47 protein-coding genes (1 of these 47 running past the window's edge) are annotated in these 57671 nt (G+C 43.3%); 27 read left to right on the forward strand and 20 right to left on the reverse strand.

What is annotated here, in order from left to right; genetic code table 11:
* Positions 1 to 101 precede the first annotated feature (101 nt).
* The 3 genes from CWO13_RS08530 to CWO13_RS08540 all read left to right on the forward strand — a co-directional run bounded on the left by CWO13_RS08530 (position 102) and on the right by CWO13_RS08540 (position 1606).
* On the forward strand, positions 102 to 347 hold the full coding sequence (locus CWO13_RS08530; protein ID WP_065675359.1) for a DUF2164 domain-containing protein: 246 nt from the start codon (positions 102 to 104) through the stop codon (positions 345 to 347).
* Between the two features lie 153 nt (positions 348 to 500).
* Entirely contained in the window at positions 501 to 1040 is a 540-nt protein-coding gene (locus CWO13_RS08535; RefSeq protein WP_108082794.1) for a cytochrome b, read from the forward strand.
* Positions 1037 to 1606, forward strand: a complete 570-nt coding sequence (locus CWO13_RS08540; protein WP_108082795.1) for a YceI family protein — start codon at positions 1037 to 1039, stop codon at positions 1604 to 1606. Before CWO13_RS08535 ends, CWO13_RS08540 begins: the two co-directional genes overlap by 4 nt.
* A 293-nt stretch (positions 1607 to 1899) precedes the next feature.
* Here CWO13_RS08540 and focA read toward each other — a convergent pair whose 3' ends face one another.
* A complete protein-coding gene (gene focA, locus CWO13_RS08545; RefSeq protein WP_076651292.1) occupies positions 1900 to 3351 on the reverse strand; it encodes a formate transporter FocA in 1452 nt (483 codons plus the stop codon).
* A gap of 273 nt (positions 3352 to 3624) precedes the next feature.
* Here focA and CWO13_RS08550 point away from each other — a divergent pair, with 273 nt between their 5' ends.
* Together CWO13_RS08550 and CWO13_RS08555 are read left to right on the forward strand one after the other, a co-directional pair.
* The gene (locus CWO13_RS08550) at positions 3625 to 4530 is read left to right on the forward strand and encodes a LysR substrate-binding domain-containing protein (protein ID WP_010429535.1); all 906 of its coding nucleotides are present in this window, start codon (positions 3625 to 3627) and stop codon (positions 4528 to 4530) included.
* 204 nt (positions 4531 to 4734) lie between these two features.
* Positions 4735 to 5229: a DUF1097 domain-containing protein gene (locus tag CWO13_RS08555; protein WP_017059817.1), complete on the forward strand. Its 495-nt coding sequence runs from the start codon at positions 4735 to 4737 to the stop codon at positions 5227 to 5229.
* A 191-nt stretch (positions 5230 to 5420) separates the two neighbouring features.
* On the opposite strand, the gene CWO13_RS08560 is transcribed toward CWO13_RS08555, so the two are convergent.
* Entirely contained in the window at positions 5421 to 7175 is a 1755-nt protein-coding gene (locus tag CWO13_RS08560; protein ID WP_048660204.1) for an ATP-dependent endonuclease, read from the reverse strand.
* Positions 7176 to 7413: 238 nt separating this feature from the next.
* On the opposite strand from CWO13_RS08560, the gene CWO13_RS08565 reads away from it, so the two are divergent.
* The 5 genes from CWO13_RS08565 to CWO13_RS08585 all read left to right on the forward strand — a co-directional run bounded on the left by CWO13_RS08565 (position 7414) and on the right by CWO13_RS08585 (position 13648).
* Positions 7414 to 9153: a bifunctional metallophosphatase/5'-nucleotidase gene (locus tag CWO13_RS08565; protein ID WP_048660203.1), complete on the forward strand. Its 1740-nt coding sequence runs from the start codon at positions 7414 to 7416 to the stop codon at positions 9151 to 9153.
* A 560-nt stretch (positions 9154 to 9713) separates the two neighbouring features.
* Positions 9714 to 10715 carry a TerC/Alx family metal homeostasis membrane protein gene (locus CWO13_RS08570; protein ID WP_048612514.1) on the forward strand — a complete coding sequence of 334 codons (1002 nt, stop codon included), beginning with the start codon at positions 9714 to 9716 and terminating at the stop codon, positions 10713 to 10715.
* A gap of 313 nt (positions 10716 to 11028) precedes the next feature.
* Positions 11029 to 11217 (forward strand): hypothetical protein, encoded by a 189-nt coding sequence (locus CWO13_RS08575; protein ID WP_017059812.1) that lies wholly within the window; start codon positions 11029 to 11031, stop codon positions 11215 to 11217.
* A gap of 182 nt (positions 11218 to 11399) precedes the next feature.
* The gene (locus CWO13_RS08580) at positions 11400 to 12140 is read left to right on the forward strand and encodes a DUF1223 domain-containing protein (RefSeq protein WP_048660201.1); all 741 of its coding nucleotides are present in this window, start codon (positions 11400 to 11402) and stop codon (positions 12138 to 12140) included.
* A gap of 218 nt (positions 12141 to 12358) precedes the next feature.
* Positions 12359 to 13648 (forward strand): DEAD/DEAH box helicase, encoded by a 1290-nt coding sequence (locus CWO13_RS08585; protein WP_048662001.1) that lies wholly within the window; start codon positions 12359 to 12361, stop codon positions 13646 to 13648.
* A gap of 93 nt (positions 13649 to 13741) precedes the next feature.
* Here CWO13_RS08585 and CWO13_RS08590 read toward each other — a convergent pair whose 3' ends face one another.
* The 3 genes from CWO13_RS08590 to CWO13_RS08600 are packed head-to-tail and all read right to left on the reverse strand — an operon-like array spanning position 13742 to position 16193.
* Positions 13742 to 15097: an FUSC family protein gene (locus CWO13_RS08590; protein WP_055319511.1), complete on the reverse strand. Its 1356-nt coding sequence runs from the start codon at positions 15095 to 15097 to the stop codon at positions 13742 to 13744.
* Positions 15098 to 15109: 12 nt separating this feature from the next.
* Entirely contained in the window at positions 15110 to 15970 is an 861-nt protein-coding gene (locus tag CWO13_RS08595) for an HlyD family secretion protein (protein ID WP_107899156.1), read from the reverse strand.
* A gap of 10 nt (positions 15971 to 15980) precedes the next feature.
* Entirely contained in the window at positions 15981 to 16193 is a 213-nt protein-coding gene (locus CWO13_RS08600; RefSeq protein ID WP_004730923.1) for a DUF1656 domain-containing protein, read from the reverse strand.
* Positions 16194 to 16391: 198 nt separating this feature from the next.
* On the opposite strand from CWO13_RS08600, the gene CWO13_RS08605 reads away from it, so the two are divergent.
* On the forward strand, positions 16392 to 17306 hold the full coding sequence (locus CWO13_RS08605) for a LysR family transcriptional regulator (RefSeq protein WP_048661999.1): 915 nt from the start codon (positions 16392 to 16394) through the stop codon (positions 17304 to 17306).
* Positions 17307 to 17378: 72 nt separating this feature from the next.
* Here CWO13_RS08605 and CWO13_RS08610 read toward each other — a convergent pair whose 3' ends face one another.
* From CWO13_RS08610 to CWO13_RS08620, 3 genes are all read right to left on the reverse strand, one after another.
* On the reverse strand, positions 17379 to 17936 hold the full coding sequence (locus CWO13_RS08610; protein ID WP_017060062.1) for a PhnA domain-containing protein: 558 nt from the start codon (positions 17934 to 17936) through the stop codon (positions 17379 to 17381).
* Positions 17937 to 18160: 224 nt separating this feature from the next.
* Positions 18161 to 20608 carry a VolA/Pla-1 family phospholipase gene (locus CWO13_RS08615; RefSeq protein ID WP_108082796.1) on the reverse strand — a complete coding sequence of 816 codons (2448 nt, stop codon included), beginning with the start codon at positions 20606 to 20608 and terminating at the stop codon, positions 18161 to 18163.
* A gap of 13 nt (positions 20609 to 20621) precedes the next feature.
* On the reverse strand, positions 20622 to 21881 hold the full coding sequence (locus CWO13_RS08620; protein ID WP_102432516.1) for an outer membrane protein transport protein: 1260 nt from the start codon (positions 21879 to 21881) through the stop codon (positions 20622 to 20624).
* 357 nt (positions 21882 to 22238) lie between these two features.
* Here CWO13_RS08620 and CWO13_RS08625 point away from each other — a divergent pair, with 357 nt between their 5' ends.
* Positions 22239 to 23321, forward strand: coding sequence for a site-2 protease family protein (locus CWO13_RS08625; protein WP_102478751.1), 1083 nt, complete (start codon positions 22239 to 22241; stop codon positions 23319 to 23321).
* Positions 23322 to 23458: 137 nt separating this feature from the next.
* On the opposite strand, the gene CWO13_RS08630 is transcribed toward CWO13_RS08625, so the two are convergent.
* Complete coding sequence (locus tag CWO13_RS08630; RefSeq protein WP_048661995.1) at positions 23459 to 24247, reverse strand: M48 family metallopeptidase; 789 nt, start codon at positions 24245 to 24247, stop codon at positions 23459 to 23461.
* A 139-nt stretch (positions 24248 to 24386) separates the two neighbouring features.
* On the opposite strand from CWO13_RS08630, the gene CWO13_RS08635 reads away from it, so the two are divergent.
* The 5 genes from CWO13_RS08635 to CWO13_RS08655 all read left to right on the forward strand — a co-directional run bounded on the left by CWO13_RS08635 (position 24387) and on the right by CWO13_RS08655 (position 28194).
* Positions 24387 to 24812, forward strand: coding sequence for a hotdog fold thioesterase (locus tag CWO13_RS08635; RefSeq protein WP_048660192.1), 426 nt, complete (start codon positions 24387 to 24389; stop codon positions 24810 to 24812).
* A gap of 72 nt (positions 24813 to 24884) precedes the next feature.
* Positions 24885 to 25118: a DUF3389 domain-containing protein gene (locus tag CWO13_RS08640; protein ID WP_017064605.1), complete on the forward strand. Its 234-nt coding sequence runs from the start codon at positions 24885 to 24887 to the stop codon at positions 25116 to 25118.
* Between the two features lie 154 nt (positions 25119 to 25272).
* Positions 25273 to 26964: an SgrR family transcriptional regulator gene (locus tag CWO13_RS08645; RefSeq protein ID WP_055319517.1), complete on the forward strand. Its 1692-nt coding sequence runs from the start codon at positions 25273 to 25275 to the stop codon at positions 26962 to 26964.
* A 36-nt stretch (positions 26965 to 27000) separates the two neighbouring features.
* Positions 27001 to 27921: a DMT family transporter gene (locus CWO13_RS08650; protein WP_108082797.1), complete on the forward strand. Its 921-nt coding sequence runs from the start codon at positions 27001 to 27003 to the stop codon at positions 27919 to 27921.
* Positions 27922 to 27942: 21 nt separating this feature from the next.
* Positions 27943 to 28194, forward strand: coding sequence for a hypothetical protein (locus CWO13_RS08655; RefSeq protein WP_108082798.1), 252 nt, complete (start codon positions 27943 to 27945; stop codon positions 28192 to 28194).
* 67 nt (positions 28195 to 28261) lie between these two features.
* On the opposite strand, the gene CWO13_RS08660 is transcribed toward CWO13_RS08655, so the two are convergent.
* Positions 28262 to 28870 carry a DUF2238 domain-containing protein gene (locus tag CWO13_RS08660; protein WP_108082799.1) on the reverse strand — a complete coding sequence of 203 codons (609 nt, stop codon included), beginning with the start codon at positions 28868 to 28870 and terminating at the stop codon, positions 28262 to 28264.
* Between the two features lie 201 nt (positions 28871 to 29071).
* On the opposite strand from CWO13_RS08660, the gene CWO13_RS08665 reads away from it, so the two are divergent.
* On the forward strand, positions 29072 to 29911 hold the full coding sequence (locus CWO13_RS08665; protein ID WP_009845327.1) for an isopenicillin N synthase family dioxygenase: 840 nt from the start codon (positions 29072 to 29074) through the stop codon (positions 29909 to 29911).
* 307 nt (positions 29912 to 30218) lie between these two features.
* Positions 30219 to 30839, forward strand: a complete 621-nt coding sequence (locus CWO13_RS08670) for a DNA-J related domain-containing protein (RefSeq protein ID WP_108082800.1) — start codon at positions 30219 to 30221, stop codon at positions 30837 to 30839.
* A 145-nt stretch (positions 30840 to 30984) separates the two neighbouring features.
* Here the strand turns inward: CWO13_RS08670 and mrdA are convergent, their stop codons facing one another.
* The 5 genes from mrdA to CWO13_RS08695 all read right to left on the reverse strand — a co-directional run bounded on the left by mrdA (position 30985) and on the right by CWO13_RS08695 (position 39026).
* Positions 30985 to 32883, reverse strand: coding sequence for a penicillin-binding protein 2 (gene mrdA / locus CWO13_RS08675; protein ID WP_019826612.1), 1899 nt, complete (start codon positions 32881 to 32883; stop codon positions 30985 to 30987).
* A 382-nt stretch (positions 32884 to 33265) separates the two neighbouring features.
* Positions 33266 to 34921 carry an ABC-ATPase domain-containing protein gene (locus CWO13_RS08680; RefSeq protein WP_048660185.1) on the reverse strand — a complete coding sequence of 552 codons (1656 nt, stop codon included), beginning with the start codon at positions 34919 to 34921 and terminating at the stop codon, positions 33266 to 33268.
* Positions 34922 to 35041: 120 nt separating this feature from the next.
* Positions 35042 to 36949, reverse strand: a complete 1908-nt coding sequence (locus tag CWO13_RS08685) for a sensor domain-containing phosphodiesterase (protein WP_108082801.1) — start codon at positions 36947 to 36949, stop codon at positions 35042 to 35044.
* Between the two features lie 178 nt (positions 36950 to 37127).
* Positions 37128 to 38327, reverse strand: coding sequence for an enoyl-ACP reductase FabV (gene fabV, locus CWO13_RS08690; protein WP_107899149.1), 1200 nt, complete (start codon positions 38325 to 38327; stop codon positions 37128 to 37130).
* A gap of 81 nt (positions 38328 to 38408) precedes the next feature.
* Positions 38409 to 39026, reverse strand: coding sequence for an arylesterase (locus CWO13_RS08695; protein WP_076657240.1), 618 nt, complete (start codon positions 39024 to 39026; stop codon positions 38409 to 38411).
* On the opposite strand from CWO13_RS08695, the gene CWO13_RS08700 reads away from it, so the two are divergent.
* The 3 genes from CWO13_RS08700 (at position 39025) to CWO13_RS08710 (ending at position 44127) form a co-directional block, all read left to right on the forward strand.
* A complete protein-coding gene (locus tag CWO13_RS08700; protein ID WP_004730959.1) occupies positions 39025 to 39699 on the forward strand; it encodes an ABC transporter ATP-binding protein in 675 nt (224 codons plus the stop codon). The two genes, CWO13_RS08695 and CWO13_RS08700, sit on opposite strands and share 2 nt — an antisense overlap.
* A 1-nt stretch (position 39700) precedes the next feature.
* Positions 39701 to 42139: an ABC transporter permease gene (locus CWO13_RS08705; RefSeq protein WP_108082802.1), complete on the forward strand. Its 2439-nt coding sequence runs from the start codon at positions 39701 to 39703 to the stop codon at positions 42137 to 42139.
* A gap of 533 nt (positions 42140 to 42672) precedes the next feature.
* Positions 42673 to 44127 (forward strand): NAD(P)-binding protein, encoded by a 1455-nt coding sequence (locus CWO13_RS08710; protein WP_102432526.1) that lies wholly within the window; start codon positions 42673 to 42675, stop codon positions 44125 to 44127.
* 162 nt (positions 44128 to 44289) lie between these two features.
* Here the strand turns inward: CWO13_RS08710 and CWO13_RS08715 are convergent, their stop codons facing one another.
* The 3 genes from CWO13_RS08715 to CWO13_RS08725 form a co-directional block, all read right to left on the reverse strand.
* Positions 44290 to 45240, reverse strand: coding sequence for a biotin-dependent carboxyltransferase family protein (locus tag CWO13_RS08715; RefSeq protein WP_102432527.1), 951 nt, complete (start codon positions 45238 to 45240; stop codon positions 44290 to 44292).
* Positions 45233 to 45985, reverse strand: coding sequence for a 5-oxoprolinase subunit B family protein (locus CWO13_RS08720; RefSeq protein WP_108082855.1), 753 nt, complete (start codon positions 45983 to 45985; stop codon positions 45233 to 45235). Before CWO13_RS08720 ends, CWO13_RS08715 begins: the two co-directional genes overlap by 8 nt.
* Positions 45986 to 46144: 159 nt before the next feature.
* The gene (locus tag CWO13_RS08725; RefSeq protein ID WP_048660176.1) at positions 46145 to 46888 is read right to left on the reverse strand and encodes a 5-oxoprolinase subunit PxpA; all 744 of its coding nucleotides are present in this window, start codon (positions 46886 to 46888) and stop codon (positions 46145 to 46147) included.
* A gap of 170 nt (positions 46889 to 47058) precedes the next feature.
* Between CWO13_RS08725 and CWO13_RS08730 the strand changes: the two genes are divergently transcribed.
* From CWO13_RS08730 to galE, 4 genes are all read left to right on the forward strand, one after another.
* Complete coding sequence (locus tag CWO13_RS08730; RefSeq protein WP_108082803.1) at positions 47059 to 49122, forward strand: TonB-dependent receptor plug domain-containing protein; 2064 nt, start codon at positions 47059 to 47061, stop codon at positions 49120 to 49122.
* Positions 49112 to 49648, forward strand: a complete 537-nt coding sequence (locus tag CWO13_RS08735) for a YfiR family protein (RefSeq protein WP_108082804.1) — start codon at positions 49112 to 49114, stop codon at positions 49646 to 49648. The genes CWO13_RS08730 and CWO13_RS08735 overlap by 11 nt, the downstream gene beginning before the upstream one ends.
* Positions 49648 to 51621 (forward strand): diguanylate cyclase domain-containing protein, encoded by a 1974-nt coding sequence (locus CWO13_RS08740; protein WP_102478740.1) that lies wholly within the window; start codon positions 49648 to 49650, stop codon positions 51619 to 51621. The genes CWO13_RS08735 and CWO13_RS08740 overlap by 1 nt, the downstream gene beginning before the upstream one ends.
* Positions 51622 to 51706: 85 nt before the next feature.
* A complete protein-coding gene (gene galE / locus CWO13_RS08745; RefSeq protein ID WP_048608318.1) occupies positions 51707 to 52720 on the forward strand; it encodes a UDP-glucose 4-epimerase GalE in 1014 nt (337 codons plus the stop codon).
* Between the two features lie 339 nt (positions 52721 to 53059).
* Here galE and CWO13_RS08750 read toward each other — a convergent pair whose 3' ends face one another.
* Positions 53060 to 55207, reverse strand: coding sequence for a TonB-dependent hemoglobin/transferrin/lactoferrin family receptor (locus CWO13_RS08750; RefSeq protein ID WP_108082805.1), 2148 nt, complete (start codon positions 55205 to 55207; stop codon positions 53060 to 53062).
* A 224-nt stretch (positions 55208 to 55431) separates the two neighbouring features.
* Here CWO13_RS08750 and CWO13_RS08755 point away from each other — a divergent pair, with 224 nt between their 5' ends.
* Positions 55432 to 56319 (forward strand): LysR family transcriptional regulator, encoded by an 888-nt coding sequence (locus CWO13_RS08755; protein WP_108082806.1) that lies wholly within the window; start codon positions 55432 to 55434, stop codon positions 56317 to 56319.
* Here the strand turns inward: CWO13_RS08755 and CWO13_RS08760 are convergent.
* Positions 56311 to 57671: the 3' portion of a bifunctional acetate--CoA ligase family protein/GNAT family N-acetyltransferase gene (locus CWO13_RS08760; protein WP_108082807.1), read on the reverse strand. 1321 nt of this gene lie beyond the right edge of the window; only the last 1361 of its 2682 coding nucleotides appear in the window; its start codon lies off the right edge, out of view; the stop codon is at positions 56311 to 56313. The two genes, CWO13_RS08755 and CWO13_RS08760, sit on opposite strands and share 9 nt — an antisense overlap.

Below are 57671 nucleotides of genomic sequence, written 5' to 3' on the forward strand. Positions count from 1 at the left end.
GGTCTGTATTCTAAATTATGAGGAATTCTAGTTAGTTACCACGATTATAGTCTAGTTAGCTAATAACGATTTATCTACTTACTCTTTACTTGGAAACATTCATGACTATTCAATTAGATTCGAAGCAAAAGTCTGAGCTTACCCATGCCCTTCAAAAGTACATGCAAGATGAACTTGATGTAGAACTCGGTCAGTTCGACACGGAATTCTTAGTCGACTTCATCAGTAAAAAGTTTGGTGCGGTCTACTACAACAAGGGGATAGAAGACGCTCAAAAGGTGATGGAGCGTAAGATGTTAGACATCTCTGATGAGCTTTACGAGATTGAACAAATCGTTGAAATTTAATGTTAACCCCAAACTTGTTCAAATAATTTGAATAACTCGTTTAATTTGAAATGATGTTACCAATGTAAAGCTTGGTAAATACTATGTTACACAAACTCGGTGTAGGGTACGCTTTGCAAAACTTCACCACTCGTTAACATTCGGAAGAGATGCATGGACAACAACGTTAGAAATTACAACCCTTTAGTAAGAGCGATGCATTGGATTTCAGCACTCGCAATATTTGGCTTATTTGGTGTAGGCCTGTGGATGGTTGATCTTTCATATTACAGCGAGTGGTACAAAACAGCACCAGACTATCACCGCTCGGTAGGCATTCTTTTGGCTGCAGTTACCGTTATCCGCTTGGTTTGGAAATTGGTTACCGTGTCACCTAAGGTGGAAGGTAAAAGCTATGAAGTTGCTGCAGCGAAGATCGCTCACGGCTTTATGTACATTAACTTAGCGGTTTTATTTATTTCAGGTTATTTGATTTCAACATCAGACGGCCGCGGGATCGACGTATTCAATTGGTTCACTGTACCAAGTATGGGTGAACTGTTTGCAAACCAATCTGATCTCGCAGGAACGATTCACTACTATGCTGCATGGGTACTGATCATTATGGCATCAGTGCACGCCTTAGCGGCGATAAAACACCACATTATCGACAAAGACGATACGCTACGAAAAATGATAGGAGCTTCAAAATGAAACAGTCAATTATCGCTACAGGATTAGCATTTGCAATGGCAATGCCTTTCGCTGCGAACGCCGCTGATTACGTGATTGATACAAAAGGTGCGCATGCTTCAGTTAACTTTAAAGTTAGCCACCTAGGTTACAGCTTTATCCAAGGTCGTTTTAACACATTCTCAGGTGACTTCTCATTTGATGAAAGCAACGTTGAAGCGTCTACAGTAAACGTAACGGTTGACACTACAAGCCTTGATTCAAACCACGCAGAGCGTGATAAGCATATCCGTAGCGGCGATTTCATCGATGCTGGTAAATTCTCAGACGCAACATTCAACAGCACAAAAGTGGTCGATAAAGGTGACGGCAAACTTGAAGTTATGGGTGACCTTAAACTTCACGGCGTAACTAAGTCTATCGTTATCGAAGCTGAATTCATCGGTGCTGGTCAAGACCCATGGGGCGGTGAGCGTGCTGGTTTCGTTGGTACAACTCGTCTAGAGCTTGCTGACTTCAACATTCCAGTAATGGGCGCTTCAAGCTACGTAGATATGGATCTACACGTTGAAGGTGTAAAGAAGTAATCTAGCTATCAATAGTTGCTGACTGGTATCAACATTTTTAGAAACATCAAAAGTTTGGTCGATATCAACTAGCAGGTTAGTTAGAAAAAGAACAAGTAGCTAGAAATAGAGAAAGGCGCAAAGTAATGACTTTGCGCCTTTTTTATTGAGGTAAATGGCCACGCGTTTAGATCTGTTTTGTGTCAAACCTTGAGTTGCGTTTTAAGCCTCCATTTACTTCTAGCCAGTCAACGTTGCCATGACTGATTTATCTAGCTGAACTACTAATCCCTAATAGTTCAGCTTTAGATTAGTTAAGCTGTTTCTAGTTCAGCTTGTGGAACCACGTTTAGGCGGTCGCCGTAAATTGGACGTAGTGCTTGCATCACTTCAATGCGAGTCAACACACCCACCATTACGCCATTTTCTAGCACAGGAAGCATATGTGGTTGGCTCACTTTCATCGCTTTTGCACGCTCTTCTAGAGAAAGAGAAGTCAGGCGAGTCGCGAAGCCCATGCTTGTTGTCGGGTAAAGTTGCTCTTTGTCGATGCATAAGAACTCAGCAACGTCTACTAGCTTGTCGTTTGCATCGATAGCCACAACGTCACGGCTCATTAAGTCTACGACTTTCTGGCCTTTAGTTGGGATGTAATCTTGGCACCAAAGATCCACCATTACGTCATGAACAGAGAAGATACCAACCAGACGACCTTCAACATCGCAAACAGGAGCGCTAACAAGTTGAGCGTCTAAAAGTGAATCAATTGCCACTGATGTAGGCATTTCTACGCTTAGTGTCATAGGCTGAGTGTTCATGATTTGCTTGATAGTCGTTGCTGTGTTCATAGTAATTTCCTTAACTGACGTAATTTCTGTTGTTTGTGTAATAGCGGTAATTTTTGCTGCTTTAAGTTGTGGGCGACGGTAAATGCTCCAATTGGCTAAGCCGACCAATACTGAACCACCTACGATGTTGCCGATTGTCACTGGTATTAAGTTCGCGGTGACAAATTGCATGATGTTTAGGTCTGCGTACTGGGCTGGTGTTGCGCCAATTTGCATCCAAAAACTTTCTGGTGCGAATGCTTGAATCGTGATGCCTAGTGGAACCATGAACATATTCGCCACACAGTGTTCAAAGCCTGAGCTTACGAACATTGCTACGGGTAGTACGGTCATCATTGCCTTGGTCATTGCATTAGCAGAGCTGAACGTTAACCAAATCGCTAAACACACCAACAAGTTACAAAGCACACCTAAAGCAAATGCTTGAACAGGGCTGTGGTGTAGCTTGTGTTGAGCAATGTTCAGAGCGTTTAAGCCCCATTGCCCGCCATCCAGTTGATACAGACCTGCTGCGCTTACCAAAGCTAATAGGAACATGGCACCGATAAAGTTACCGACATACACCTTGCCCCAGATAGACAGCATCTTAGTGAAGGTGATCTGCTTGTTAGCCCATGAGATGCTTGATAACACTGAGCTGGTAAACAGCTCTCCACCACAAATCACAATCAAGATCAAACCCATACTGAATGCAAGACCGCCGGCTAAGCGACTCAATCCCCATCCAGCATCAGCGCTGCCCGTGGTTACCGTGATGTAGAATAGAAAAGCAAGCCCGATGAATGCGCCAGCCATGATTGCTAAACTCAATGTCATGCTGCTGGTTTTATTTGCTTTGCTTAATGCAAACTTCTCTGCTTCCGCCATCATTTCTGTTGGCGAGAACAGTTGATGATTTTCAGAAGTGCTGGTTGCCATATCCCCCCCTTGAACAATCCGTCATGTGTAATTCCTAGTATTAATGACTTGGTTAATCCGTAATGGTTAATCAATTGTGTTTTGCAGGGCTTCTTGTGTCCTGCCATTCCAGATTAGGGCGTTGAGGGGTAGAGGTAAAATTGATAATTTTTAGAAACCACATCAAATTTATTGATATAGATTTGGTTACGCGTAGAATGAAATTGATTGCTCATCGGCTTAATAAAAAATGAGCATCAGGACACAAATAATTAAAAGCATTAAGGATGAATTTTGCGTTATTCATTAAAGCAACTCGCGGTATTTGATGCAGTAGCAGACTCCGGGAGCGTTAGTCAGGCAGCAGACAAATTGGCGTTGACTCAGTCGGCGACAAGTATGTCTCTTGCACAGTTGGAAAAAATGCTCGGCAGACCTTTGTTTGAAAGGCAGGGAAAGCAAATGGCCCTGACTCATTGGGGCATGTGGTTAAGACCAAAAGCGAAGCGTTTACTGCAAGACGCACAGCAAATTGAGATGGGTTTCTATGAGCAGCATTTGTTGAGTGGCGAACTCAAATTAGGTGCTAGCCAAACTCCAGCGGAACACCTAGTTCCGGATCTCATCAGTATTATTGATAACGACTTTCCTGAGATGCGAATCTCGCTCGGCGTGCAAAGTACCGATGCTGTCATTGATGGTGTATTGGATTATCAATACGATCTGGGCGTTATCGAAGGTCGTTGTGATGACAATCGAGTTCACCAAGAAGTATGGTGTACTGACCATTTAACGGTGGTTGCTTCGGCTCATCACCCGTTTGCGAAGCGTGAACGAGTGAGTTTGGCACAGTTAGAGCAAGCGAAGTGGGTATTACGCGAACACGGCTCGGGTACTCGCAAGGTTTTTGATAGCTCTATTCACCATTTAATTGGTGATCTCGATGTTTGGCGAGAGTATGAACACGTTCCTGTTTTAAGAAGTTTGGTAGCAAACGGCCCATATTTAACGTGTTTACCTTATCTCGATGTCGAGCAGTTTGTTGAATCAGGGCAACTGGTGACGTTGAATGTTCCTGAGCTTGAAATGGAGCGTACGCTTTCATTCATTTGGCGTGCCGACATGGCAGAAAACCCACTTGCTGAATGTATCAAACGTGAAGGCAAGCGCATGATGAAAGGCAAACGTTCAGTTCTGTAACGATAAATTGATAGAGTGCTGATAACTGATTGTGTTGAATAAGCGATTTCGGTCTCTATCTGGTGATAAATGCACATTCGCGTACATTATTAATGTGATCACGATCGTCTAAATGAAGGCGTTCTTACCATAGTATGCTTACTTGATTTTAAGTGAGGCTAAATCCGGTTGCGTTCAATGACGTAATTAGGCTTTAGAAATAGTATGAGTACATTAGTCGCGATTTCATTAACAACAGGTATTTTGTCAGGTCTTTGGGGATGGATAGCTATCTCTTTCGGCTTATTGTCATGGGCAGGTTTCTTAGGTTGCACAAGTTACTTTGCTTCGCCAACAGGCGGCGTAAAAGGATTAGCAGGTAGCTTATTGACCAACATGACAGGCGTATTCTGGGCAATGGTGATTATCGAAAGCTCAACCTTCGCAGGGTTAGAGATTTTAGGCTACATGATTACTGCTATTGTGGCTTTCTTTATGTGTATTCAAGCAAAACAAGCGTGGCTCGGTTATATCCCCGGAACCTTTATTGGTTGCTGTGCGACGTTTGCTGCAGGTGGCGATTGGCAACTTGTAGTACCATCTTTACTGCTTGGTGGTGTATTTGGATACTTGATGAAAGCAACGGGGCTATGGCTTCACGAGAAATCGACTCAATCTTCGGAAGTTGTTGAACAACACGCTAAGCAAGCAAAGGCGTAACGAATACGTTAAGCAATGATGCTCTAGTTACTGTGAACTCTTGCAAGATAACCCCCAATTAATTTGTATATCAATTTATACAGGCACACCATCTGGTGTGCCTTTTTTGGTTTTGGTTTTGGTTTTGGTTAAGATAATAAACTAAAGATTTCATCAGTAGAGCAACTGATAGCATCTATAAAAAATTATGCTTAGGTATTTCCGTTCGCCATGGTGATCACGCGTTTTAATGTCCACCTTAATAAAAGCGGAATGCATTCTTGTCCTTGATTCTCGCAATGAGAAACAATGGCGAGTGCAAGGTCAGGCTTTGCGTGTTTCTTCAATACTTTGGCGACCACTTTCTTCGGAGGGATAGGGTGATCGTATGGAATCTTAACCATGTCACGGAAAAAGCTCTCAAACCCGTTCATATATAAGTAATGCTCGATATCCTTATCAGGCAGTTCGGTGAGTCGATGTCTTTCCTGATCATTACCGAGTTTCGATAGCACTGTCGCGGCATACTTTTTACCAGCGGCATCGCCGTCAGTCACAACATGCCAATCAATGCCAAACTCTTGTGCAACCTTAATCAGCGCCTTAAGTCCCGATTGAGCGAACTCAATTATCTGCACCCCTTCCGCGGCTAGGTTATAGCCACATTGGTTGGCCAGTTCATTGAACAACCAAACCTCGGTTTCACCTTCTACTAATAGCCAACAGCGAGCAAACAGAGCCCCTGAGCGGTGGAAACGGATATGAAAACCAATTCGACGAAGTTCATCCTTACTGAAGTGATTCATGTTGAGTTGGTTGGCGAGGGTTTTGTCGGACTGACGAACTAAGCGACGAATTGATTGAAGTGGGACAGCAGCAAGTAGATCGCCACTGTTGGTAGTGAGTATTTTCTGCATGGGCAACTTCTGCATTAAACTCCAAGCCCTTGCCAAGTGCGTTGGGTGCAATCGACCTTCTGGATCTTCAAGGATCAAAAGTGGGCGAGCACATCGTCTTAAGTCGTTTGGCCCTTTAGCTTGTAGATAAGCGTTGAGTAACCCCATGAATAATAAACGAGTCTGTTTGTTTTTGGTTTCTTCAACAAGTTGATGAATACTCTGATCATTGGCACCCGCCGAATAAAGCAATCCGTCTCGCTGTTTTCTAGGGTTACGACGAGAAGTACTTTTAAAAGAAAAATAGTGTTCAATCAAACTTTGCATCGACTCTAGGCTACTGCGCATTTCACCTTTATTAACATGACCGGGTATCGCCATTAGACGACGGCAGGTGTTGTCGATTCGCTTTTCTATTCTTGCCTGACGTCCATTGCCATTATTAGCGCCGTTTCCATTTGTGCTATTGCCATTGCTCGCTTGATGATTCCCGTTCCCGTTTGAATTGGCATTATTCGCGTGACCATTGCTAGGAAGGTGGGCATTGTGGTTAAGAGACTTGCCGTTGAAGGGACGATCAAAGTGCCTTGCATCACGCAAACGGATGACGGGATGTAAGGTCATTAATTCTTGAGCGAGCTTTTCTGAATGATGAAGCTTGAGCGGATTACCGTCCAAACCAAGAAATGCATAGTGTGTGGTTGTCTCATACTGTTCTAACGTCGCGCTGATTCGGTAATAGATGCGAAATACGCCAAACTCATCCTGAACCCAAATAGGTTTGAGTTTGCGATAACGACCTGCGTTAAGTTCGCTCTTATCGTTAGCTTTTAAGGCGAGAACAATTTGAAGATGTTGAGACTGTGGATGTGAAACAGAGTAATCGACATGAAAATCGGTCATTTCAAAGTGATATGGCACACCGTCTGAGGGCAGAACAACGGAAAGGGCATCCAATAATGAAGACTTACCCCAAGTATTTTCGCCAATAAGCGTGGTTAGCTCGTCAAACGCGAGTGACATGCGCTTGATACCTCGAAAGCCAGAAATCTCGATTCTTTCTAGTTGCATAGGCTTACTCCTAACGAAAGGCTCTGCTAATTATTTGAAAGCTAACAGATATCTTTAATCATAATCGAAAAAACCAAATCCGGTATGCTCACCTGTCACAAAACCCGTTGTTTATTAATACGGTGCAAAATGAGATTTTTGATCTATCTCGAGTATTTTTTTGCAGTGCAGTTTCATAAAATTCACGATTCTGTCATGATTCTCGACCTAGTATGAAGGGACTAAGAGAGAAGAAAATATGACTAAAAAGAATAAGCCGACAAAAATAGTGTTGGCACACATCAACGACACCCACTCATACTTTGAACCAACCTCGTTACAGCTATCACTTAAAATGAACAACCACATCATTGAACCTTATGTCAGTGCTGGTGGCTTTGCTCGAATTTCAACACGCTTTAAACAAATAGAACAAGATGCCCAGCGCCAGAAGGTTGGAACTTTGTTCCTACACGCTGGCGACTGCTTCCAGGGCACTTTGTACTTTTCTTTATTCAAAGGAAAAGCCAACGCCGATTTGTTGAATGCCCTCAATATAGATGCCATGACGCTCGGTAATCACGAGTTAGACATGGGTAATGAGCCCGTTGCGATTTTCGCGAAAAGAATCAAATTCCCACTGTTGGCCGGTAACTGGAATCTATCGAATGAGGATATCAATAAAACTCATACGCTAGCGGACAACGACATTGTTAAGCCTTATCTGCCTGAAACACGAAGTGCTTCTTTTATAACGAAAGAATTTGACGGCGAGAAGGTCGCAATATTCGGCTTAAGCATCGACAAGATGGCAGGCATCGCTAACCCAGATACCGATACACCGTTTGAAAATGCTTTGGAAACGGCAAAAGCGACCATTGAGCAAATTCATCAAGCAGGCATCAACAAGATTGTGTTACTTAGCCATCTTGGTTACGAAGCTGATTTAGAGTTAGCAGCTAACGTAACAGGTATTGGCGTCATCGTTGGTGGTCATAGTCATCGCTTACAAGGTGATTTCTCTGATATCGGCTTAGTTAAAGATGATGAATACGGTGTGAAAATTGGCGATACCTATGTTGTGCAAGCGGGTTTCCACGCCATGAGCCTAGGACACTGCGAAATTGAGTTCGATTCTCAAGGTAAAGTGACGCACTTCAATGGTAAGAACGAACTGTTATTAGGTCGTCGACTCTTTATAGACGCGAAACTGAGTGAAGTAGGGCAAGACGACGCACATGATATGGCGTGTGAGTTTTTGAACAACCACCCGAATATCGCTGTATGTAAGAAAGATCCTGAATTGCATAGCATTCTGACGGATAAATACCAGCCGCGAGTTCGTAAGCTTCAGCAGCAAGTGATTGCTCATGCTGACAGTAAACTTCGCCATGTTCGTATCCCAGATGAACAAGGGCCAAGCCAACTTGCGCCGTTGGTTGCCCAGTCGTTCCATTATCTGATGAACAAGAAAGGACACGCGGTAGAATTTGCCATCCACAACTCTGGTGGAGTGAGAAACTCACTGAATAGCGGCGATGTTTCGGTTGCCGATATTGCCGGAAAACTACTACCGTTTGCCGTACCTATTGGTGTGTATGAAGTCAGAGGTGAAACGATCGCTGGCATGCTGGAAGGCGCAATCAATAACGCATTGGATAACGGTGTGGTAGGTACGGGGTCGGGTAGCTTCCCTTACACACATAACCTAAGGTTCTGTTACCACAAAGAAGCACCTCTAGGGCACAGAATTCACAATCTTGAAATCCACTCTGAAGACGCCGGTTGGCAATCTGTTTCGCGTGAACGTGTTTATCGCGGAGCATCATCAGCCTACACCATGAAAGGGAAAGAGGGCTATAACGCGGTGTTGGATATGATAGGCGATGGCACGGTAACTACTGACTCCATGGCAGACTGCTTCATTGCGTTTTTACAAGACCACCCAGAGTCGCTTCAACACAATGAACCGTTGAATTGCATGGATTGTTTCAGATAACCACAGGTGATACAGATACTTAGCATCATTACCTTAGCTTATTTATAAAATTGGCATCGTTTATGCTTTATCTCTGCAGGTCCCTTCTTGTGGAGATTTGCATGGATAAGAAAGATTGGTTAGATGCGGTAGCTGTTGTAGGTTGGGTATCTGTTTGGTCAGCGTTAGTGTATTTGGTGCCGACTACAGGTTTATAATGGTGTTGCATTCTGGATAAGACTAGCTTTTGAACAGTCGCAGTATTCCTATTATCAATACACGCTATACCAAGCGAAAGTGGAAGAAATAAAAAAGGAGCAGATTGCTCCTTTTTTGCTTTTTCCGTGCAAATTTATATAGACGAAACACAATCAGAGGATTATTATCCACGCGTTTGGGGAGTAGTTAGCGCAAGTTTACATATCGTCATCTCGTTAGGCCAAGAGTCTATCCGGTATGTAAAGGTGAAATCCCATATTTCACTTCAACGAGACCAACGCAATCACAGTCAAGATCCGTAATGGAGCTTGATATGCTTTGTTTGCGGAAGGTCTTATACAGTTCTTCCGCCCGGAGGAATAATGAACTCAACTCAATCTCTATTATCTACAAATAGTGAATCCTTTTTTTCATCGCCAATCATGACGACTTATGCGGGCTTTTTCCTGCTGACGGTTATTCTCGTCTCTATTGATATCTATCAGACTCGTGGCGGCAACGTTACTATTAAGAAAGCGGCAATCTGGAGTGTTTTCTGGTTTGTACTCGCGTTTTTGTTTGCTGGCTCTATTTATCTGTTTTGGGACATTTATGCGCCGAATAGTGACTACACAGCGCAAAAAGCAACAGTGTCATTCATTACGGGTTACTTGTTAGAAAAATCCCTTAGCGTAGACAACTTGTTTGTTTTTGCGATGATCTTTGCTCAATACCAAGTTCCTGAGCATTTAAGACCTCGTGCGCTTCTTTGGGGTGTAATTGGTGCATTGGTGCTTCGTGCAATTATGATCGCACTAGGCGCACAACTATTGGCTGAATACCACTGGGTACTTTACGTGTTCGCTGCGTTCTTGATTGGTACAGGTATTAAGCTGGCTTTAGACAAGGGCGAAGAGGAGAGTGTGAATACACTGCCTGAAAAGCTACTTCGTAAAGTGATGCCGGTAACAGAGGATTTCCATGGCCCTGCATTAATGGTTAAACAGGGTGCTAAATGGGCATTCACTCCAATGATGTTGGTAATCGGTGCGATTGCAGTCATGGACGTGATGTTTGCATTGGACTCTATCCCTGCGATCTTTGCGGTAACACAAGAACCGTTCTTGGTATTAGCGGCAAACGTATTTGCGTTACTTGGCCTTCGTTCGTTGTATTTTGTACTGCAAGGTATGATGGACAAGTTCATCTACTTGAAACCGGCACTGGCATTCATCATGGTGTTCATCGGTGTGAAAATGCTATTGGTTGACAGTGAGTGGGCTATCCCAACGTATTGGTCGCTCGCTGTGCTGATTTCTACTATGACGATTGCGGTTATAGCGTCGGTTTATGCGAAGAAGCCAGGCATTGAACAAGTAAATTAAAAACAAATATAACTTATCGAAAAGTTGATAATGAACACGTGGCTGATGAAGTGGAAAATTTATTTATGTAAATTTTCTGTGACATTGGCCACTTTTTTTTGCGGGGTATTTGTACTAAATGCATGATTTAAACACTATATTGAATTTATACTCATATAGTATGCATATCTATTTTGTGGTGTTGTTAATGGTTTGTTTTATTAGAAAAACTAATTCCAAAATCTAATTTTAGTCATTTTTTAACCTGCAAAAGATCACTTATTATTCTTGTCATCAGAACGAAACACATTAATAAATTTATAGAGAGGCAATCATGGCTCAAGCAGTACAAATGAATACTATCGCTGTTCCTAACTCTATGGATAAGAAGACCTACTCGGTTAACTTCAAAGGATTGATTGCACACATTTTCGATATTCTTTTCGTAGACAACTCTCCACGTAGTTACTACGCAAGCGACCTATCAGGTCACATGCAACGCGATATCGGTATCAACCGTTAATCTCAGCGTAAACGCATAGAATAAAAGAAAGACAGAATTTTAAAAACGCCAGCTTCTTAGCTGGCGTTTTTGTATCTGAAATAAACTCTATCTCTTCGCAAACTAAGCACCTGAAAGAAAAACCTAGGCATAACGGTCTGTATTTGAGCGCCAATCAATTCGCTTTGTACAAGGATCTCGGTATGTCACACGCCAAACGCAATTCATCATTGATTAAACTTTGCTTATTTACCTTACCGATCGGCTTCTATTCTTCAGTGTCGAATGCACAAACATGGAGTAACGAAGGGCAACCTGCACAGGTTATCGAACTGTTCACCTCTGAAGGTTGTTCGAGTTGTCCGCCTGCTGATGCCTACCTCAGTACTTTTGAAGATGACCCAGGGATCTGGACACAAGTCATCCCACTCGCGTATCACGTCGATTACTGGGATTATCTCGGTTGGGGGGATAAGTTCGCGAGCAAAGCCTTCAGTCAGAAGCAACGTTTGTATAAAGCTTATGGAGTGACAAGCGGGGTTTATACTCCGGGGTTTATCGTTGACGGAAAAGAGTGGCGTGGTTATTTCAATTGGCTCGACAGAACGTTACCTTCGCTCCCACAACAAAATAACCCCAAGCTGACAGTCAATCATAAAGGCGACACGTTCAGTGTGAGTTACGAAGGTAAAGGTGATTATGTAGCTCATATTGCCTTATTAGCTATGAACGAAGTCACTAGCGTCAAAGCGGGAGAAAACAGAGGTAAGAAACTCGAACATGATTTTGTCGTGGTTTACGACGGTTACCAACGTGGTGAATCTGAATGGCAATTCAATGTGGACTTTGACCCGCTAGTCGCCTCGCCAGATGCTTTAGCTGTATGGTTAACCGCACCCAACTCGTATGCACCTGAACAAACGGTAGCAGGGTGGCTGAACTAAGTACAAACCACGGCAATGTTTCAACCACGACAATCATATAACTAGAATACATTTAGACTAAGTAGGTACGGCGAGTATCAACGTTCTCACATCGATAACTTCGTTTATGGAGGCTATTAATCGGCGAAATAGAAGCGAAAGGGCGATTTAGTTACGTAATACTGCTGAAATACGTTAATATAGCGCGCTATTATTTTAGCTTTGAGTTCCTGCAATTAATGACTAACACCACTACACCAACCAACTTCTCTGATCTTGGCTTAATTTCTCCTTTGATGGCTCGTCTTACCGAGCTTGAATATCAACAGCCAACGCCTATCCAAGCGCAAGTTATTCCAAGTGTGTTAGCAGGACGCGATTTAATTGCAGGCGCAAATACTGGTTCAGGTAAAACCGCAGCATTTGCACTTCCACTGTTACAAAAGATTCATGAAGATGCACCTTTAGACCGTCGTTCAGGCAAAGGTAACTTCGTTTCTGGCCTTATTTTAGTGCCTACACGCGAACTGGCAAAGCAAGTGGCTGATAGCGTTAAATCTTACGCAGTGCATTTTAACGGTGCGATTAAGACTGTTTGTGTGTTTGGTGGTGTGTCTGTGAACACTCAGATGCAAGCACTACGTGGCGGCACTGATATCTTGGTGGCAACGCCAGGTCGTTTACTTGACCTTATTTCAAGCAACGCAATCAAGCTAGACAAAGTTAAAACGTTAGTGCTTGATGAAGCTGACCGTATGTTGAGCCTTGGCTTCACAGAAGAACTAGACGCTATCTTGAAGCTTCTGCCAAGCAAGAAGCAAACTCTATTGTTCTCTGCGACGTTCCCAGAGCAAGTTCAAACGCTTACTCACGAACTACTTACTGACCCAATTGAAGTTCAACTTCAAAGCGCCAACGCGAGCACTCTAGTTCAACGTGTATTCGAAGTAGAAAAAGGCCGTAAGACTGCATTGTTAGCGCACCTGATTCAACAACACGAATGGCGCCAAGCACTGATCTTCGTAAACGCAAAGAACAGCTGTGAGCACTTAGCAGATAAGCTTTACAAACGCGGCATCATCGCAGAAGTATTCCACGGCGATAAAGGGCAAGGTTCACGTACTCGTATCCTTGAAGATTTCAAATCTGGCGAGATTGATGTTCTGATTGCGACAGACATCGCGGCTCGTGGTCTGGATATTGAAAAACTTCCAGTTGTTATCAACTTTGACTTACCGCGTAGCCCGTCAGATTACATGCATCGTATCGGCCGAAGTGGTCGTGCGGGTGAGGTTGGTCTTGCGCTATCTTTGATCGATCACGAAGATTACCACCACTTCAAAATCATCGAGAAGAAGAACAAGATTCGTCTTGAGCGTGAGCAAATTGAAGGCTTTGAAGTGGATGAAGAAGCCACAGCTGAACTGATCGCAGCACTAAAACCTGTTGCGCCACCGGCTGGTACAGGCAAGAAGAAAAAGAAGAAGAAAGCTCCACAAAACCAAGATGTGTGGCTAAACAACAACTGATCCAGAATCAGTAAACAATAGAGTATCCAAAGGCACTAATCAGCGCCTTTCTTGTTTTTCTTATCCCAAGTTAAGCTAATCCACGTAACGAGATTAAGCGATACTCTTGACTCTAAAGAGGTCGGTAAATAATTTGCCTATCATCAAAATGATGAGCAGTGTGGTTAACATCAGCAATGGTGTTTGTATTTGATAAACCGGTGTTAGATTAAGCGCACCAGATGTAAGTACGACCAGCAGGTTAATGCCAAGTATTCGGTGCACCATCAGTTTAGGTGTCGCGAACACTTTCCATATAACAATGCTGTTGATGAAATAGAACAGCGCCAATTGCCACAATTCAGTCATCATCGGCATGATAAAGATATATTGAAGCAAGATAACTGTGCCCGTACCAATAACACCAAAAAACGCATCCTTAATAACACTTGGCGGCATAGTTGGAAGCATTGAAGAAAATATGCCCGCAATCATCGGGAAGATAAAACCACCCGGTACAGGCAGGTATATCCAAACCAATAACGACGTGACGAACATCGATACACCTTGTAAGACTTTTCTCCCATCTTCATTAAGGTGTTGAACAAACGTGCGGTGCTCATGGTGCCAAGAAACGTTTTTCTTTTCAGTCATCACAAATGGCACATCATCTATTAGTGACGAGTTTGGCGCCATTAACTCCAGTTTTTCCATTTTTTCGGTGAGAGCCGCCCAATCAAGAGTTTGACTCAGTTCATCCGAGGCAAGTTCAAGCAGACGATCTTGAATATGCGCCATTTCATTGATTCGTAAACGCCATGCGTGAATATTTTCTTTTAGGTGATAACTGCCAGTGAGCGGTAAATCCAACAGTTGATAGAGCTTTTCAATATTAGCGGTATTGGACTCTAAGGCCTCTATATCAAGGTTGTCGGTATCGCTCATTGCTGCGATCAGCGTTTCTCTGCTTGTTTCAAATCGTTGTACGAAGTTCTGTTCAGTGTTTACAGGCCAGATCAGACGATAAACAATCGAGAAGGTGATAACACCTAATAGAGTTTCTTGTATTCGAAGCACTGCAAAATAGAATGTAATTTGGTTATCGAACCCACCCATGCAAGAGATGATTGAGCAAACTGCAAAGCCTATAGAAAAGACATAACCGTATTTTTCATCACTCGACATGAAGATGCATGTACCTAGAAATAAGGTGAAAAACATCAGGAATAGAAAACGGTCTTGCGAAAACATCGCAATCAAGAAAAAGGCGTAGCCAGTTCCTAACAAGGTGCCCATTAATCGGTTATGGCCTTTGTTTATTGAATGAGCAAAGCTCTCGTTCAGTGCCATGACCGCAACCGCAATCGCCGCCCAATAGGGTTTCTCCCATTGAAACCACAACGCAACACAGATAGATATGACAATAGCGAGAGCCGCTTTAATGGCTTCTTTGGTTGATGCACTGAACATAAAGACATCCAACTATTTGATTATTTTGAGCGAAGCTGTCATGCCAACACGAAGTTGTAAGTCTTCAGGCACGTTATCGAGCTCTACTTTGATTGGTATGCGTTGAGCAAGGCGAATCCATTGAAAGTTTGGGTTCACGTTAGGAAGAAGGTCATTACCAGTGCTGCCGTCTTGTGTTGCAATACCAAACCCAATGCTTTTGATATGACCCTCTAATTGAATATCGTTATGCATCATGAGAGTGACAACAGCTTTGTCGTTTGGGCCAACATTAACCAGATCAGTTTCTTTGAAATAACCTTCGATCCAGAAACTGTCTTCATCGATCAACGCAACTACCGGTGTATTGGCGACCACTTGAGAGCCTTCTCGTAGGTTTAAGTTCGTGATGTAACCGTTTGTTGGCGCGTACACTTTGGTGTATTCAAGATTTAAATGCGCTTCTTCAACGTTGGCTTTTGCTAGTGCAACGTTAGCGGCGTTTGTCTCAACTGCGTTATTCAGGTTATTCAACGTCAGCACTGGCATTGCGCCAGGCGTTCTCTTTTCTAAGTTCAACGCGCGTTGCTCTTCGTTTTTAGCTTTTGCTAAGAGCGCGCGAGCCTGTTTCTGTGCCGCCAACGCTTTATTGTAGGCCGCTTGATAAATGCTTGGGTCGATCTCAAACAGTAAGTCGCCTTTAGCCACCTGTGAGTTGTCCTCAATATGGAGTTTAGTCACTTGCCCTGTAACTCGGGGAGTAATTGAAACTATGTAAGCGCTGACTTGACCATCTCTAGTCCAGGGGGTACTCGAATAAGATTGGTAATAGCTATAAACCACAGAGCTTGCAGCAACGACCAGTAGTAGCGTGATGAGATAACGTTTAATCAAGGTTAGTGCCTCAGAAAATGGTAATGAATTGGCCGATAACGCCGACGAAAATCACGATTAGGCTTAATTCGGCAATTGCAGGAAAAGCGACATATTTATGTAGCCCAAGTTTTGTTGCGATTGAGCCAGTCAGTATCGTCAATACATAAGCTAACGCGATAACCAATAATAAAGGAGGGAAATAGATTTCACCCCACACGAGTTCATGCGGCATTGTGTTCATGGGTTTGTCTCTATCGTTTTGAGAAGGTAACGATAACGGAAGTAGTTCAATGTTGATAATCGTATATAGAGGACCAGATCCATCAAAAGTAAGTAAATTTGGGTATATACTAAAGAGTAAGGTTGTAAACGGGTAAAAGAGTAATCGCTATCTCTTACTCTGAATTCAATGAATTATTAAGAACCGAAGCACATCAACATGAATTTTAGTATTGAACAACTTCTCGCGTTTGTGACTGTCTATGAACAGCTTTCGTTCAGTAAAGCCGCGATAAAGCTCAATAAACACAGAACGACCGTGGGTCAGGTGATTACAAACTTGGAAGATCATCTGGCGGTGAATCTTTTTGAAAGAGTCGGGCGCTCTGTTGAACCAACAGAGGACGGGCACCTCCTTTATCACTACGCAAAACAGACGATTGAGCAAGCACGTACTTTTGATAAGGTGGCGTTGAGCCTTTCTTATGGTGGGTTAGAGAAAATAACAATCGCGTATTCTAGTTTCGTTCCTCAACGTGTGTTGGTCGATATACGTAAACGACTCAAGCACGATTTCCCAATGATGCGAGTGAACTTTCTGGTTAGGAATAAGAACGAAATTAAACAAGGAATACAAAGTGGGGAATATCACTTTGGACTTGTGAATGCTCACAATAGCCGGGCGATGCATAGTTTTGATTCTACTTTCCTTGGGCATTTTGAGTTCTACCCATTCGGACAGAAAGGGGGAGAACTCTCACATATCGATAAAGACGAAGTATTAGTCGCACTAAGGAACTCTAAACAGTTCGTATTGAAGTCTCTGATTGACGAAGGTATGTCTGAAAAGATTATCGTGAGCTCTGACTATGAAGAGATTGATCAGCTTTCGTTAATGATCAAAATGCTTGAAGAGGGTTTTGGGTGGGCACTTCTTCCTAAGGCATTTTTTACCGCCTCTGAATTTTCAAAACATTCAATAGAGCCCATTCACTCTGCGCAAATGGTGGAAGGATTCAAATTTGGATTTGCATTGTGGTGCCCGCACTCAAAACAAGTCAGTGGTATCAAAGGCTCTTTGGTGTCTGTCATTAAGGAGTACCGTGAGCAACTTATTCATAGTCTTAAGCCGTGAAAATTTGAGATATTAAAAAGGCGCTAATTATTCATTAGCGCCTTTTTAGATTTTGTTCAGCTTAAAGAAGAATTACTTCTTGCGGCAGAACTCAGCGATTACGTACATTGATTGACCGCCGTTTGTTTTACCAGAAACAAGCTTAGGATCGTCACCAACGCTGATACCACGGATAACAGTACCTTGCTTAATCACTTGGTTAGTACCTTTGATTGGCAGGTCTTTGATTACTGTTACGTCGTCACCTTTCTTAAGTTCAACGCCGTTCACGTCAAGAGGTTTGTCATCAGCAGACATACCGATTTGTGCCCAAACTGACGTTTCTTCTTCAAGGTACATCATGTCTAGCGCGTCTTGAGCCCAGCTTTCTGTGTTCAGACGAGTAAGTTGACGCCATGCAGTTACTTGAACTGGCGCTTCTTGACTCCACATGCTGTCAGTCAGACAACGCCAGTGGTTGATATCTTTAGGATCGTCAATCTCACCAAGACATTTGTCACATACCATGATGCCGTGATCCACTGTTACGTGGCTGTGTGGCGGCACTGCGTATGCAGTAAGAGAAGAATCAGAACCACATAGTTCACATTTAGATTGGCAGCGTTCTAGCATAGTAGCTTCAGAAGACATAATGGACTCACATTTATTAGGTATTAAATTACGGGGCTATTATCCACTTTATTTACAATAAAGAAAGAGGTCGTACGGTATTCTGTCTTGATTAATTTTAGCTGAGATCAACCATTTGTGTTTTAAAGTTTTATGCAAACGGTTAACTAGGGAAATTGTTGGAACGACAGATACAAAAATGCCAGCGGTTAGGCTGGCATTTAATATGGATAGAAAGGTAAACCTTATTCCAAGACAGAGCCTGTGTTTGATACTGAATTCAACTTGTTGTCAGAGAAGAAGTCAACCAACTCTCTTTGAATTTCCAAGTAGTGATTGTAATCTGCTGGAGGAGTTCCTTTATCTTGAGGTGCAATTGCGGTTGAGTGTTTAGCCACTGCGTTAAACTGAATAAACTCGCGAGTAACTGACGTAGAAGGAGTTGCAGCTGATGCACTTATACTGTTTAAAACAAGCTTGTTAGCTAACGGCTCAGTACCAGCAAATGGCGCACTCCCAATCAAAGGATTATTGATAACAGCGTTTGGTACAGTTTCATCCCCATCAGCTTGAAGCATCAACGTAGGTAATGTGTCACTGTAATCTCCCGCATTTGTATAAGGGTCGATTACATCTAACACCGTTTGGCTGGAATAAGCGAACTGAGCAAGTAGGGCTTGTAGGCTCGCCTTATTCGCAGAGTCTGAAATAAACTCATCCACACACTGTGTCATCGTGTAGCTATTCGGTTCACATATTGTTGTGTTGTGTGTTACATAACTTGCTAATCCTCCTAGCGCGACGTTGTGTATAACAGTGCCGCCAAATGAGTCTGACCCCAATAATAAGTTTGATATTTGACCACCGGAATTAGCAATTACGCTAGATGAAAACGCATAAATTGCATCTCCTGTAGGGTCATTAATTGTTTTGTTAGCTTGTGCTAACGCAGTAATACCAACAATTCCACCCAGTGAATGTCCGAATAGTCTAGGGTGGTTGGTCGTTGTGTTATCTATAGTTGCCAAAGGTGTTGATGTGAACGCGCCCTGACCTTGGTTAGAGGATAATGCGATTCGTAACCCAAGCACATCCATAACACTTTGTCTTACATTGTCACGCGCGACAGGTAAGTTAGTCAGGTTTAGGTATGCCAACAGGTTAGCATTCGCTGAACGTTCATTTGGAATTTTATCTAAGCTACGAGTTCCATGCAGTGGCATATCGATGCCTATCACAGCAATACCTTGAGCAGCAAGATTCGCAGCAAATGCATAAGCGTTTTCTTTAAGACTAGTAATACCATGTTGATAAATAACGATTGGCATTGGAGTGCCAGGAATTGTTACAGGCGTAAACAGAATAAACTCTACATCTTGCAGTGATTTAACTTGCGGTACGGGAGCATATCGAGTGATGACACGTTCTGTGTCTAATGCACTGCCGTTACTTAAAGTTAGATTTGCACCAACAAGTTTAAGTTGTTCTGCGGGGTCTGTAGCAAGCTTTGTAAGATCTACACCTAAGCTTACAAGCTGTGAAGCCATATTTGCTTTTTCATTGGTGTCGGCAATAGCTGACGACACCTTGACAAGGCTTGGCATGCCTGATTCGAATGGTTGCGTATTCCATTCGTTTGTTCCTGTTTCCAAGTAGTAGGGTAGTTTTACATTACCTTTGGTGACGTTAACCGTACCATTTAACGGTCCTCCCGTATAACCTGCTAGCATAGCGGCTTTGGTGGAAGCCTCCATAAATGTATCAACAGTAGTATCTGCAGCTAATGCAATCGACAATTCTTGTGTAGTACCAAATGTCATTTGGTAGGCAGATGATAGATCTATATTGTTTGGATTAGCGCTGCCTTTCCATACTTGTGCCATTCCACCCTGAGCTAAAGCGGATGCAGTCGCTGCTTTTGTTGAATAGATTGAACTACCTACAGACTCAGTTGTAAACCACGTCGAATAAATGATGTTTTCAGTATCAAGATTGATCGCACCAGCTGCAGTCGCTCCAGCAAAGATCTTTTCAACACCTTGAGTTACTTGTTGTGCTTGAGCTAGGCTACCTTCGGTGTACGTTACCGCACTAGATTTCAGTGCAGCATAACTTGCCGACATGCCAACAGGATCACCATTAACATCCGTGAGTTCATTTGATAGCGCCAACACGTATTCGCTCGAAGCATCGAGTGAATCATTGAAAACTATCGTGAATGTGTCGGTTGAAGCACTAGACACAACATTAAAATGAGTGCCTTGTGTCAATACGCCAGTAACAGTTGGTGCTGTGTCTGAAGTCAGCGAACCACTAAGCTTTAATAGGTAAACCCCACCACTAGCTACGCCGTCAGCTAAGCCAGTACCTTCAAAGTCCATGATGATTGGCATTGAAGTTGACCAACCATCCATTGTGTTCATTGCGGCAATAGGGTTGGTCAATGAGTCGTCACCGCCAGTCGGTAAACCAAGAGTCCCATCGGTCGCATCCATTAATGCGAAACTAGGAAGAGGAACTGCAATATCAGCACCGGTTAGTTGAAACTTGATACTCGTTGCTTGTGCAAGTGAATCTTGAATATATTGCTCATATTGAATCGTTGTTGAAGCACCCGAGCTAGATGTGTCATCACCACAACCAGCAAGAAACATAGCTGACGCAAGCAGCGAAACATTAAATAACTTTTTCATGTTTTAATTCCGTTTAGTTGAAGGTGTAGTTCATTTGAATTGCAGATAGGTAAGCGACTGCATCACCAGAGAATTCAAGTTCCTGACCAAGTTCATTGGTTTCAGTGAAATCACCTTCTTTACTTTGAACAAGAGCGAAACCGGCATCAATAGATAGGTTAGGGCTGTATTGGTAAGTTAAACCTGCGCTGTACCAGAAACGGTCGCTATCAGGAATGCTCAACGTCGCTTCGCCTGCTTGCTCGTCATAAGCAAGACCTGCTCTTAATGTCCATGCTTGGTTCAATTGGTAAGTAGCACCAAGTGAGTAACGGTTATTGTCGTCGTAATCTTCGGTCTTTTTAAAACACTCACCATTTGCGCAATCTGAGCTTGTCGCTTTCAGCTCTTTAAAACTACTCCACCCAGTTTGTTGCCAGCCGTAATGGATAGCCCATTGATCGGTCAGTTGGTGGAAAGCTGAAATCTCAATGATCGAAGGTAATGTGATTTTTAGACGACCTGTTGTGGTCGTCGCACTACCTTGTACGATGCTACCCGTGTAATCGCTGAAGTCGCCATCATCAAAATCTAGGTCAACCTCTGAGCGATAAGCGATAGAGAATCGATTGTTTTCATTCAGTTCATATAACGCGCCAACGTTCCAACCAAACGCAAAGGTTTCTCCTGTCATGCTAATCAGTTTTGTTGAAGCAGGATCGCCAGTGATGTTCGAAATAGAGCCCTGATGACGATTAAGTTCTGCCTCTGCGTAAACAAGGTTTGCACCAGCACCAATACTGAATTGGTCGTTAATTCGATACGCGACATTCGGGTTCAGGTTCACAGACACAAGTGAAGTATCACCTGCAAGATCACCTGCATAAATATCATCAGGGTAATCGGTAGCAACGCCGTAGTTAGAAAACATACCGATGCCCCAAGCCCATTTATCGTTGATAGGGCTGATGTAGTAAGCAGCAGGCACGACTTGCAGTGGCGCTACGTCTTTAGAAACTTGGCTTTGTCCGCCAGAACCTGGAACATTGTTTTGAGTAATATTCACCTCTGGATCAACGATAGAAACCGCGCCTGAAAATTGGGCTGTATCAAATAGGGTCATTGCGGCGGGGTTTCTCGCTAGTACACTCGCGTTATCGGCTACAGCGCCTTCACCTGAGAATGCGCGACCAAGACCTGAGGCAGAATGCTCAGCAACTTGGAAGCCAGCCGCAAGTGAATTGCACGCAAATAGCACAGAAAGTGAAACGAGAGAGCGTTGTATTGTTTTCATCCTTGACCCTCCTAGGGCATCGAATTTCATTATTATCGTTTGAAAACACACTGAGCATTGTTGGTGTTGAAGCTTCAATGTAAACAGTATGTTAAATTCATGTTTTATATAAAGTCAAAGAAATAGTTGCTATTTTGTGAGGTTATATTTTCGAGGGGCGGCACTTTAACACTAATAATATAATTACAATCAATAGTTTATTTGTGGTTGGAGGTGTGACCAGAATGTTTATGTTAGCTATTGGTACAAATAATGTTCAATTGCTCAATATGTAACAACTTTGTTTATGTTTACCGCCGATCGCTAAATCGGCATAATATCGACACTCGTTAGAAGTCATTAAATTGGAATTTAAGTTTGGAATTACTCGCGATAGAGTTTCTTGGTAAACCACTTCGATTAGAAGGGTCAATGGCAGGGTGGCAACAGTTGTATTGGGACAACACTCTGGTATCTCAATTAGATGCGACCACAGACCAAGAAGACGCACGAACACACGAATTTGCACTACGTGCTGGAGAAGAAACGTTGCAGTGTCACGTTGAGTCGACCGTTCAGTGGCAACCGTTTGAGATGACGTATAAAGCATCGGTTAATGGCCAAACCATTACCGAAGGCAATCGAAATACCAAAGATATCGAGCAACAAACCCCTGTTGTTGCTCCTAAACCAGAGAGGCGTTTTAGCTTAATTGGGTTGGTGTCGCTTGGCATGAAAGCGCTGAAAAGCGCTAAGCTAATTAAGGTCGTTCTTGCTTCCGCGAGTTTAGCGGCTTACTCATGGTTGTTTTCAATTCAGTTTGCTCTGGCCTTAATCGCCTGTTTAATGTTCCATGAGTACGGTCATATCAGAGCGATGAAATACTTTGGAATGAAGACAAAAGGGATCTACTTGATCCCGTTCCTTGGCGGGTTAGCACTTTCAGACGAAAAGATTAATACTCGTTGGCAAGATGTCGTTATCTCGATCATGGGGCCATTGTTTGGCTTGATATTGTCGTTGATATTTATGGTGTTGTACTGGGCGACTGGCGAGATGTTCTTTGCTGGGCTTGCGGTATTTAATGCCTTGTTAAACCTGTTCAATCTACTGCCGATTTTGCCTCTTGATGGCGGTCATGTTCTTAAAAGTATCAGTTTCTCGATGAACAGTGTGCTTGGCATTGTATTGTGTGTCGCGGCAGCTGTTGCTGGCGTGGTATTGAGTTATCAATTGAATTTAACCCTGTTTGGTTTCTTATTGATCATGGGCAGTGTTGAAATACTGTTCGAATGGAAAGGGCGTCATCACAGTCATTTGTTGCCGTTAGACAAATACGGTCAAGTCGTGTCGTTCGTTTGGTATGTGGGTTTAGTGAGCAGTTTGATCGGTGTTATCTGGTATTTTGCATCGACAGGTGATCAGCTATTGAGCCTACCTTTACAAATTCTTGGTACTTGACCAGTGAGTTTCTGTTGTTGGATTCATTTAGCTGCATAGTGCACTTGAACTGTTAGTTAGCAAGAAACTAAAAATGCCCTAACCAATATGGATAGGGCATTTTTGTAGATACACCAACTAAGCGATTCTAACTTAGACTACGCTTTGCAATTTGGTCTTAGTGAACCCGATTGAGGAAGCGTCTTTATCGTTGCTTGAAGATCTTTAATACGCGTACTGTGGGAAGGGTGCGTAGAAAGCAATTCTGGCGGCTGATTTCCACCTGATGCTTTCGCCATGTTTTGCCACAAGTTGACACTTTGGTTTGGATCGAACCCAGCTTGAGCCATATACTCTAAGCCAACAACATCGGCTTCAGACTCTTGAGTTCGCCCATACGGCAGAATAACGCCATATTGAACGCCTAAACCTAACGCGGCCATCGTCATACCTTGATACTGCTTGTACTCTGATGCACCTAGCGCGACGTTAGTAATAGATAAGCCAGTATTAGCGATTTGAGACTGAGAAAGGCGCTCATTACTGTGGTCCGCTAGAACGTGTGCCACTTCGTGACCGATAACCGTCGCGAGTTGGTCCTGATTAACTGCAACCTTAAGTAAGCCTGTGTATACACCGATTTTTCCGCCAGGTAGGGCGAATGCATTCACTTGGTCGCTATCAAAAACCACCACTTCCCATTCACTAAAACCTTGCTTAGGAATGTGTTGAGTAATACTGTTCGCTACGCACTGTACATAAGCGTTAGTGTTGGCATCTTTACTGATGGGTTGTTCTTTCTTCATTTGTTCAAAAGATTGTGCTCCGAGCTGAGACATGTCTTTATCTGAAAAAAGCAGCAATTGGTTTCTGCCTGTCGGAGAAGCGCTACATGCGGTTAGGCCTGCAAGTGTGAGAAGCGAGGCAAACTTCATCCATGACGTCATACAATTTCCTCTGTGTATTCGGTTTTTATGCATGTTAACATCAACTTGCGTAATAGCTAAGGGCTGTAAGATAACTAACAGCGGTAATATAGAAAAAAGCTATGCACGCGATAACAAGATCAATAATTAAGGAACCTATATGAGTATTTGGAAAAAGCCCGTTGACCTAGATACCTTCAACGCGACCTCAAAAAATACCTTAATTGAACACCTCAACATTGTTTACACCGAAGTAAACGATAACTCCTTGGTCGCAACCATGCCGGTTTGTCATTTTACGCATCAACCACTTGGCATGCTTCATGGAGGCGCATCAGTTGTGCTGGCAGAAACACTTGGCTCATTGGCTGCAAATTTCTGCGTTCCAGAAGGCTACTATTGCGTTGGACTCGATATCAATGCTAACCACGTAAGATCAATGCGCGAAGGCAACGTCATCGGTACTGCTGAGCCCATTCACCTTGGTGTATCGACACAAGTATGGCAGATCAATATCACAGATGAACGTCAACGTTTAGTTTGCACTAGCCGCTTAACCATCGCTGTAAAGAAACACAAGCGATAATAGACTTAAAGTCATCAGTTTTTTGTATTTAGAAGAAGTTATTAGTATTTAAAGAAGTAGCCCGAGAATCCCATGGTCATAACGTTTAAAAGTGGAAAAGTCATCGCAACGGCACATGAGCTGGTTGTTCGTTTAGATGGTGAACATAGAGTCACGCTACAAGCTCAAGTTGATGCCATTCAACTGATCGGAAAAGGGGCAAATGTCATTTCAGCCAATGGCTCCGAGTGTAAATGGTCGATAAAATTGGACGACGAACAGCAGCTTCGTGAGATCGCTAATGAAATTGGCTGCGATGTGATGTAATCCTATGCTGTAAAAGCACTTAGCCCTTCAGATTGAATAACGTCTTAGGATGTCATACTCAATAATCCATAATAAAATTGTGCCAGTAATATTGCTTTTAGGCCGTAAAATAGGGAAACTGAATTCAATGTCCTTTGAATAAGTTTTCCTCTTTATGAGCAGCCCAAGACTTCGCGTTCAATTTGAAACCCTGTTTGAATACTTCGATGGTAAAGATTCTGATGTTCAGTTAGACGACATCACGGATGTGCTCTGTTGTACCCGTCGTAATGCCCGAATGGTACTCAACAAGCTTGAGGAAGAAGGATGGGTCGAATGGTTACCGGCAGCGGGTCGAGGGAAGTTATCTCAACTTATCTTTAAGCAAAATCGTTGTGATGTGAGCGAGAACTTAGCGAGACGCTACTTACAGGAAGGCAAAATTGGACAGGCGCTGTCAGTGCTTGATCACAATGCTGCGAAACTCACCCAAGTCATTCAAAACTACTTGGGTGTGCAATATCAAGAGGGCGAACAGGTCATTCGTTTGCCTTATTATCGTCCGCTATCCATGCTTAATCCGACAAAGTCTATGCGTCGTTCAGAGCAACACATCGCCTGCCAAGTCTTCAGTGGTTTAACGCGTTTGGATGAAAACGATCAGCTCCAGCCTGATCTTGCTCACTCGTGGCAGCAGATCAGTGACTATCAATGGCGGTTCTTCTTGAGGCCAGGTGTTCGTTTTCATAACGGGGAACCTCTGTTAACCAATCATGTTGTGGATACACTTCTTGCCCTTGAACCTCTCAACATGTTTTCGCATATCAAAGATGTCTCTTCACCTGCAAATTGTGTTGTAGATGTTTTCCTCACACGTCCAGACAAGTATTTTCCGCTCGCACTAACGGAATCGGTCGCTAAAGTCACTTTACCGGTCACTTTACGTGGTGAAGACTACGATATTCGACCGATTGGAACAGGGCCTTACCGCATCGAAAAGAACGACGAGAAACAACTCGTGTTAACGGCTTTCAACGGATATTTTGGTTTCAGACCGTTAATTGATCGCGTTGAAGTTTGGGTAGTGGATGAGGCTTATTCATCAATGGTTTATCCAAGTCTTTCTAAGCCTGTAATGGCCGACCGCGGCGATAGCGATGAAGTAGAGCTCGATCCGGGGTGTACGTATCTATTACTCAACAGAAAGAAAGGTATAGCGCAAGATCCCGCTTGGGCGGAGTTTTTGTCAAATGCGTTAAATGCTGCCGATCTTTTTGTACATATACCAAAAGAAACCGTCATTGATTTGGGCGTTTTGCATGCTTATGGCATCAAGCCTGGTTGGTACGATATCAAGTTAAAGGTTCCGGAATGTCCACCAGCCGATAGTAAGCCTGCAATAAAGTTAGCTTACCAATGCCAGCACCCAATGTTTCCTACGCTCGCGAAGGCCATTGTTACTGTGCTTAAACAATATAATGTTGATGTTGAGCTTTTGGGTTACGAAACCGATCCACCGCATGCTGATGATGTGGACATTTGGATTAACCCCATGGGAATTGCGAATAACAGAGACGACGCACTGGCATGTTGGCTTATGGATTATAGTTTCCTCGATGAATCCAGTCCCGCAGATGATTTTGATCAATGGTGCCATATGATTGATCGTTGGCGCTCTGGTGAATTTGAACAGTTTCCAGCAAGGCAACTCGGTAAGCAACTGGTACAAAGCAACCAATTGATTCCGATGTTCCATTGTTGGTTAGGCGTAAACAAAGACCAATGTGGTACCTTACAAAACGCGAAGTGCAATGCGCTTGGTTGGTTTGATTTTAGCCAAGTATGGGTTAAACCTGACGTTGATTAATACACGGCTAACCTCAGCAAGGACAAGGAAAGACCAATGCAAACCGTTTTAGTAACCCTGATTACGCTGGTGGCATTTGCTGCTAACTCCGTGCTTTGTCGCTGGGCCTTAATGGATCAAACGATTGATCCCTTGAGCTTTTCGATTGTACGTATCTTGTCTGGAGCGCTAACACTTCTGATTTTATTAACGTTATCTTCGCAGTCTAAATCTAACTCCAAACCTAAACAGGATTCATATAACAGCGGTATATCGGGATACACAAAGCTCAAATCACAGTTCCAATTAACATCCATATTGTCACTGCTCGTGTATATGTTTGGCTTCTCGTTTGCTTATTTAGAGCTTGGCGCAGGTCTTGGTGCTCTGGTGTTGTTTGTCGCAGTGCAATTTACAATGATTGCCGCGCATTTGTTCTCTGGCAACAGAATGTCACTCATTGAGTGGGGCGGGTGTTTGTTATCTGTGGCAGGGCTTGCTTACTTGTTAATGCCAACGGAATCGACACAGGCACCCGACTTAGTTTCTATCCTCTTGATGTCTTTGGCTGGAGTTGGGTGGGGCATTTACACGTTGGCCGGAAAGAAATCGTTAAACGCACTGCAATCGACCACCGCTAACTTTGGATTCAGCTCGCTAGTTATCCTTTTGGCATTAAGCTTATTTTCTTTGATACCTAATGCGTTACCGCAAGTATCTATCACTGAGCAAGGTTTGATTTACGCGGTTATATCGGGCGCAGTGGCTTCTGGTATCGGTTATAGTTTGTGGTATTACGTGGTGAAAAAACTGAATACGGTGGTTGCGTCTATTGCACAGCTTTCTGTTCCAGTTATCGCGACACTTGGTGGCGTATTACTGTTATCTGAACCTGTCACCATGCAATTTATAGTCTCATCAACCGTTATACTTCTAGGGATAAGCTTGGTTCTTGTCGCCCCTAAACATAAGAAATAAAGAGTTCAATCATTAACTTCTATGGCTAAACCAAACAAAAAACAACCGACCAAGACGGTTCAGATTTTCTGCGCCAAATGTAAAACGCAACTTTTTAAGTATCGGAAAGGTGGCAAAGGTGCACTCGTGAAATGTTTTAAGGAGCGTATCGCTGAAGATTTCACGACAGAGCCATGTGTGTGCCCTGAATGCGGGATTGAATTTGCGCGAGATACCTTGGTTCGAGGTACGCCAGCCTACAAGTTTGTTGGTGGCAAGGTAACAATGAAATAAAAATGCCACCGCACTCATTGTGTGGCATTTCAGAACTGTTATTGAAGTTCAGAATCAAAAGCTAGTATCAATGAACTTTGACACGTCCTTGAAGCTTAAGAAGTATTAGTGAGAAAATTGCGCCAGTTGTATCACACAGCATGTCTTTCTGCGCATCCCAAATATCACCTTGTGAACCAAGGAATGCGATACCTTCATCACCACCTGCAACCTCCGCGTACCACCACTCGATAATTTCATAACCTGCAGCAACACCCATGATCGCAAATAGCGCAAAGAAACACGCCAGTACCGGTTGAGCCAGTTTTTTACGAATCAAGTACTCTGCGAGTGGGTAAGCATAAAGGCCAATAGAGAAATGGGCGACACGGTCAAAGTTATTGCGTTCAGAACCTATCATGTTATTAAACCAATCAAATGGCACTTCAGCGAAGGTATATTTCGCGCCTATCGTATGCAAAATCAGCCAGATAAACATTAAAACGTAGGCTGTCTTAGTGAAGGTGACCTTTGTTGATAACCACCAAATACCCACCAATATCGCGAGCGCTGGGACAATTTCGGCAATCCACACAGCTCTTGAAGAGGGAGCGAACGCTGAAAATAGAAACACAGTCAGATACAGCGTCGTCAATGACAGTAATGGTCGATTTTGAGCAAGTGGCGTGATTGTCATATCAAGATCTCTCGTCGAAGTTTTTAATAGTGTTACACAATAATGAACAGCGTTCAATTGAGGTTTAATCACCAGATTTGTTGAAAAGTGGCGTTATCGCCCAGTATCTAGACAAACGGTTGCTAGAGTTTCACAAAAGTTTGATTTACAACAAAGCGATCCTTAAAATCGCTCTATTACTACATAACAAGAAAGAAAGTCATGAAACTGGAAACTGTCGATTACCTTGCTGACGACGCAGCAGAACAATTTGTTCGCTCTCTACGTGAAACTGGTTTTGGTGTTCTTAAGAACCACCCAATTCCGAAAGAGCTTGTTGAGTCAATTTACGAAAACTGGTACCAATTCTTCATCTCTGAAGAGAAAGAGAACTTCCACTTTAATGTTGAAACACAAGATGGATATTTTCCACCTTCAGTATCTGAAGTTGCTAAGGGCCACACTGTAAAAGACATCAAAGAGTACTTTCACGTATACCCTTGGGGCCAAATCCCTGAACAGCTCAAAGAACAGATTCTAGATTACTACCAACGTGCGAATGCTTTTGCTCAAGAGCTGCTAGGTTGGGTTGAAGCTCATGCTCCTCAAGAAGTACAAGAGAAATTCTCTATTGCGTTATCAGAAATGATTAACGGCAGTGAACAGACTTTGCTTCGTGTTCTTCACTACCCACCAATGCAAGGTGATGAAGAGCCAGGTGCAATCCGCGCTGCGGCACACGAAGACATCAACTTACTGACTGTTCTTCCTGCAGCAAACGAGCCGGGCCTTCAAGTTAAAGCACAAAATGACGAGTGGTTAGATGTTCCATGTGACTTCGGTAACATGATCATCAACATCGGTGACATGCTTCAAGAAGCATCAGGTGGTTACTTCCCATCGACAACTCACCGTGTAATCAACCCATCAGGTGAACGCCAAGAGAAGTCTCGTATCTCTTTGCCTCTATTCCTTCACCCGAAACCAGAAGTAGTGCTATCCGAAAAGTACACAGCAAACGAATACCTAATGGAACGTCTAAGAGAGCTTGGCGTTATCTAATGAGTTAAATGCTTAGTCCCTAATACTGGATAGATGTGAAAGGTCAGCTAAATTGCTGACCTTTTTTGCATCTGTAGCAAAAAATAGCTCCTGTATTGCTTACGGTTGCGTTCGACTAAACGGTATTCAGTCTTGACGGTAAAAAGTGTCTTTAAGCCAAGCGATAGAAAGTTGTTTGTCCTTAAGCTCGACAAATCGTAGAAAATCGCTTTCAATTAAAGAAGATACGCAACGGATGAGAAACAGATTACTTATAGAACCACTGTTTTGAAAATCCATTAATTCAGAAAAGCTAACTGAGTCAACTATGTCGAATCATCAAGATGTGCGAGCAAACTTTCACTGCCATATGGAAAACCCATTGCTTTGGCCGATAATGGAAGTGCTTAAGCAAAAGCCAAGTGGATGGAAAGTTCACACATTGGCGGCTCATCTGAACGATCTTGGGTTCGTGCCTGTGTTAGATCCTGTGCCTGAGAAAGAGTTGTTTAAGAAGAACTTCCTGATCATGAATGCGCTTTATCAGCTTCAAGAAACTTTACATCCTGATGGTTGGCTACAAGTCCAAGCGATGGACATTGAATTGATGAACGGTCGTTATCACGGAAGCAACCACAACATCGATCGTCAAGATCCACTTCGAGACTACTATATTAATTGGGTTAACTATGAAGCTGATGAAGGTGAAGTTAAAAGACTGTTGAACGAATTTTGGACTCGGTACCGGAAGTTTGTTGGTGGTGATGAGCTCGATATGGATCGAAGCCGAGCGTTGAACTTATTTGAGCTACCCATAGACGCCACTCACCATGAGATTAGAAAACGTTGGCGACAACTGGCGTTGAGATGGCATCCAGACCGAGACGAGGGTAACACCGCAAAATTTCAGACGCTCTGTGAAGCATGGCATGTATTACGAAGCTCATAATCGACAGTCACTTTTAACTGCCTAGCTGGGTGGAACCCTAAAATATAAAGCCCCATATTGTGAGTGACACAAGTGGGGCTTTGTCGTAATTACGTTATGTTTTGGGTAACTACGTTATGTGTTGTAGCGACTTAAGTTGTTGGTGCTAGGAGTGATCTTTACTCTCACCACTTTTATGCTCAAAGGCATAGTCGAGTACTTTACGGATATAAGGTGCGCCGACTTTCGAGCCGCCGTTACCGTGTTCAATGACCACAGTCGCGACATATTCAGGGTGTTCATAAGGTGCGAAAGCTGTGTAAAGCGCGTGGTCAAGTAGATGCCTAGCGAGTTTCTTCGAGTTGTAGACCTGATCTTTCGCAAGATCAAACACTTGTGCAGTTCCTGATTTACCGCCGCTCGTGTATTTAGTTCCCTTAAATGCACGCCTGCCGCTGCCTCGACTTCCGTGGTTCACGAGTCGCATCGCGTTGATGGGCACATCCCAAATTCTATCCGGTACTTCAGTGATTGAGGGCATTGGCTCCGGTTCGACAAGTTTTTGGGTACTGAAATCTTCACCGTGGTCTAAGGTAGCTCGTAAGATATGCGGTGGCATCACCTTACCATGATTAACCAATACTGAAGTTGCTTTAGCAAGTTGCATCGGTGTCGAAGTCCAATAACCTTGGCCAATACCAATCGGTACTGTGTCGCCCTGATACCAAGGGGTGCGATAACGCATCATTTTCCATTCTCGAGTCGGCATGTTGGCGGTACTTTCTTCATAGATGTCGATACCTGTCGGTTCACCAAATCCAAATCGGTTCATCCAACTTGAGATTCGGTCAATACCCAAATCAAAAGCGGTTTGATAAAAGAATGAATCCACAGACTCTTCAATCGCTTGGGTGACATCAACAGGCCCGTGCCCCCAACGTTTCCAGTCACGCCACGATTTGGAGTTTCGTTTTGAACCGGGAATTCTCCATACCCCATGGTCGTTACGAATTGTATCTTCAGAGATAACATGCTCTTGCAGTCCTGCCACAGCCATAAATGGTTTAACAGTTGATGCAGGAGGATAAACACCTAGAGTCGTACGGTTTACCAACGGGTGAGCAGGGTCATTCAATAAGCGTTGATAGTTCTTACTCGAAATGCCGTCGACAAAAAGGTTAGGGTCGTAACTCGGGCTTGATGCCATCGCTAACACGCTGTTGTCTTTTGGATCGAGAATAACTGCGCTGCCAGTTCTATGGTCAAGTTGCTCAAAAACGTATTTTTGCAGTTCAAGGTCGATATTTAGCACGATATCTTTGCCGGCTACTGGCGGCACGTATTCAATCGTTCGAACAACTCGTCCGCGGCTATTTACTTCTACTTCCTGATAGCCCTTGGTTCCATGTAGGATATCTTCGTAATAACGCTCAACGCCGAGTTTACCTATAATTGTTGTAGCTTGATAATTCGCATCTATCCCTTGTTCTTCAAGTTTTCTTAGATCGCTATCGTTGATATGCGCCACGTAACCAAGAACGTGGGTAAGAACCTCACCATTCGGGTAAAAACGCTTTAAGCTGGTATCGATAGATAACCCGGGGAACTGGTACTGATGAACAGAGAACTTCGCAATCTCTTCTTCCGTTAAGTTCTCTAGAATGGTCACTGATTTAAAACGGCGGGTGTTGTGATAACGTTTTTTGAAACGGGCGATCTGCTCGGCATCACGTGGGACGTATTTGTCTAGCTTGGCGAGCATTGCATCGACATCATCGGTTTGCTCTGGAATCATAGTCAGATCAAAGACAAGTTTGTTCTCTGCAAGCAATACGCCGTTACGGTCGTAAATCAGCCCACGAGTAGGGGCGATAGGCAACACTTTGATCCTGTTGCCATCGGCACGAGTTTGATAGCTTTTAAAATTTTCAACTTGAAGTCGGTATAGGTTGCCGACTAAGACAAGAGTGAACATCAAGATCCCACAAAATGCGACGATTACGCGGTTTTTGAATAGGTTCACTTCGATTTTATGGTCACGCATCTTAACGCGTTTATGATTCATTGAAGCCTCAAGGGTTTGTTACATTTGGTTACACTTGTCGAGTCGGGACTTTATCTGAATATCACTAGGGTTTTGTAAAAGCTGTGTCATGATTTTAGGGAACGACAGCATTAGATGGCGGTAAACAGCGCCTTTAATTTTCTTATTACAAAAGTTGATAAGTAATTGATGTAAAGATTGGTTTTGTGAATCTTTAGAGTTGAAGAGTTTTGATAACACTACAAGTTGGGCAAATAGAGGTTAGAAAGATTTACGGCCCTCAGAATGAGAGCCGTAGACCGTTAATTTGCTGACTTAGTAGCTAGTGATTTAGAAGCTTAGTAAGTTGGAAGCTTGGAACTTCAAAAGCTTAGAAGCACTATCAATCCTATAATTAACGAAATCAATTCGAAGGCTTGAACTGAGATTTACGCATACGGTTAAGAGCGGCCATCACATCTAATGTTCTTGGTTTCGCTAAATCACCGTAGTTAGGCATGTTAGCGTGCCATTCGTTTTCCAAAATAGCGTTGAACTCTTTCGCTGGGTTGTTTGACCAACCTGGAGTTTGTGCAAATTGGAACCAAGCCCAACCGATCGCGTTTACTTCAGACGGCGATTCTAATTGCTCAAGCGCAGAAAGGTCTGCGAACTCTTTACCAAAACGCAGTGACTCTTTGCCTTTCGCATTAACACGGAACTTACCGTCAGTAAGAATGTTCATGAGTGAAGCACGGTTCAATGAACGCGGCACAAACGTTTCTAAAGCCGTCTCGCATTCATTAGTACGCTGAGTAGGGTGCTGAGCAATAACGTCTTTTGCTTTTTCCGTCACATCTACCGCTTGGTAGTCGTGCATTTGAATCACAGTGTTCGCCACATCCAGGTAATCACCAGAGCCACCCATTACAACAATGGTAGAGATGTCCATCTCTTCACGAAGTTGGCCAATGCGGTCGACAAGTGGCGTGATTGGCTCATCGCCTTTTGACACTAGCGCTTGCATACGCTCATCACGAATCATGAAGTTAGTCGCTGACGTATCTTCATCGATAAGTAGAGTTTGAACACCGGCTTCAATTGATTCTTGTAACCAAGCCGCTTGAGACGTAGAGCCAGATGCATCTTGTGTACTGAAATCAGACGTGTCCTTCTGCATAGGTAAATGGTTGATGTAGTTTGACAGGTTCAAGCTGTGCACACATCGACCATCTTCAGCACGGATCTTCATCGTATCAATCGCAGTTACGATGCCTTCACGACCGTCACCAGGAATATGGTTGTAGATAGAACGTTCAACGGCGTTCAACAGAGTCGATTTACCATGAAAACCACCACCAACGATTAGCGTAATGCCTTTTGGAATACCTAGGCCAGTCACGTCACCTTGGTTTGGTGTGTTTAATGTAACGCTCAACGACTCTGGAGCTGCGAAAGGCACCGCGTCTTTCATCGGCAGGTCACAGTTACCCGCGATACGCGGTAGTACACTGCCGTTTGCAACGAACGCCGCTAGGTTATTTTCGTCCAATTGAGCACGCAGTGCTTCTTGGTCTTCAATCGTTTCACAGTGCTTAATCATTGCATCGATGTTCAACTCACGCTCAAGCGTTGCGCGACGAATAAACTTCGGTAAGTAGAAAGTGATGATGTTGTTCGCTTTCTTAGCAAGAATGCTACGGCCATCAGCAGGTAGGTTGATACGGAAACGAATTTCGATACCGTGTTCTGTGAAAACAACGGCCGTATTGTCTAATACTGTTTGGCCCGTCAGGGCGATAGACACGGTCGATTCTTGTTTCGCGAACTCAGAGAAGCTACGTGCAATAAAGTCACGAGCGGCTACTTGGTATTCATAAGATTTTTCTTTCAGCCAATCTAACCCGGTCAAAGACCACGCGCGCGTTGCACGAAAACGAGAAGCTGACGCGTATGGGTCACCTTGAATGTGGTCGATGTGTAATTCAAAATCAGCAAAGTCGTATTGACCTTTAATTTGTTGATATGCACGGTAGTTTTGTTTTTCGAGCTTTTTAAGCTTTGCAGTCAACTGATCCATAACGAGGAATGCCTATATAAGGGGAAAGATAAAAACAGAAAGGCGGCGATTATAAAAATCACCACCTTTAGAGTAAAGAGAAAGTAGGCCTAAATCCAAAACTAACTGCTCTTTTCCGCTTTAAGCGTAGCGAGTTGTCCCCAAATAGTTTTGATTGATTAAGCTGTGTTCGAATTCTTGGCTCGGCATTGGCCTTCCGTAAAGGTAGCCTTGGCCCACATCGCAGCCTTCATTAATAATAAATTGCTCCTGAACCTCAGATTCTATGCCTTCAATCGTGACTTTTAGGTCGAGCTTTTTCGCAATTTGAACAATAGAACGAACAATTTCCGAGTCTTCGTGTGAGTTGAGCATTTGGTCGACAAAGCTCTTATCAATCTTAATGGTATCAAATGGGAATTTCTTGAGGTAACTGAAAGAAGCGTAGCCCGTGCCAAAGTCATCCAATGACAATGTAACGCCAATATCATGCAGAGATTCTAAGGTATTCTTGGCAACCACTTCATCTGCAATCAGGCCGCTCTCCGTGACTTCAAGTTCTAAGCAACGAGGTTCTAGATGGTAGGTTTCGAGTAGGTGAACCACTTGTTCCGCAAAGTGCACGTTCTTAAGTTGAATCGCAGACACATTCACGGCCATTTTGAAATCGTCAACGTATTCAGACCACTCTTTGGCTTTTTCAATCGCATTGCGAAGAACAAAGCTACCCACTTCGAAAATCAAACCGTTTTGCTCAGCCATATGTATCAAGGTTTCGTTAGAAATGTCACCCAAAACAGGATGTCGCCAACGGAGCAAAGCTTCTGCACCAACCCAGCGATGCGTCAGCGGGCATACCTTGGGTTGAAAGTAGAGCATAAGGTCATCATTGCGAACGGCTTGAAGCAAATAGCCTTCGATCTTATTAATATGGGTTTGTTCTTCGGTATGAGATTGAGAGTAGTAAGCGAACTTTTGTCCTGAATCTTTACAGGCTAACATCGCTTCAGAAGATTTTTGCAGAATGCGTTCCGCATCATCTTCGTCGTTCGTAACTGCAATCCCAATAAAGGCGTGCAAATGCACTTTGTCACTTTCGATATCAAATTCTGAATGGCCAACTTTAACTAGCGTCTGGCAAAGTTCTTCTAGGCGATGGTCTAAATCTTTAACGCTAAACGCCAACACGAGGTCAACTGAAGTAGGGCGTGCTGTTAACACTTCTATATCAGAGATACTGTCGATGCGTTTTCGGTATTCAACAAGTACTTGGTCTAACGCACTATAGCCGTATCGAGCTTGTATGCGTCTACCGTTGGTAAAACCAATATGAACGACTGCAAATGAGCTGTCTGTTAGCCTTCTTTGTGACAGTAGCTTGTGGTTCAAGTGAGATTCAAATGCGGTTCGGTTTAAAAAGCCTGTACCGAGATCGTGATTCTTTTGGAAATTGATCTTTTGCTCTGCTGCTTTTCGCTTATCAATCTCTTGATTTAATGAATAATTAAGACTCGCAAGGTCTTTAGTCCGAGTGTAAACACGGTTTTTCAAGTCTCTATTCATTTGAGTGAGCTTAGCATGCTGAAACAGGGTTTTAAGCTGGGACTCTATCGAGGTGCGAAAGCTCTGTAAAAGCTTGATATAGGTGGGAGTGTAGTGGTTTTCTTTTGAATCTAAAATGCAGATGGTGCCAAATAATTCGCCATTCGGCCAAAGCAGCGGAATACCACAGTAAGAGACTAAGCCGAGCTTGATATCTGGATTGTTTTCCCAGTCAGGATCGGCGAGGGCATTGGATACAACAAGTTGTTGTTGAGACTCCATCACCGTTTCACAGTAAAGCCCATTACCTAAGGTTTCAGAGTCCCCTTTGTTGTAAGGGTTATTTTCACTACGGCTGGTTGAGAAAACTTCAATATAGTTGGCGTGAACACGCATGATAAGTGCGGCGGGCACTTGAGTGATTTGAGCCAAGAGGTCAACAATGTTCTGCCAACCTGACTCCATATCGTCTGGAATATCTAAGTCTATCGTTTTTATTTTCTTCATATGACTCCGAGTCAATTATGCTAAATGCATCAACACATCCTGTGTTAATTATGATGAACCAAATAAACTATGAACCTTACGTTAATTAATTATAAGAAATGTTGCACGAAAAAACCTCCGCAATTTTGCAGAGGTTTTCAAATGTGAATCTGGGTCTCAGTAATGAGATAAGTTTCGATTAAGGCTTTAATTTTATAAAATATTCAGTATTAAGTTTCTGGTTATAGTCTACCGAAGGTTGAGCAAACCCATTTAACTGCAGAAACTCCTCTTTAAACCCTTGGTAATCGCCTAACATTTTGAAGTTGTTCTCATCCATCTTTTCTAACAGCTCTGTTACGTGTGCTTGGGTTTCAGGGTCTAATTCCCAGTCATCCATACGAATCAGACGTTCACCATCAAGTGGCACTTTAGTTTGTCCATACAGTTTGCAGCTAAACAAGCGCTGCATCTGTTCAATACAACCTTCGTGGGTCTCTTTCTCTTTCATAACTTTGTACAAAGCAAGTAGATAAGGGCTGAGTCCCGGGATGAAAACGCTCGCTTTAGTGACTAGGGCTTTACAGACAGTCGCGTAAGCGTTGCCATCAAAGTTAGCTAACTCTAAGTTAAGTGCGTGGCTGGTTTGGTGAAGGTCGATCTTAGCTCGCCCCAATGTCCCGTCTAAATAGATAGGGTGTGTGACTTCTGGACCAACATAAGAAAACGCGATTGTCTTACAACCCGGGGCGATAGATTCAGCGTTGATAAGCTCATCTATCCATTGTTCCCAATCTTCGCCGCCCATCACTTTGAGTGTGCTTTCGGCTTCTTCTTCCGTTGCAGCATCAAGTGTGTTTGTCACCCAATTGTCGTGCTCCAGAGAAATCGTCGCGCCAGTTACGCTTTCACCAATAGGCTTGATGGCAGAGCGCCAAAACTCATCGGAATCTGGTTTAGGACGAACGCCCGCAGCTAAGCTATAGATAATCAGGTCCACTTCACCTTCAAAGTAGGTTTCAATGGCTTCAACAACTTGTGAACGTGTTTCTTGCGAAAATGCATCGCCAACGATATTGATAGCAGTGCGTTGCTCTCGTTCTGCTTCTTTTTTGAAGTAGATGTTGTTGTACCAACCAGCACTACCTAGGGATTTTTCGTTTGGACCGCGCTCGAATGAGACGCCGATAGTGTCAGCTTTTGCGCCGCCAAAGGTAAGGGCAATACGAGCGGCAAGGCCAAAGCCTGAGGAAGCGCCGATAATCAGTACGCGTTTAGGGCCATCTTTGATTTGCGGCGCACTCTTAACAAACTTGATTTGTTGCTTTACGGCTTCTTGACAGCCAAGAGGGTGAGCGCTTTTGGCTACCACACCCTTGATAACAGGTTCGATCAGCATAAATAACCTTACAGTTAACGGTGATATGCACTCAGGCTAACGTAAAGCTGTGTAAAATTTATTGAGCTAGACCATTAAAACTTAAAGATACTGATATAATTCTTCGGCGACGAATTCAGCAATCCAAGGTTGAGCTTCTGGTTTTGGATGCAGTCCATCGTTCATCATCCACTCAGGTTTAAGGATGATGTGCTCAAGGAAAAAGGGCAAAAGTGGCACGTTTTGTTGATCAGCAAGCGCTGCAAAAACGTATTCAAACTGCTGGTTGTAACGCTTTCCGTAATTCGGTGGGATTTTTATCTGCATCATTATAGGTTTCGCGCCCGCAGCTTTTATCTGCTCAATGATTTGATCAAGATTCGCAGACATCAGCTTCGGTGGGAATCCACGAAGTCCATCATTCGCACCAAGTTCAATAAGAACAGTGTCTGGAGCGTGTTCTTCAAGCAATTGTGGTAGGCGAGCCAAACCATTGCCAGTTGTGTCACCCGAAATACTTCCGTTAACCACGGTGACTGTTTTGTCATGCTTTGCTAATGCGTCTGGTAACAGGCTTGGCCAACTCTGTTTGATGTCCATGTTGTAACCAGCACTCAAGCTATCACCAAGGACCAGTAGCTTAGAATCTAACTCGGTATCTTGAGCCAAAGAAGCGGTTGAAAATAAAATAAAGAATAAAAAGGAAATTAGTCGAGTCATGCATACATCCATCATTAAAGCAGAAGCTGTTTCGAAGACAGTGTCTACTAATCAAGAACATTTAACAATCCTAGAGCACGTCGATATCGATATTCGTGAAGGCGAAACCGTCGCGATTGTCGGCACGTCTGGTGCGGGTAAGTCGACCCTAATGACGCTGCTAGCTGGTCTTGACGTACCAACGAAAGGTGAAATCAGTTTATTAGGGCAGCCACTTTCACAGCTTGATGATGAGGCAAGGGCTAAGATCCGTAGTGAATCGGTTGGGTTTGTATTTCAAAGCTTCTTATTAATCCCAAGCCTATCTGCACTACAAAATGTCACGCTGCCTTGTTTGTTGAAGGGAGAAGACGAAGACATCGAACGCGCGACTGCTTTGCTTGAATCCGTAGGCTTGAAAGACAGGCTTGATCACTTGCCGTCCCAATTATCTGGTGGTGAGCAACAAAGGGTCGCGTTGGCGCGCGCATTTATGATCAAGCCAAAAATCCTTTTTGCTGATGAACCCACAGGTAATCTAGACCAGCAAACGGCTGCCAAGATTGTTGAGTTGTTGTTTGAATTGAACTCATCTCACGGCACCACGTTGGTTTTGGTGACACACGATCCTAAGCTTGCACAACGTTGCCAAAGAACACTTAAGATGCATGTCGGTCAGATAGAGGAAGTCTAAATTGAATTCATCAAACGGACTGAATAAACGCCTTTTTTCATGGAGTATTGAAGAGATTCGACACGGTCAGTTGTGGCCAGTTTCAATCGCTTTAACGCTTATTATTGCTTGTGTGTTTGCATTGTCGGCGTTGGCAGAACGTATGGAGCAGGTAATTGTTAAGCAGGGCAAAGATGCACTTACTGCCGATAGCGTGTTCATATCAGCAAACCCAATTCCGCAATCCTTGTTAGACCTCACTCAAGTTGAGCAACTAGAAAGCTCCCAACTAACCCGTTTTTCAACCATGGCATTCAGTGACAACTCGATGCAGTTAGTGACGGTGAAAGCGGTTGAAAGTAATTACCCATTACGTGGCGAAATGATCTTAGAGGGCGTTGATAAAGCATTAAGTAACCATGTTGAGCCGGGTGAACTTTGGCTAGACGAGCGTATATTTGCGCAGTTAGAAGTAGACATTGGTGACAATGTCACTATTGGTGATGCCGATTTAACGATAACAGGGCGTATCACTCAAGAACCGGGCTTGAGCTTTAACCCATTCCAGCAAATGCCAGCTGTATTGATACACAAAAGCGATATCGATGCGACTGGTGCCATTCAACCGGGAAGCCGTGTAAGTTTCAGGCTGTTCTTGAACGGTGATGATTCAAAACTGAAAGCCGCGCAAGACAGCGTAGAATTAACCCCGAGTGACCGCTGGCGTACTCAAGATTCTGCGAGCCGTACTAACGACATGTTCGAAAGCACGACTCAATATCTTTCGCTAACCGTTGCTATCGTTGTGATCATGGCTGCGACCACTTTGGTACTCACGTGCCAACATTATGTGGCGAGTCGTCGTAAAACCATCGCGATGCTTAAGAGTTTAGGTGCAAGCAAGCAGTGGATCGTTAAATGGTTGTCTGTACAGGTCTCTCTGTTAGTGGTTATCGGTGCAGTACTGGGAATTACCATAGGTATCGGCTTAGAGTTTTTGCTTCGTATACCTCTGGGTGACTTATTACCAACGCCGCTTCCTAGCTATGGTATTGAACCTGCTATCTTGTCGATTTTATCAAGTATCTTAATTGGTGTTCCTGCTCTTGGTATCCCGTTAATTGGCTTGGTCAACACCTCAGCAATCAGTGTTATTCAATCAAGTCACCAGTCAAATGAAAGCTATAAGAAATACTTGTTGTTACTGGTACCGATCATTCCAATGATGCTGATGTATGGCGACAATCTATTGGTATGGATAGTTCTAGCTGGTATCGCTTGCCTGTTCTTAGTGCTCGCAATTGTGAGTACGCTTGTTTTGCGCTTAGTTGGTAAGCTGCCGACGTCGACATCTATGCGTTTGGCATTAAGCCGAATTAATCGCACACCATTAGCAACTGGAATTCAATTTGGCTCTTTGGCACTGTCACTGATGTTGTTGTCTATCATCTGGTTGGTCAGAAGTGATTTACTGTCAGATTGGCAACAAACCTTGCCCGAGAACGCGCCCAATGCGTTTGCACTTAACATTGCAAGCTATGAAAAAGACAGTTATCTCGAGACGATTGATGCAAACGAAGTAGAGCGCACTCAGGCGTTTCCAATTATCCGAGGAAGATTGACGACTATCAACGGTGTTGAAGCGTCGGAATACAGCGATACCTCAGGAGAAACAGACGCACTAAGTCGCGAGATCAACTTCACTTGGGGAGATAGCTTACCTGAGTACAATGAAGTGTTAGAAGGCCGCTGGACACAAGAGCATGGCGTATCGGTGGAATCGGATGTCGCGAAGCAGTTGGGTCTAAAGATTGGCGATGAGCTTTCGTTCACAATCAACAGCCAGAATGTCTCTGCCCAGGTGAATAGCATCCGTAAAGTCGAGTGGCGTGAAATGAAGCCGAACTTCTATTTCATCTTTACTCCAGATGTCTTGAGTTCAATTCCTTCTACTTGGCTAGTGAGCTTCAGATTAGAAGAACAACATAACCAAATGCTCAACGAACTCTCTCGAAATCACCCAACCGTGAGTTTGATGGATATTCGTAAGATGGGTAGCAAGATACAAGAACTGCTCAAACAGATTGTTTGGTCGATTACTGTACTTGCGGCGTTAGGTGTGGTGGCGGGGCTGTTGCTTATCTTCACTCTATTGCGATTAAGCTTATCTCAAAGACAACAAGAGATACGCTTGTATCGAACATTAGGCGCGAGTAAGAAGCGAATTCTCAATACTATTTGGTGTGAGTACGGGTTAATGGCGTTAGTCGCAGGCTCAATTGCAGCACTCGGTTCTGAGCTCAGCGTAGCAGGCGTTATGAACTTTGGCTTTGAGTTACAACCTTCACTTCACCCGATGCTGTGGATAGCGCTACCTGTGCTAACGTTCATCACATTGGCCGCGGTAGTGAATAGCTTAATCAAACGCTTGTTGGCACCAGTAAACAAGAATTTTGGTTAGTGGTTAGCGTGATCTAACCAAATGCTTTAAAACGGTCTAAAAGTGAAATTATTTATATTTAGTCATGCACTATTTATAAGACGTCGCTTTAGACCGTTTTTTATTTGACCAATACATAGCACAACTGACAAATATCTCACCTTTATTTCCCAACTTTTTAGTATTTTTTAAAACTAATTGCACAATAATGCCGATTTAATGAATAGCGGTTAGTCCCTGTAAACAAAGGGTTTGCGAAACTTAGCAAGAACGTTATCAACAGTTATCCACAAAAACGGTGGATAACTTTAGGGATAAGTTAACATCTATGTTTTAAGAGTACTGAGGCAGCCTTTATGTGGCGTCACTTAGGACAAATTTGACTGTTAGAATAACCTTTAAAACTCTATCTGGAGTTATTGAGTCAAGAGATTATTTATGTTTTTTACATAGATATTAAATCCCGCCTATCTAAGACCTTGATAAAAATGTGTTTTAATTCATCGCAGAACAAAAGTAGAATAGCGGCAGTTAATCTTATTCTACAGAACACGATGAACCACAACAAAACGGATACAAATCAACCTTCTATTGCCATTGTTGGTGGTGGTATTGCCGGAACAACAAGCGCGATTCACTTTAGTGAGTTGGGTTTTAAGGTCACTATCTTGGAAAAAGGGCCGAGTTTGGTTAATGGTCCACCAATTTGCCACCTACACGCTGGCGGCAATTTGTATCGAGATATTTCTGTAGAGCAGTGTCTCCAGTTGCTTACGCAGTCAATTGATACTGTCCGCTTATTTCCTCATACGATCAATATCCGCCCGACAATCATAGCCGTTCCGCACAGTGATGGTGGAGAGCCGTTGGATCTGCTTCCTCGCCTTAAGATAATCAAGAGCGCTTATACCGAACTTGTTAAACAAGATAAGAGCAACCAAGTGCTTGGTGATCCGGAAGAGTATTACAAGCTGTACAGCAAAGAAGACTTACTAGCACTTTCTACAAAAACTCAGCCCCTGAAACCCACATCACTTGATGATTGGTGTGTTCCTTTTGCCAAACATACAGATTTAGAGACCCTTAAGTATCCTGTTGCTATGGTTCAAGAGTACGGCTGGAGTGTATTCCGCTTATCTGCGACCGCTCAACTGTCTTTAGGGCAACAAGCTAACTGTACCGTGTTAACCAATAGCCGATTACAATCTGTTGAGTCGACGAGCCAAGGTTGGTCTTTGACTTATACCGATGCCGAAAACCAAAGCTGCCAACTAACGACCGATTACTTGATCAATGCCAGTGGATTTGAAACAGGTATTGTGGACGACTTTGTTGGCTCTAAGCAGCAAAGACTGGTTGAGTTTAAAGCCGCATACGTTACAGAGTGGCCGTATTCACAAGAATGCAAGGAAGAGTGGCCAGAGGTTATCTTCCATGGTCCGAGAGGCACTCCGCAAGGTATGGCCCAATTAACGCCGTATGCTGATGGTGTATTCCAACTTCATGGTATGACAGAAGGGATTACTTTGTTTGAGGGAGGGCTTGTTTCATCATCAACAGACTCGTCACAGCCACAGTTGCCTTCGAAGTTGCTTAAGAAAATTGTATCGGGTTGGAGTGAAGAGCAGCTTGAATTAAGAACTCGCGCGGCAATAACGCATATGTCTCAGTTCATCCCAAGTTTCAGCTCTGCACAGGTGGGTGGCAAGCCTTTGTTTGGAGCGCAGCAAATACCAGGAACGGATCCTAGCTTAAGAGCTTCAGACGTCTCATTCTGTGGTGAACGCTATGCTCGACTTGAAGTAGTGAAAGCTTCTTCAACATTAGAAGCGGCACAAAAGGTTGCTGAGCAATGGTTTGATGTATCAGAGGCGGTATCTATTGAAGATATGCACTCAGTGACAATGTCACTTAATCTAAATGATATTGAGAACCGAGCAATAGATTTGACCAAAGAACGTGGATACCCCGAAGCGCTTGCAAAGGTGTCAGGCCAAGATCACGCTTAATAGCCAATCATCATCGACTGCGCTTAACTTCTCCAATTCGGCTTACCGTAATAGATAAGCCGAATCTTCATTCAAACGCCAGCTTAGATACCGAAACTCACCTAAACTACATCTTCCTCGCTAATTATTCTTAGCTACATAGCACATAACACATAGCAAAGACTAATAGCCGAAAAACTGAGCCCATTGGCACCAAACATCTTGTAAGCCTAAGCGATCGCCTTTGCTGAACGATATCTCATGTCCCGGTTTGGCTTGTGCCAAGCGCGGCAAATCGATTCTGGCGACACATCCAATCTTCGGATAACCACCTATGGTCTGTCTGTCATTAAGCAACACGATAGGTTGTCCATCTTTAGGGATTTGAATTGCACCTAAGGCAATGCCTTCTGACAACAGCGAAATGTTAGGCGAGTCGACGGGATCGCCACTGAGTAGATAACCCATCCGATTAGAATTTTGATCAACGTGATACTGCGCGTTATACAAAGTCTCTCTTGCTGAATCGGAGAATAGCTCGCTTTGATAGCCTTCAATAACTCGTAGGTTCACGGGCAGGTTGTAATCAGGCTTGTATCTGAAGGTAACACTCAACGCTTTGAATGGACGAGAGAGTGAGTGTTGGGTAAATGCTATTTGTTGACCTTGCTGGCATGGCTCTCCATCTTGTGTTAATCCACCAATCTTTTCACGAGTCACCGTAGAGCAGCTATGAAGAGTTGATGGAACATCAAAGCCGCCTTTAATGGCTAAATACGCCCTTAAACCATTTTTAGGTAAACCAAATGAGAGAACTTGCCCCTTAAAAGCTTGAAAAGTACGCCAGTTAGCCTGTGGTTTACCATCAAGCTTCGCCTGTAAATCGCCCCCGCATAGCGCCATCTCGCAATCAAAATCAATTCGTAACGAGCATTGTCCAAGCGTGATTTCCAAAGCAGCTTGGTTTACTGGGTTGCCCAATAGATGATTGGCCCAGCTATAAGAGTAATCATCAACCGGCCCACCTTGCGTTAATCCTAGATGAGCAACACCAAATCGCCCAAAATCTTGTATCAAACTCAACGGACCGGGCTTAATCACGGTCAGTGTTGGTCTAGCGTTTGTCTTAGCCATTTACGATGCCTCCACCCAACTCTGCAAATTCTTGTTTTGAAATCGCGATGAAACGAACGGTGTCACCAACATTAAGCAGAGACAATGGTCTTTGAGTGATATCGGCGTTCTTCAATTGGCTATGCTCGAACAACGGAAGCGGGCAATTACCAATAATATTCCAGCCGCCCGGCGAGTCCGAAGGGTACACAGCTGTTTTAGTATCCGCGATGGCGATACTGCCTTTGGGCACATTTAAGCGGGGTGTAAAGTGACGGGGCAAAGCAAGCTCATTAACCACATCAGACATAAACGCAAAGCCAGGCATAAACCCAATAGCACTGACGCTGTATGTCTGTGAGGTGTGATATTGAATAATATCGTCCAGCGATAGGCCTTTGTCTTGATACCTGTCTAAATCGAGCGCCGTTTCTGGTGAATAATAGGCAGGAAGCTCAATCGTATTACGAATTTTACTAACACTAGAAAAGGACGATAGAGCGTGATTCATCAAATTATTGAGTTGTTCAATGAGCTGCTGTTCTGATATTCGATAAGGTAGGTAATCGACCAATATTGTTTGGTAAGCCGGCGTCACATTCATCAACACCGATGCTAAATTTTGGCGAATGGCATCGGAAAAGTGAGCCATATACTGCACATATTCAGCGCTAGATTGATTATTTGAAGGCGATAGCGTCAAAGTCACCAAAACGCTGCATTCCGCGACTGGCGCTATATTGAATTCAATCTTATTCGTCGTCATTTCGTTTCCATACGTTTGTTTGCCTTTTGTTTGCTTACTTGGCATGTCTCACTTCCGCGAATAAACCAATACAAAGCAATTGAATCTTACGAGCGATTGATTAGGTGCTTGGTTAGGCGAACGAACAGGCCATGCGTCATACCAATCACACGCTTCATACTAATTAAAAGCGTTGAGGTCTTGTCTAATTTTTCTAATTAATGCAATAGATTGAGGGTTATCGCCATGAACACAGATGGTATCGGCTTCAATAGGCAGTCTTTCGCCCTCTAAAGTCGTGACTGAGCCATAGTTAATGATTTGCATGACTTGGTTATAGATATCGTCTTGATTGACGTAAACCGAGCCTTTTTGAGTACGTGGTGCTAGTTGCCCGTTGTTCAAATAGGCACGGTCGGCAAACGCTTCAAACAAAAGGGGTAAATCATGGTCGTCAGCAATATCCAAATACTGTTGATTGTCTGATGAAGAGAGAATCATCAAGGGGATGTTAAATTCAGCGACTGCTTGGGCTACCGCATTAAACACATCAATGTTCGCCATCATATCGTTATAAAGGGCGCCATGAGGTTTAACATAGCCAACAGAGGTGTGGTGATAGCGACATAGGGCTTGTAGTGCACCGACTTGATAGCAAACCAGCTCACTAATTTCATCCATAGTGTGTGGAATGGAGCGGCGTCCAAAACCAACTAAATCTTGATAACCGGGATGAGCACCAATTTGAGTGTGATAGTGCTGAGCCAGTTTTATCGTCTTGGACATAACGTGCGGATCAGACGCGTGAAAACCACAAGCGATGTTTGCCATATCGACCCATTCCATGACCGACTCATCATCGCCCATCTTCCAATTGCCGAAACTTTCTCCCATGTCGCAATTAAGCAAAATCTTCGTTGTCACGTGGTGCTAATCCTTTACGTTGAGGTAAGTAATGACGGTCTTATAAATACCACAAATAAACAGTGACCTAACTCATACTTTCGATACCGTAAATTTACCAGTATGGCATTTCATATATAGTTGAACTATTGATTAAAGGATTAATATCTATCTGTATATTAGGTGAGCACATGATATCCCGCCAGGTTTGCTTAGGACTAGCATTAACGACACCTGTTTTTGTCTATGCTCAAGTAAACTCTCTAGACCAACTCATGTCGATGAGTCTTGAAGAGTTGTCGATGTTAGATGTCGAAATGGAAACGGCTTCGAAAGTGACACAAAAACTCACTGACATTCCCTCGTCGGTGTATGTGCTTTCTAATGAGCGAATTCAGCGCAGTGGGGCAAAAACCATTGCGGAAGTCCTAACGCTTGTCCCTGGACTCAAAGTAACCAAGTTTAACGAAACCTCATGGTTTGTTTCTGCCCGTGGTTTTCATGATGGGCTATATAACAAGATGCTCGTGATGATGGATGGACGCAGCTTGTTTAGCCCAGTCTATGGCGGTACGTATTGGAGCGACGTTGATTATGTACTTGCCGACATCGAACGCATCGAAGTACTAAAAGGCCCCGGCGGAACAATTTGGGGAGGCAACGCGGTTAATGGTGTTGTCAATATCATTACTAAGTCTGCCAATGATACGCAGGGGACTTATCTCTCAGGTGTCGCTTCTAATACTGATAACTATGAATTTAGTGTTCGTCAGGGATTAAGCCTCAACGACAGTGTGAATGCTCGTGCCTTTTATAAGTACCGAGAAGAACCCACATATCGCACAAACGAATCTGAAAAATGGAAAGCACAAACGGCAGGGATGGTATTTCAGCCAAGTAATGCTGAAGAAAGTTGGTCATTACGTATTGGTGGTGAGAAAAGCTTTTATGAGTCGGAGTTGTATACGTTCCAATATGATAATTCAGGATCGTTTGTCGGATCACAAGCCAACGATTTTGATAATAAAAGCCAATCTGTTTATATTCAGTTCAACGATTCTCGCCATTTTGATGAAAGTTCGACACTCTCATATTCGTTATGGGGTGAATATAATGAGGATAACGCGCCAGACGCTCCGGGAAGCTATTCGACCATCGATTTTGACTCTACTTATATCAACCAACTATCGGCAAACCATCAGCTAACACTCGGTGGTGGCCTGCGATATATGTACCTTGATTTCTCCTCAAGCCAAGTTTCGGACGTGGATTGGTACAATCCCGATTACTACGGTAGAGCCTACAATATCCAATCTGCTAACGATTATATTGCGAACGCATTTGTACAGTCTCAAATTCAAATGACAGAAGCGCTATCGATAACTCTTGGCTTCAAGGCAGAACACTTTACACAGAATGACTCGACAGAACTTTCACCTCAACTACGCGGTTTATATCAGCTAAATCAACGCCATTCTGTTTGGGCTGGCTTGAGTCGTGCGGTGGTTGCTCCTTCTTATATGGATTCAAACTCCACATATTACTTCAACAGTTACTATGCTGATTCTAACGACAGCTACCTTGATGTCTATAAATCGAATTCTGACCTGGAAACAGAGAGCGTCGTAACGGCGGAAATGGGTTATCGCTACTCAAACAATTCAAATTTCGAACTCGATGCGACGATATATCTGAGTGAACATGACAACCTTCGCTTCCACAGTTATGACCCAAATGATATCCCCGCGAATCATGTCTATGTCGGTGTACTGTCTGATGATTATAAAGCGAAAACATATGGCTTGGAGTTAGGCGCAAGCTATCAGCTCACTCAAGATATCACCAGTTACTTGAGCTATGCCTACACAACATTAGAGGGAAAAAACAAAGGTGATGACCCTAAATCTAGTCCTCAAACGAGTGTTTATTACGATATTGATAATGAACATTTAGCCACGGCACAGTTGATGTGGAATATCACAGAAAGTTGGCAATTCGATGTGATTGGCCAGTACATTAATGTGAATTACCCAGACTATTGGGTAGCAGGCGATGGCACTCAATATGAATGGCAGTCTTACCCACATGAAATAACCTTTGATGCGCGTCTCGCATGGAAAAAGTCGTCCGCAGCGCCTTTAGTTGAAGTGGTTGTTGAAAACATAGGTAAGAGTGACGGCTACCAAGCTGAATTCACATCTCAGAAAAGCGTCAATCAAGAGTCGGTGTATGTGAGGATCTCTCATGAATTCTAAATGGCTTAAGCACCGCATTAAGCTCGGTTTCTTTAAATTAGGCCTTGCCGCTTTAACGATGCTTATTATGCCTTTGAATACCTCGGCAGCTAGCTTCAAACCTTATGAAGTGAAAGCGGTGTACCTTTTTAGAATTGCGAATTTTATACGTTGGAATGATGAAAGCTCAATGAACGCTGTGAACTTTTGTGTGATTGGCGATGAAAAGGTAAGCCAAGTGCTGACGTCAATTACAGAGGGGAAATCTATTCGTTCGCTCGCTATCCAAGTTCAACAGTCGATTACATCTAAGTGTGATATTACGTATTTGTCTGACCGTAAAAATGACCAATTCCTTAGTCAAGAGCACTCCCCACATACTGTGACAATCAGTGATATCCCTAACTTTACAGACTTAGGTGGAGTCATTGAGCTTACTCACATTGATAATAAGCTCAAACCTAAGATCAATCTCGAGAATGCAAGGCACGGTGACTACGTCATTGGCTCAAACCTGTTACGAATCGCTATAGTGGAGGACCAATAATGCTGTCTTTCATTAATAATATATCGATAAAAAACAAGTTGATATTACCGATTATCATCTTCATCACGGTTACTTTGGTGACAATTCAATCGGTAAATTACACTGTCACGTTTGAAAGAGAAAAAGAAAGCCTGATCCAGCGAGTTAAAGTGTTAGCACAAGGTGTTGCTTATAATCTACAAGCCGCGATTCTATTTGAGGACAAATCTTCGGCTCAAGAGATTTTGTCAGCTTTCGTTGCAGATAAAGATATTGTCAGGGTCAAACTCTATGACATTAACGAACAGCTATTTGCTAGCTACCAAGTGAACAACACATTGGTTCCAAGGCCGAACGCAGATGAATTAGACGATATCGCGGATCATCAATTTGCCATCTCTGAGCATTTAATCTTCTTGCTCGTTCCTGTGACGCTGGATGACGCTGTTATCGCGAACTTGAGAGTGACAATATCAAAAGAGACGTTTAATTCAATCTTAACGAATATTTTCAAGGTTGCAGCCGTCTATCTTCTGTTTCTGGTGATCTTAGGCGGCGTGCTGGTCAAATTGGTTCAACGCTTGATTATCGAGCCGATGTTTGACCTCAATGACGCGATGCAAGCCTTTATCGAACGCCGATCAGAGCAGCCAAAATTAGTCGTAACCAACCGCGATGAGATTGGGGAGCTGGTTCGAGCTTTTAATACCATGCTTGAAAGGCTTCAACACCGGGACAACCAAATCAATTTTACACTGGATAAACTCCAAGAAGAGAAGTCGTTCGCGAATGAGGTCATTGAGACCGTTCAGCACTCATTGTTGGTTGTAGATGAAAAAGGGGTCATCGTTCATGCAAATGCAGCCACTCGCGATATTTTTAAGTGCTCGGAAGCCTTTCTTGAACACTTGTTGATCCAAGAGTTGATCGTAACCAAGCAAGTTGGGTTCTTACAAGATGTTATCAACGCCAATATTGAACTGAATGACGAATTGCTGGAAACCACTGATCTCTTTCAATCTAAACGTTGGCTTCGAGTGAGTAGCCGTTCATTGTCAAAACATGGCCGTATCCTTTATGCAATTCAAGATGTCACGAACATCGAAACGGCAATGAGCCGCCAACGTATTGCGGCCGGTGTTTTTGAGAATAGTAAAGACGGCCTAATCGTACTTAACTCGTCCAACGTAATTACCATGGTAAACCCAGCGGTCACTGGACTACTGGGGTATCACGCCGATCTGCTGGTGGGCAAAACACCATTTGAAGTATTTTCTTGGCAACAGTTTTCGTCACTCATGCCGACTATTCGCAGCTCATTGGAAAATTATGGGCAGTGGCAAGGCGAAGTGTGGGAGAAAAGCGCATCCGGCACGTTAGTCCCTATGTTTGTCAAAGTGAATAGAGTTGCCTCAGACAACGAAAAAGACGAGTTTGATATGGTGTTAACTCTGTCTGATTTATCTAACGTTAAAGAGATGGAAAGACTCGAACACTTAGCTCATCACGACGCATTAACCGGGTTAGCGAATAGAGCGCAACTGTATAAAGTTATGGATGATGTTGTCACGTCGAGCCACTATTCAAATCAGCATTTTGCGGTTATCTACTTGGATTTGGATGGCTTCAAAGAAGTGAATGACAACTATGGACACGATGCAGGTGACGAAATCCTGAAAGAAGTGTCAAACAGGTTGTTATCTCAGGTAAGAGCGGGAGATTTGGTTGCACGTTTGTCGGGAGATGAATTTGTACTTATTATTAAGCAGACAAACAAAATCTTATTAGCGAAGCTAGCCGAACGTTTGTTAGAGCTTATCGGGCAAGAAGTGAATTATAAACAGCGTTCGCTTCATGTTGGAGCGAGCTTGGGCATACACTTAGTTGACGGTTTGGAGCGTGATATCGACGTGATTCTAAAGGTTGCCGATGAAGCGATGTACGAAGCGAAACGCAAAGGAAAAGGTCAATTTGTGTTCTCTCGTGATAGTTAATAGCCACAGGCGTTTGTGGGCATTGTCTAAGTTGTTGTATCATAAGTGATAGGTTGAATAATTTTAATTAAAAGGTCTGCTAAGCATGAATGTTTTAGTTACAGGTGGCATGGGTTACATTGGTAGCCATACAAGTATCCAGATGATCAACGCAGGTATGACGCCTGTACTTTTTGATAGCTTGTACAACAGCAAACCAAGCGTTTTAGAACGTATCGAAAAAGTATCGGGCGTTCGTCCCAACTTCATTGAAGGTGACGTTCGTGATAAAGCGCTTTTGACTGAAACAATGAAGCAACACAACATCGAAGCGGTTATCCATTTTGCGGGTCTAAAAGCCGTCGGAGAGTCTGTGGAAAAGCCTCTTGAATACTACGATAACAACGTAAACGGCACGTTAGTTCTTGTTGATGCAATGCGTGATGCGGGTGTAAAAACCTTGGTATTCAGCTCTTCAGCGACAGTCTACGGCGATCCAGCAAGTGTTCCAATTACTGAAGACTTTCCAACAAGCGCTACCAACCCATATGGTCGTAGTAAATTAATGGTTGAAGAGTGCTTAACCGATTTCCAAAAAGCCAATCCGGATTGGAGCATTACACTGCTGCGTTACTTTAACCCAGTAGGTTCACACCCAAGTGGTGAGCTAGGTGAGGATCCACAAGGTATTCCAAATAACCTAATGCCATTTGTATCTCAAGTCGCTGTTGGCCGCCGTGAGTTTCTATCTGTGTTTGGTAGCGATTATCCAACAAAAGACGGAACTGGCGTTCGCGATTACATCCACGTAATGGATCTATCTGATGGTCACATTGCAGCGCTTGAGAAAGTAGGGCGCAAAGACGGTCTTCATATCTACAACCTTGGTACGGGTAACGGTTCAAGTGTATTGGACATGGTTAAAGCGTTTGAGAAAGCGAGCGGTAAAGATATCCCTTACAAGCTTGTGGAGCGTCGTCCTGGTGACATCGCTGAATGTTGGGCAGATCCTGCTAAAGCTCAGAAAGAACTCGGCTGGAATGCTACACGTACACTGACTGAAATGACTGAAGATACATGGCGCTGGCAGTCAACCAATCCTGATGGTTTCCCTGGTTGATCTAGTTGTTTCATGAATAGTTAACTTACAAAAAGATGCTTTAGGGCATCTTTTTTGATCTAAATCGAATAAAAAGTAAATTAGTGGTTAAAAAGTATCATTCTGTATCTGTTGTGTTATCATGCACGCGAATTATATGTTTAATGTTAATTTTCTTTGGAGTTAATCATGGAACTAGGCCTAATCATCACTTTCATCATTGCTGCAGCAGTAATGGTTAAGAAAGAAATGGCAGAGAAGTAATTTCACTTTATCCCTTTTTGATACAATTTTTAGTGAAATAATAAAAGCCAGCATTTAGCTGGCTTTTTAGTATCTGCAATTCAGGTTTTTAACGAATTAGAATTCGTATTTAGCTGAGATACCGTAGTTTCTTTCCGCTTGTGAGTTCTCTTTATAAAGCTCATCATCGCCGCGAATGTCGTTCCAACGGTAGTACTCTTCGTTAGTTAAGTTGAATACACCACCACGAATAGTAAGATCTTTCATTGGCTTGTAGTAAGCTGTCAGGTCAACAACCGTAGCACTCGGAAGCTCAGCTTGATCAGCGTTGCCGCCGCTTTCGTCCTCGAAGTTGATGTCTGAACCAGACTTGCTAGCTGTGTAGTTTAACTTAAGGCTAGTACCCCAGTTTTGGTTTGGCGCATCATAGTTAAGACCAAATACTGCATTCCAAGGATTCACACTGTTTAGCGCATTTCCGTTACCGTCTTCGCCTTCAGTGTAAGACGCCACGAAATGAGTTGAAATACCTGCAGGTGCGCCCACTAAAACATCCCAAAGTAACGTGTTAGAGAATTCAACACCCTTAATTGTTGCTGAATCTAAGTTAACGTTAGAGTAGTGTGTGGTGCCACCAACTTTCTTCGTTACCACAGTTTCAATGAAATCATCGTAATCACTGTAATAAGCCGCAATTTCAGATGAAGAAGCCTGAGTATTATGACGGTAACCTAGCTCGTAAGAGATACTGGTTTCAGACTTAAGATCCGGGTTTGGGTCATTTACGTAACCATGTCCTGGGTTGTCATACGTGTAGTACAGTTCATCGAAAGAAGGGGCTCTAAAGCCTTGGCTAATTTGGCCAAAGATGGTGCCTGTATCAGTAAGTTTGTATGTTGAGCCTAAACGTCCAGTCACCGCGGAATCTGAGAAATCAGTTAACGATTCTGCCGTATTGTTGCCTGGATCCGTTGAGAAGTAGTCAAATCGAACACCTGGAGTAACAACAAGTTTGTCGTTCATTAGGCTAATTTCGTCTTGTACAAACAGACCAAATTTCTGCTCTTTAGCATCAGGAGTGTATACATAAAGCTGGTCATCAGTAGCAGGATCAGAGTTGTACTCCATGTTTGTATTGCTAATGTCACTATGTGTATATGTCGCACCGTAAACTAGGTAATGGTTGTTAATCTCTTTATCTAACTGCGTTTCGATCTCAAGCTTATCTTCTGTGTATTCATAATCTTTGGTTTGCAAGTTATCGTTGTTGGCTGGCACCCAAGGTGGCATACCTGGACCCGCTGGCTTAAAGCGCTTCGTCACACCATTTTCTTCTTTAGAAATGTATGACACTTTGCTCGTCACTGTGTCAGCGATAGCGCCATCTGCGAACCAAATGTGCTTAATAGCGAATCGATTTTGTGTTGTGTCATCAGCACCAGTATAGCTATCGTAACTTGAGTGATAGATGTCAGAGTCTGAAGTATCTTTGATTAGCTCAGCTAAAAACTCGATACGATGGCTTTCATTCAATTGATATTGCAGTTTTACCAATAGGTTATCTGCTGATGTGTCTTGATCTTCTACCGCGTAATTTTCTAAGTTGTTCGAGTCGCGGAAGTTTTGAAGCTCTTCACCGTCACGGCGCGTGTAGGCAACCAATGTTTCAAGGTCACCAAATCGATTAGCTAATGCAACATGCTCACTGAAAGAGTTATCTTCTGAAGAGTAAGACAGTTTCGCTTGTCCACCGAAGTTTTCGCCATCTTTCAAGAAGTCAGATGGGTCTTTAGTTTCGAAAGCAACAACACCACCAATAGCGTCACTTCCGTGTAAACTTGAAGCAGCGCCTTTGATGATTTCAACGCTTTTTAACATGTCGGGATCGATTGAAATACCGCTAGAGTTAATAAATGCATAAGGGCCACCATCAAATGAACCTGGTTGCGACGAGCCATCTACTAAGATCTTGACGCGTTTACCTTCCATGCCACGAATGTTGATGGTTTGTGCACCTTGGCGAGAGCTTAAGTTCATCGTTACACCTGGAGTGTATTCGAAGATTTCATTCACATCTTTCGCCATATTCTCTTCAATTTGCTTATCCGAGATGACGGTAACAGAAGCTGCTGTATCGATAAGTGTTTGATTAGTACGAGTCGAAGATACAACAACCTCGTCAAATAGGGCATAATCTTGAGCAAAGGCTGATGTTGATGAAAGCGCTAAAACGATTGAAGCAGAGAGTAGGGATTGCTTATACATCTGATAGTTACCTTAATTCCATAGTATTATCTTGATTTGCGAAAGATAATATTGGATCTAAATGATAATTACTATTATTTGCATTTAAATAATTTTCAATCTTATCAACTAGTTCATAATTAACACTCTTAAATGACTGTATTAAAAAGATTTTTACAGTTCCATTCATAACCTGAATACTTCTGTTTTTGTGATTCAAGTCTCATTTATAAAGTAGGAAAGCCATGCATAGTCCAATAACACTTGAAGCATTACACATATTAGATGCCATTGATCGTCGTGGGAGTTTCGCAGCTGCAGCGAATGAACTGGACCGAGCACCTTCTTCATTGAGTTATCAAATCCAAAAGTTAGAACAAGACTTAGATATCATGATTTTTGATCGCTCAGGACACCGCGCCAATTTCACTGAAGCGGGGCAGTTAATATTAGAACAAGGTAGGATCATTCTGGGTGCCACTGAACAACTCGTTAACGATGCGAGTATTCTTGCTAACGGTTGGGAGTTGGATTTAACCATTGCTTTCGATGGCATTATTCCGATTGCTAATTTCTTCTCGTTAGTCGATGAACTAGGGAAAATCAGCAAAACACGCGTTCGCTTACAAGAAGAGATCTTAGCTGGATGCTGGGAATCACTCACAGATGGTCGTGCTGACCTGCTTGTTTGCCCGAAACTCGACACCATCCCAAACGATATGAAAAGTGACGTAATCGGCAAGATGGAAATGGTATGGGTCGCGGCATCAAACCACTACGTTCACAAGCGTTCTGGCGAGTTTGACCAAAAGGCTAGAGAAAGTTACAGGGTAATTGCAATCGCAGATACTGCACGCGATCAACCCGCTTTAAGTCGCAACATTCTAGAGAAGCAACCTCGTTTAACCGTGACAAGTTTCCCTGCAAAGGTTGAAGCTCTGACAAGTGGATTAGGGATTGGCACCTTGCCGAGTAGTATTGCTAAGCCGCTGATTGAATCTGGCGTTCTAAAGCAGATTTCGGGTACAGAACCACAGCCGATCGATATCGTCATGGCCTGGCGACGTAACAAAATGGGCGACGCCAAGTCTTGGTGTATCCAACATCTTAAAAAGACATGGGCGTTAAAGTAACGGTAACACCATATCTGCAGTACCGTCTTCAAAACTGATATCTAGCTTAAAACCGAGCTTTTGAGCTAGTGTCAGCATCCCTCTGTTGGTTGGCATCGTCATACCCGACATCTGTTTAGTCTGCTTTGCTCGGCAGTAATCGATAACTTTCGTCATCAGAATACGACCTAAGCCGACACCTTTCAGATCCGAACGTATCAGAATTGCGAATTCGGCATCGGTGTTCTCTGGGTTAATCAGCGCACGGGACACACCAATAATCGCAGGCACACCTTGTTCCTTACGAACCACCACAAAGGCGATTTCTCTATCAAAATCAATCTGAGTAAAATTCGCCAACGCCTCATGATTGAATTCTCCAACATCACTAAAGAAACGTTTATAAAGATCCTCTTTAGATACGCGATTAATAAAGTCAGCATGAAGCGGTTCATCTTCAGGAAGAATAGGGCGTAGCAACACTTCGGTGCCGTCCTTGAGTACGATATTCTCTTCAAGCTCGACCGGATAAGGGCGAATCGCAAGACGTTCTTGTGGATCGCCTTCGTACGCTTTCAAGATGATATCGGCATCTAATATTGTGAACTTGTCACCATTGGCCAGTACTGGATGGATATCCAAATCATGTATTTCAGGGCAATCCACTACCATTTGCGAAATACGAACAAGCAACTCAGAGAGCCCTTCAATGTCAATTGGGTTAGGCAGTTTTTGCAGGCGAATCTTGCCACTTTTTATCGCCCTGATGATCAAGTAACGCGCCAGTGTCATGTTAAGCGGTGGGAAAGCAGCCGCGGCATCAATCGATTCATCCCACTCAGAGCCACCCTGGCCAAGTAAAATAATAGGGCCAAAGGTTTCGTCCGTTGTGACTTTAACTCGCAGTTCTTGGCCGCCTGCAAGCTTGGCCATACCTTGAATCAACAAGCCATGGATATGAGCAGTAGGGAACGACAATTGAGATCGATCGAGAATTGCCTGAGCGGCATTCGCGACTTCGCTACTGTTTCGTAAATTGAGCATCACACCTTGAACGTCCGACTTATGCGCAATGTCTGGCGAACGAAGTTTTACGGCGACCGGGTAACCGATCGTTTCAGCAATGTGCACCGCTTCACTTGGGTCGGAAGCAATCCAAGTTGGCAACACATCAAGATTGAAGTGCTTGAAAAACTGACTATTTTGGTGAGTATCAAGACTAACTGTATCTTTATCCAGTAGTTGGCGTTCTATCCAACTTTTCGCATCTGCTAGGTCTTCAATGTGTACTTTTTCTGCCGTTGTTGGCGTTTCCATTAACTGACGTTGGTTGCGTCTGTACTCGACCAGGTGCATGAATGCGACCACTGAAC

This window comes from Vibrio sp. ZF 223 (assembly GCF_003050585.1).
GTDB lineage: Bacteria > Pseudomonadota > Gammaproteobacteria > Enterobacterales > Vibrionaceae > Vibrio > Vibrio crassostreae.

Coding starts and splice junctions, on each gene's coding strand:
- CWO13_RS08530 (WP_065675359.1), top strand. CDS start 102: ATGACTATTCAATTAGATTCGAAGCAAAAGTCTGAGCTTACCCATGCC.
- CWO13_RS08535 (WP_108082794.1), top strand. CDS start 501: ATGGACAACAACGTTAGAAATTACAACCCTTTAGTAAGAGCGATGCAT.
- CWO13_RS08540 (WP_108082795.1), top strand. CDS start 1,037: ATGAAACAGTCAATTATCGCTACAGGATTAGCATTTGCAATGGCAATG.
- focA (WP_076651292.1), bottom strand. CDS start 3,351: ATGGCAACCAGCACTTCTGAAAATCATCAACTGTTCTCGCCAACAGAA.
- CWO13_RS08555 (WP_017059817.1), top strand. CDS start 4,735: ATGAGTACATTAGTCGCGATTTCATTAACAACAGGTATTTTGTCAGGT.
- CWO13_RS08560 (WP_048660204.1), bottom strand. CDS start 7,175: ATGCAACTAGAAAGAATCGAGATTTCTGGCTTTCGAGGTATCAAGCGC.
- CWO13_RS08565 (WP_048660203.1), top strand. CDS start 7,414: ATGACTAAAAAGAATAAGCCGACAAAAATAGTGTTGGCACACATCAAC.
- CWO13_RS08570 (WP_048612514.1), top strand. CDS start 9,714: ATGAACTCAACTCAATCTCTATTATCTACAAATAGTGAATCCTTTTTT.
- CWO13_RS08575 (WP_017059812.1), top strand. CDS start 11,029: ATGGCTCAAGCAGTACAAATGAATACTATCGCTGTTCCTAACTCTATG.
- CWO13_RS08580 (WP_048660201.1), top strand. CDS start 11,400: ATGTCACACGCCAAACGCAATTCATCATTGATTAAACTTTGCTTATTT.
- CWO13_RS08585 (WP_048662001.1), top strand. CDS start 12,359: ATGACTAACACCACTACACCAACCAACTTCTCTGATCTTGGCTTAATT.
- CWO13_RS08590 (WP_055319511.1), bottom strand. CDS start 15,097: ATGTTCAGTGCATCAACCAAAGAAGCCATTAAAGCGGCTCTCGCTATT.
- CWO13_RS08600 (WP_004730923.1), bottom strand. CDS start 16,193: ATGAACACAATGCCGCATGAACTCGTGTGGGGTGAAATCTATTTCCCT.
- CWO13_RS08605 (WP_048661999.1), top strand. CDS start 16,392: ATGAATTTTAGTATTGAACAACTTCTCGCGTTTGTGACTGTCTATGAA.
- CWO13_RS08610 (WP_017060062.1), bottom strand. CDS start 17,936: ATGTCTTCTGAAGCTACTATGCTAGAACGCTGCCAATCTAAATGTGAA.
- CWO13_RS08615 (WP_108082796.1), bottom strand. CDS start 20,608: ATGAAAAAGTTATTTAATGTTTCGCTGCTTGCGTCAGCTATGTTTCTT.
- CWO13_RS08620 (WP_102432516.1), bottom strand. CDS start 21,881: ATGAAAACAATACAACGCTCTCTCGTTTCACTTTCTGTGCTATTTGCG.
- CWO13_RS08630 (WP_048661995.1), bottom strand. CDS start 24,247: ATGACGTCATGGATGAAGTTTGCCTCGCTTCTCACACTTGCAGGCCTA.
- CWO13_RS08635 (WP_048660192.1), top strand. CDS start 24,387: ATGAGTATTTGGAAAAAGCCCGTTGACCTAGATACCTTCAACGCGACC.
- CWO13_RS08640 (WP_017064605.1), top strand. CDS start 24,885: ATGGTCATAACGTTTAAAAGTGGAAAAGTCATCGCAACGGCACATGAG.
- CWO13_RS08645 (WP_055319517.1), top strand. CDS start 25,273: ATGAGCAGCCCAAGACTTCGCGTTCAATTTGAAACCCTGTTTGAATAC.
- CWO13_RS08650 (WP_108082797.1), top strand. CDS start 27,001: ATGCAAACCGTTTTAGTAACCCTGATTACGCTGGTGGCATTTGCTGCT.
- CWO13_RS08655 (WP_108082798.1), top strand. CDS start 27,943: ATGGCTAAACCAAACAAAAAACAACCGACCAAGACGGTTCAGATTTTC.
- CWO13_RS08660 (WP_108082799.1), bottom strand. CDS start 28,870: ATGACAATCACGCCACTTGCTCAAAATCGACCATTACTGTCATTGACG.
- CWO13_RS08665 (WP_009845327.1), top strand. CDS start 29,072: ATGAAACTGGAAACTGTCGATTACCTTGCTGACGACGCAGCAGAACAA.
- CWO13_RS08670 (WP_108082800.1), top strand. CDS start 30,219: ATGTCGAATCATCAAGATGTGCGAGCAAACTTTCACTGCCATATGGAA.
- mrdA (WP_019826612.1), bottom strand. CDS start 32,883: ATGAATCATAAACGCGTTAAGATGCGTGACCATAAAATCGAAGTGAAC.
- CWO13_RS08680 (WP_048660185.1), bottom strand. CDS start 34,921: ATGGATCAGTTGACTGCAAAGCTTAAAAAGCTCGAAAAACAAAACTAC.
- CWO13_RS08685 (WP_108082801.1), bottom strand. CDS start 36,949: ATGAAGAAAATAAAAACGATAGACTTAGATATTCCAGACGATATGGAG.
- fabV (WP_107899149.1), bottom strand. CDS start 38,327: ATGCTGATCGAACCTGTTATCAAGGGTGTGGTAGCCAAAAGCGCTCAC.
- CWO13_RS08700 (WP_004730959.1), top strand. CDS start 39,025: ATGCATACATCCATCATTAAAGCAGAAGCTGTTTCGAAGACAGTGTCT.
- CWO13_RS08695 (WP_076657240.1), bottom strand. CDS start 39,026: ATGACTCGACTAATTTCCTTTTTATTCTTTATTTTATTTTCAACCGCT.
- CWO13_RS08710 (WP_102432526.1), top strand. CDS start 42,673: ATGAACCACAACAAAACGGATACAAATCAACCTTCTATTGCCATTGTT.
- CWO13_RS08715 (WP_102432527.1), bottom strand. CDS start 45,240: ATGGCTAAGACAAACGCTAGACCAACACTGACCGTGATTAAGCCCGGT.
- CWO13_RS08720 (WP_108082855.1), bottom strand. CDS start 45,985: ATGACGACGAATAAGATTGAATTCAATATAGCGCCAGTCGCGGAATGC.
- CWO13_RS08730 (WP_108082803.1), top strand. CDS start 47,059: ATGATATCCCGCCAGGTTTGCTTAGGACTAGCATTAACGACACCTGTT.
- CWO13_RS08735 (WP_108082804.1), top strand. CDS start 49,112: ATGAATTCTAAATGGCTTAAGCACCGCATTAAGCTCGGTTTCTTTAAA.
- CWO13_RS08740 (WP_102478740.1), top strand. CDS start 49,648: ATGCTGTCTTTCATTAATAATATATCGATAAAAAACAAGTTGATATTA.
- galE (WP_048608318.1), top strand. CDS start 51,707: ATGAATGTTTTAGTTACAGGTGGCATGGGTTACATTGGTAGCCATACA.
- CWO13_RS08750 (WP_108082805.1), bottom strand. CDS start 55,207: ATGTATAAGCAATCCCTACTCTCTGCTTCAATCGTTTTAGCGCTTTCA.
- CWO13_RS08755 (WP_108082806.1), top strand. CDS start 55,432: ATGCATAGTCCAATAACACTTGAAGCATTACACATATTAGATGCCATT.